Source organism: Flavobacterium ajazii (assembly GCF_010614725.1).
GTDB classification, from domain to species: domain Bacteria; phylum Bacteroidota; class Bacteroidia; order Flavobacteriales; family Flavobacteriaceae; genus Flavobacterium; species Flavobacterium ajazii.
In genome coordinates this window covers 115,343-173,013 of record NZ_JAAEHL010000001.1, presented here as the reverse complement: position 1 = coordinate 173,013, position 57,671 = coordinate 115,343, and the positions used below count along the sequence as shown (strand labels likewise).

The 57,671-nt window shown below is 32.9% G+C and carries 45 protein-coding genes, 1 tRNA gene and 1 pseudogene (1 of these 47 cut by a window edge); 28 read left to right on the top strand and 19 right to left on the bottom strand.

What is annotated here, in order from left to right; genetic code table 11:
- The 8 genes from GWR14_RS00625 to GWR14_RS00590 all read right to left on the bottom strand — a co-directional run.
- Positions 1-1,871, bottom strand: partial view of a tetratricopeptide repeat protein gene (locus GWR14_RS00625; RefSeq protein ID WP_163407014.1) — the 5' portion only. The gene continues 40 nt to the left of window position 1, outside the view; 1,871 of the gene's 1,911 nt are visible here — the first part of the coding sequence; its start codon is at positions 1,869-1,871; its stop codon lies off the left edge, out of view.
- A 45-nt stretch (positions 1,872-1,916) separates the two neighbouring features.
- Entirely contained in the window at positions 1,917-2,378 is a 462-nt protein-coding gene (locus GWR14_RS00620; RefSeq protein ID WP_163407013.1) for a hypothetical protein, read from the bottom strand.
- A gap of 125 nt (positions 2,379-2,503) precedes the next feature.
- Positions 2,504-3,664, bottom strand: a complete 1,161-nt coding sequence (locus GWR14_RS00615; protein WP_163407012.1) for a hypothetical protein — start codon at positions 3,662-3,664, stop codon at positions 2,504-2,506.
- Position 3,665: 1 nt separating this feature from the next.
- Positions 3,666-4,838: a hypothetical protein gene (locus GWR14_RS00610; RefSeq protein WP_163407011.1), complete on the bottom strand. Its 1,173-nt coding sequence runs from the start codon at positions 4,836-4,838 to the stop codon at positions 3,666-3,668.
- Positions 4,835-6,040, bottom strand: a complete 1,206-nt coding sequence (locus GWR14_RS00605; protein ID WP_163407010.1) for a hypothetical protein — start codon at positions 6,038-6,040, stop codon at positions 4,835-4,837. The genes GWR14_RS00610 and GWR14_RS00605 overlap by 4 nt, the downstream gene beginning before the upstream one ends.
- A gap of 14 nt (positions 6,041-6,054) precedes the next feature.
- Entirely contained in the window at positions 6,055-6,405 is a 351-nt protein-coding gene (locus tag GWR14_RS00600) for a T9SS type A sorting domain-containing protein (RefSeq protein WP_163407009.1), read from the bottom strand.
- A gap of 180 nt (positions 6,406-6,585) precedes the next feature.
- Positions 6,586-9,180 (bottom strand): T9SS type A sorting domain-containing protein, encoded by a 2,595-nt coding sequence (locus GWR14_RS00595; protein WP_163407008.1) that lies wholly within the window; start codon positions 9,178-9,180, stop codon positions 6,586-6,588.
- Between the two features lie 141 nt (positions 9,181-9,321).
- Positions 9,322-11,511 carry a glutamine synthetase III family protein gene (locus GWR14_RS00590; protein WP_163407007.1) on the bottom strand — a complete coding sequence of 730 codons (2,190 nt, stop codon included), beginning with the start codon at positions 11,509-11,511 and terminating at the stop codon, positions 9,322-9,324.
- A gap of 427 nt (positions 11,512-11,938) precedes the next feature.
- Between GWR14_RS00590 and GWR14_RS00585 the strand changes: the two genes are divergently transcribed.
- The 3 genes from GWR14_RS00585 (at position 11,939) to GWR14_RS00575 (ending at position 16,067) form a co-directional block, all read left to right on the top strand.
- Positions 11,939-12,955, top strand: coding sequence for a glutamine synthetase beta-grasp domain-containing protein (locus tag GWR14_RS00585; RefSeq protein ID WP_163407006.1), 1,017 nt, complete (start codon positions 11,939-11,941; stop codon positions 12,953-12,955).
- 233 nt (positions 12,956-13,188) lie between these two features.
- Positions 13,189-14,151 (top strand): TerC family protein, encoded by a 963-nt coding sequence (locus tag GWR14_RS00580; RefSeq protein ID WP_163407005.1) that lies wholly within the window; start codon positions 13,189-13,191, stop codon positions 14,149-14,151.
- Between the two features lie 101 nt (positions 14,152-14,252).
- A complete protein-coding gene (locus tag GWR14_RS00575) occupies positions 14,253-16,067 on the top strand; it encodes a T9SS type A sorting domain-containing protein (RefSeq protein ID WP_163407004.1) in 1,815 nt (604 codons plus the stop codon).
- Between the two features lie 221 nt (positions 16,068-16,288).
- Here GWR14_RS00575 and GWR14_RS00570 read toward each other — a convergent pair whose 3' ends face one another.
- Together GWR14_RS00570 and GWR14_RS00565 are read right to left on the bottom strand one after the other, a co-directional pair.
- Complete coding sequence (locus GWR14_RS00570; protein ID WP_163407003.1) at positions 16,289-16,795, bottom strand: hypothetical protein; 507 nt, start codon at positions 16,793-16,795, stop codon at positions 16,289-16,291.
- A gap of 261 nt (positions 16,796-17,056) precedes the next feature.
- On the bottom strand, positions 17,057-17,929 hold the full coding sequence (locus tag GWR14_RS00565) for an AraC family transcriptional regulator (protein WP_163407002.1): 873 nt from the start codon (positions 17,927-17,929) through the stop codon (positions 17,057-17,059).
- 729 nt (positions 17,930-18,658) lie between these two features.
- Here GWR14_RS00565 and GWR14_RS00560 point away from each other — a divergent pair.
- From GWR14_RS00560 to GWR14_RS00540, 6 genes and pseudogenes are all read left to right on the top strand, one after another.
- Complete coding sequence (locus GWR14_RS00560; RefSeq protein ID WP_163407001.1) at positions 18,659-19,063, top strand: secretion protein; 405 nt, start codon at positions 18,659-18,661, stop codon at positions 19,061-19,063.
- Between the two features lie 387 nt (positions 19,064-19,450).
- Positions 19,451-19,642: pseudogene (locus GWR14_RS24090) on the top strand (secretion protein); the annotation flags it as partial.
- A 383-nt stretch (positions 19,643-20,025) separates the two neighbouring features.
- On the top strand, positions 20,026-20,430 hold the full coding sequence (locus GWR14_RS00555) for a T9SS type A sorting domain-containing protein (RefSeq protein WP_163407000.1): 405 nt from the start codon (positions 20,026-20,028) through the stop codon (positions 20,428-20,430).
- A 374-nt stretch (positions 20,431-20,804) separates the two neighbouring features.
- Positions 20,805-21,206: a T9SS type A sorting domain-containing protein gene (locus GWR14_RS00550; protein ID WP_163406999.1), complete on the top strand. Its 402-nt coding sequence runs from the start codon at positions 20,805-20,807 to the stop codon at positions 21,204-21,206.
- Positions 21,207-21,815: 609 nt separating this feature from the next.
- Positions 21,816-22,202, top strand: coding sequence for a secretion protein (locus GWR14_RS00545; RefSeq protein WP_163406998.1), 387 nt, complete (start codon positions 21,816-21,818; stop codon positions 22,200-22,202).
- Positions 22,203-22,584: 382 nt separating this feature from the next.
- A complete protein-coding gene (locus tag GWR14_RS00540) occupies positions 22,585-22,971 on the top strand; it encodes a secretion protein (RefSeq protein ID WP_163406997.1) in 387 nt (128 codons plus the stop codon).
- A gap of 56 nt (positions 22,972-23,027) precedes the next feature.
- Here the strand turns inward: GWR14_RS00540 and GWR14_RS00535 are convergent, their stop codons facing one another.
- Entirely contained in the window at positions 23,028-23,474 is a 447-nt protein-coding gene (locus GWR14_RS00535; protein WP_163406996.1) for a hypothetical protein, read from the bottom strand.
- A 401-nt stretch (positions 23,475-23,875) separates the two neighbouring features.
- Between GWR14_RS00535 and GWR14_RS00530 the strand changes: the two genes are divergently transcribed.
- Positions 23,876-24,256 (top strand): flagellar motor protein MotB, encoded by a 381-nt coding sequence (locus tag GWR14_RS00530; protein ID WP_163406995.1) that lies wholly within the window; start codon positions 23,876-23,878, stop codon positions 24,254-24,256.
- A 70-nt stretch (positions 24,257-24,326) separates the two neighbouring features.
- On the opposite strand, the gene GWR14_RS00525 is transcribed toward GWR14_RS00530, so the two are convergent.
- On the bottom strand, positions 24,327-24,734 hold the full coding sequence (locus tag GWR14_RS00525) for a helix-turn-helix domain-containing protein (RefSeq protein ID WP_163406994.1): 408 nt from the start codon (positions 24,732-24,734) through the stop codon (positions 24,327-24,329).
- A 305-nt stretch (positions 24,735-25,039) separates the two neighbouring features.
- On the opposite strand from GWR14_RS00525, the gene GWR14_RS00520 reads away from it, so the two are divergent.
- Positions 25,040-25,363 carry a hypothetical protein gene (locus tag GWR14_RS00520; protein ID WP_163406993.1) on the top strand — a complete coding sequence of 108 codons (324 nt, stop codon included), beginning with the start codon at positions 25,040-25,042 and terminating at the stop codon, positions 25,361-25,363.
- 543 nt (positions 25,364-25,906) lie between these two features.
- Here the strand turns inward: GWR14_RS00520 and GWR14_RS00515 are convergent.
- The gene (locus GWR14_RS00515; RefSeq protein WP_163406992.1) at positions 25,907-26,383 is read right to left on the bottom strand and encodes a hypothetical protein; all 477 of its coding nucleotides are present in this window, start codon (positions 26,381-26,383) and stop codon (positions 25,907-25,909) included.
- A gap of 386 nt (positions 26,384-26,769) precedes the next feature.
- On the opposite strand from GWR14_RS00515, the gene GWR14_RS00510 reads away from it, so the two are divergent.
- Positions 26,770-26,853: transfer RNA gene (locus GWR14_RS00510), tRNA-Ile, on the top strand.
- Positions 26,854-26,910: 57 nt separating this feature from the next.
- On the opposite strand, the gene GWR14_RS00505 is transcribed toward GWR14_RS00510, so the two are convergent.
- On the bottom strand, positions 26,911-30,351 hold the full coding sequence (locus GWR14_RS00505; protein WP_163406991.1) for a methylmalonyl-CoA mutase family protein: 3,441 nt from the start codon (positions 30,349-30,351) through the stop codon (positions 26,911-26,913).
- A 211-nt stretch (positions 30,352-30,562) separates the two neighbouring features.
- The gene (locus GWR14_RS00500; protein ID WP_163406990.1) at positions 30,563-31,132 is read right to left on the bottom strand and encodes a Crp/Fnr family transcriptional regulator; all 570 of its coding nucleotides are present in this window, start codon (positions 31,130-31,132) and stop codon (positions 30,563-30,565) included.
- A gap of 239 nt (positions 31,133-31,371) precedes the next feature.
- Here GWR14_RS00500 and GWR14_RS00495 point away from each other — a divergent pair, with 239 nt between their 5' ends.
- From GWR14_RS00495 to purU, 3 genes are all read left to right on the top strand, one after another.
- Entirely contained in the window at positions 31,372-32,481 is a 1,110-nt protein-coding gene (locus GWR14_RS00495; RefSeq protein ID WP_163406989.1) for a pectate lyase family protein, read from the top strand.
- Between the two features lie 266 nt (positions 32,482-32,747).
- The gene (locus GWR14_RS00490; protein WP_163406988.1) at positions 32,748-33,467 is read left to right on the top strand and encodes a DUF4197 domain-containing protein; all 720 of its coding nucleotides are present in this window, start codon (positions 32,748-32,750) and stop codon (positions 33,465-33,467) included.
- Between the two features lie 130 nt (positions 33,468-33,597).
- Positions 33,598-34,452 (top strand): formyltetrahydrofolate deformylase, encoded by an 855-nt coding sequence (gene purU, locus GWR14_RS00485; RefSeq protein ID WP_163406987.1) that lies wholly within the window; start codon positions 33,598-33,600, stop codon positions 34,450-34,452.
- 79 nt (positions 34,453-34,531) lie between these two features.
- On the opposite strand, the gene GWR14_RS00480 is transcribed toward purU, so the two are convergent.
- Both GWR14_RS00480 and GWR14_RS00475 read right to left on the bottom strand, forming a co-directional pair.
- Positions 34,532-37,231 (bottom strand): SdiA-regulated domain-containing protein, encoded by a 2,700-nt coding sequence (locus tag GWR14_RS00480; protein WP_163406986.1) that lies wholly within the window; start codon positions 37,229-37,231, stop codon positions 34,532-34,534.
- A gap of 184 nt (positions 37,232-37,415) precedes the next feature.
- Positions 37,416-38,585 carry a proline dehydrogenase family protein gene (locus tag GWR14_RS00475; protein ID WP_163406985.1) on the bottom strand — a complete coding sequence of 390 codons (1,170 nt, stop codon included), beginning with the start codon at positions 38,583-38,585 and terminating at the stop codon, positions 37,416-37,418.
- A gap of 295 nt (positions 38,586-38,880) precedes the next feature.
- On the opposite strand from GWR14_RS00475, the gene aroB reads away from it, so the two are divergent.
- The 5 genes from aroB to recQ all read left to right on the top strand — a co-directional run bounded on the left by aroB (position 38,881) and on the right by recQ (position 45,396).
- Complete coding sequence (gene aroB / locus GWR14_RS00470) at positions 38,881-39,948, top strand: 3-dehydroquinate synthase (RefSeq protein WP_163406984.1); 1,068 nt, start codon at positions 38,881-38,883, stop codon at positions 39,946-39,948.
- Positions 39,949-40,241: 293 nt separating this feature from the next.
- Positions 40,242-41,645 (top strand): type III PLP-dependent enzyme domain-containing protein, encoded by a 1,404-nt coding sequence (locus GWR14_RS00465; RefSeq protein ID WP_163395530.1) that lies wholly within the window; start codon positions 40,242-40,244, stop codon positions 41,643-41,645.
- A gap of 105 nt (positions 41,646-41,750) precedes the next feature.
- A complete protein-coding gene (locus GWR14_RS00460) occupies positions 41,751-42,719 on the top strand; it encodes a deoxyhypusine synthase family protein (protein ID WP_163406983.1) in 969 nt (322 codons plus the stop codon).
- 7 nt (positions 42,720-42,726) lie between these two features.
- Positions 42,727-43,140: a DNA primase gene (locus tag GWR14_RS00455; protein WP_163406982.1), complete on the top strand. Its 414-nt coding sequence runs from the start codon at positions 42,727-42,729 to the stop codon at positions 43,138-43,140.
- A gap of 138 nt (positions 43,141-43,278) precedes the next feature.
- Positions 43,279-45,396 carry a DNA helicase RecQ gene (recQ, locus tag GWR14_RS00450; protein WP_163406981.1) on the top strand — a complete coding sequence of 706 codons (2,118 nt, stop codon included), beginning with the start codon at positions 43,279-43,281 and terminating at the stop codon, positions 45,394-45,396.
- Between the two features lie 96 nt (positions 45,397-45,492).
- Here recQ and lon read toward each other — a convergent pair whose 3' ends face one another.
- On the bottom strand, positions 45,493-47,946 hold the full coding sequence (lon, locus tag GWR14_RS00445; RefSeq protein ID WP_163406980.1) for an endopeptidase La: 2,454 nt from the start codon (positions 47,944-47,946) through the stop codon (positions 45,493-45,495).
- Positions 47,947-48,231: 285 nt separating this feature from the next.
- Between lon and GWR14_RS00440 the strand changes: the two genes are divergently transcribed.
- From GWR14_RS00440 to GWR14_RS00420, 5 genes are all read left to right on the top strand, one after another.
- Entirely contained in the window at positions 48,232-48,789 is a 558-nt protein-coding gene (locus GWR14_RS00440) for an RNA polymerase sigma factor (RefSeq protein ID WP_163406979.1), read from the top strand.
- Positions 48,786-49,322 (top strand): anti-sigma factor, encoded by a 537-nt coding sequence (locus tag GWR14_RS00435; RefSeq protein ID WP_163406978.1) that lies wholly within the window; start codon positions 48,786-48,788, stop codon positions 49,320-49,322. The genes GWR14_RS00440 and GWR14_RS00435 overlap by 4 nt, the downstream gene beginning before the upstream one ends.
- Complete coding sequence (locus GWR14_RS00430) at positions 49,306-50,367, top strand: DUF4097 family beta strand repeat-containing protein (protein WP_163406977.1); 1,062 nt, start codon at positions 49,306-49,308, stop codon at positions 50,365-50,367. The genes GWR14_RS00435 and GWR14_RS00430 overlap by 17 nt, the downstream gene beginning before the upstream one ends.
- A 159-nt stretch (positions 50,368-50,526) precedes the next feature.
- Positions 50,527-51,414, top strand: coding sequence for a carbon-nitrogen hydrolase (locus GWR14_RS00425; RefSeq protein WP_163406976.1), 888 nt, complete (start codon positions 50,527-50,529; stop codon positions 51,412-51,414).
- Between the two features lie 2 nt (positions 51,415-51,416).
- Complete coding sequence (locus GWR14_RS00420; RefSeq protein ID WP_163406975.1) at positions 51,417-52,454, top strand: agmatine deiminase family protein; 1,038 nt, start codon at positions 51,417-51,419, stop codon at positions 52,452-52,454.
- Positions 52,455-52,570: 116 nt separating this feature from the next.
- Here the strand turns inward: GWR14_RS00420 and fahA are convergent, their stop codons facing one another.
- A complete protein-coding gene (gene fahA, locus GWR14_RS00415; protein ID WP_163406974.1) occupies positions 52,571-53,854 on the bottom strand; it encodes a fumarylacetoacetase in 1,284 nt (427 codons plus the stop codon).
- A gap of 108 nt (positions 53,855-53,962) precedes the next feature.
- Between fahA and glyA the strand changes: the two genes are divergently transcribed.
- The 3 genes from glyA (at position 53,963) to porX (ending at position 57,636) form a co-directional block, all read left to right on the top strand.
- Complete coding sequence (gene glyA / locus GWR14_RS00410; protein ID WP_163406973.1) at positions 53,963-55,237, top strand: serine hydroxymethyltransferase; 1,275 nt, start codon at positions 53,963-53,965, stop codon at positions 55,235-55,237.
- Between the two features lie 136 nt (positions 55,238-55,373).
- Positions 55,374-55,967 (top strand): tRNA-(ms[2]io[6]A)-hydroxylase, encoded by a 594-nt coding sequence (gene miaE / locus GWR14_RS00405; protein ID WP_163406972.1) that lies wholly within the window; start codon positions 55,374-55,376, stop codon positions 55,965-55,967.
- Positions 55,968-56,082: 115 nt separating this feature from the next.
- Positions 56,083-57,636, top strand: coding sequence for a T9SS response regulator signal transducer PorX (gene porX, locus GWR14_RS00400; protein ID WP_163406971.1), 1,554 nt, complete (start codon positions 56,083-56,085; stop codon positions 57,634-57,636).
- The last annotated feature ends 35 nt before the right edge of the window (positions 57,637-57,671 follow it).

Below are 57,671 nucleotides of genomic sequence, written 5' to 3'. Positions count from 1 at the left end.
AAAGTTGATGATTCATGCCCTAATTCCTTAGATTTTTCTGCTGCCTGCAGTGCCTTTTTGGGATTATTGAGTTTGCAATATATTTCAGCCAGATTACAGACATACATTCCGTCTTTCGGGTTACTCAGAATAGCCTTTTCAAAATAAGACAGGGATTCATCATAACGGGACTGCTGGTCATATAAACAGCCGTAATTGTTGTACATATGTGCCAGTGCAGCCGGCTCATGTTGCGTCTTAGCTATAAAATAATCTTTTTTGGCAAAACAGGCTTCAAATCCTTCCTTGTACCATAATATTCTGACTTCCAAAAAATAAGCAAAACCATACTTTGGATCTATCGTTTTAATGGTATTACATTTTTCCTGTGCCAGATCATACTTTTTATCAAATACCAGGTCCCAGCCCTCTTTGTACAGAGTTCTTTTTTGTTGATCTTCGTCTATATCGAGCAAATGATCTTCCATATCTTGTTTTCGGTCCTTTTTAATTTCAATCTTCCAGTCGTTAAATAATAAGGATTTATCGTTGACCTGAATTCTGAATTTCAAATCTGTTTTGGATAAGTTTTCAAAAACAAGGTCAAACTTTACTGAAGTTTCTTCATCTCTGTCTGCTAATTGTAATATGGAATGATATAATTTCCGGGTATTAATGTGTAACATCAGCCAATTGTACAAATAATTTCCCCTGTACACAATTCCAAGTTTTTTAGGCAGGAATCTCAATGCCGTAATTTCCAATTCAACTAACTCACTTTTATATTCATTAAACGCAACATCAAAAACATCCAGATAATTATTTCCTTTAAGTCCTGATATATTAATGTTCCAGGAAATCTTTTTGTTTTGTATTAAAAATCGCTCTTCAATTCCATTAGAGGATTTAATTTTTTCTATCAACCCCGAAAAAACGACCGGATCATTATAATATTCATGTGAATTACGATGTAATTTTATTTTTTCATTTCGAAATTCTTCTGTAACATCATTTGGAATACCGGAAGGAAGATCTATTAAAATAATATCCTCATTAAAAAGACGAATTCCGCCATTGGCAAGAATATGCAGATTGAGTCTTTTGGTTTTCTTACCTCTTAAAACAGCCGAAACATTGGTAGGATATTTTTCCTGTTCAATAACCAGTTTATCAAAAGGAAAAGGCAATTCGAGATCATAATATTTATCTTCGATAATAGAATACCAGGACATAAAAAGAAAATCTGTATTAAATGGCATGTGAATCATACTGCTAAAAATATCTTTTTCTAAATAATAAATCCTGTCACTTTCATTCATTTTGTTCAGTTCCTTTTCTGAATAAAAACAAAGAGGTTTTTCTAGCTTAATGTCAGACATTGTACGCTTCGAAGTATTAGCAAACTGAATAACGTCTATATATGTAAGCAGTTCCCTGTCATGATGAATTTTTAATGAAACTTTTAAATAATTATCTGCCATTGATTTCTCTTCGATATAATAACGGCCATATAGAAAAGCGTAATACAGAAAGGGAATCCCTACCAAAACAGAAAGCCATAACTGAAAATAAAGTTTATTGAACACACCTGTTTTTTGGTAAACAACCAATGTGTAAACACCATAATCAACAAATAAAAATAAACCCGAAATAAGGACAACACCTATTAAAAAATCAAAAGTTATGGCTGTACTTGATTTTCCAAAATAATACAAGTAAAAATAGGCACACCAGGAAATAATCACATTAAAAATGACACCAATTGCAACACCAAAAAAATAGAGCAATCCGTAAGTAATACAAGCTGCAAATACTATTACTGCTACCGGAAAAGCAAGGTCACCGCCAAAATAAACTTCTTCTGTTTTTTTATAAGAACTGTAATTTTTCATCGTTTATTTATTTTCGAAAAAAATATCTAAAGAAATTGCTACTGTTTAGTACAATTTATTTTTATGTATTGGTTTATCAATGATTTTTACAAAATGAAAATTATCTACATAAGCAAAATATAATTTTTCAACTAAATTAAACTTCTCCTGATTTTTATCAATAACAGAATTAATAATGTTTATTACCTTATGGTCTCCAAATTCAAGTTTTTCAGGCCAATTAGGATAGAACGCTGAAAGATTAATCTCAAAACTACTTGAATCAATCTCTTCTAACACATCTTCTATATAACCACTATCACAATTATAAACTGCCTTTTTTAAAGCTTCTTCAAAGTTTCCATTGTCGAAAATCAAACTGCCATAAATATTCAGAAAAGGGACTGTTTCCATCTTTTCATCAATAGAAGTATCAATGTAAACAAAAATGATTGTTGGGTTGTCTTCATGGGACACAATCTCTAATAATGTCTTTTCTATTTGTTTAACTATAAGCAATTCGCTCATAAAATTTCATTCATTTAAATTTTAAAAAATCATTTAACTCGTATTGCCTTTAAAATATTTTTATCTCGAATTACTCTGTATTATTTTATTATATAGTTTCGATAGCCTCTAAAATTCTATTTTTTTTACAAGTTATCATCATCAGTTTCATAAACAACCTCCTCAACTGCCTGTTTTTGTCTTGCCCGTTTTACAAAAACATTATCATTCTCTGCTCCAAGCGCTCTTTGTGTTGGAGTTAAATTTCCGTTAAGCCAGATCATTCTTTCGGTTTGATTCTCAGGAACAAAATTATTCTGCAGTCTTTGGATTGCTTCCTCATAAATCTCTCCAATTACAGGATTTTGGTTTTCTTTCTGTTTTTCGATAAATAAGGGTAAAGCCTCTTTGCATCCTAAATCGGTTAAAGCAAAAACAGCGAATATAGGATTGCTGTTTTTTTCTATATCTTGCAGATATAATAATGGCTCCTCAGTATTTTTTTCTAAAAACCATTTTGCATATAAAGTTTGTTTCACAAAGACATTTTCCTGATAATACTTACCAGTCTTTGTAATAGCATTATTTATAACACTGATATCAAATACTGTTTGAAAATATGTTAACTGAATTGCAATAAAACCGGAAGTCTGATTTGTTTCATAACTTCTTTTCTCTTTACTGCTGAACTTATAAATTTCAAAAACCAGATCAGCAAATTGCTCCCGGTCTTCTTCCTTAAAAGAGGAAATCGCCTGAACCAGTTCTAATAATGTTGAACCATCAGGATCTTTATTTGCTTTTTCGCCATATTCTATTTTTTCTTTTGCATAGGTTTTGGCATATTTAAAAGCGGTATTAAAAAATACAACAACATCTTGTTTGAACTTTGGATTATAATAAGCCTTCACAAGTGCAAAAAGAGATTGTCCGTTTACATATATCCCCTGATGAAACAAAAAACTTTCGCCTTTCAAAAAATCAGTAGCATATTCTAAAACCTTTTGAAATGCTTCTTCATTATCCATCGAAATCATTATATCATATTGCCTGTCAAGATAATAATCGGCAATTTCTATAATTTCTATTCTTAGTTTTTTACTTCTTGTAACATGGTAATCCTGCAAAGCCTTGTTTAAGTAAATCTCTTTTAGCTGATCTGTAACCAGTTTAAATTTGTAATAATCATCTGTGTAATCAATGTAGTTGTACGTTCTTATTTTATCTATTATCACTTTGTATTCAGCAGGATGTTTCGCTGCAAATTCTTTTGTTTCTTTCTCTATTTTGAGTTGAAATTTTTTCATACTACTGTTCTGCTAATTTTAAAATGGACTCTTTTATTGATTCTAAAGTCTGTCCCACTTTTTGAGAAATGATTTTAGAATCTTCGTACTGTGTATATTTATATTTATGATTTTGATCTTTCTCTATCAAAAATCCTCTCACCGGATTTCCTTTTTCGTCCAGATACAGAACTGCATTAGTATCAATACGTTTATCTAATTCAAGAACAAGTGAATAATCATTAGTTCCTTTATCAGAAAAATAAGGAACCGGCTGGTTGTTCATCATTAAAAAAATTCTCGAAATCAGATTTGCATTAGGACCATACGCTTCGTTGTATAATTCTTTATTGGTTTGCAGATTGCAATTCTGAGACCTTAAAACTGTATTGTCATTGAAGAAAAAATAGGATAAAAAACCTGCCAAGGGCTCTGTTTTTGGTGTTACATCTGAATAACTGAAACTATATTTTGTAATCAGTTTATTCTCGACTTCATAAAGTATATTTCCGTTGTTTGAATCCTGAAATTCAACTGTGACACTTCTAAACTTGTTGTCTATTGCCTCATCTTCAACATTTGGCAAACTTTCTTTATAAATGGTATAACCTTTTGGCAAAAACTTAAGCTTAAACAGTTCGGCATAATTTACTGCCATAACCCAGAAATCTACATTTGTAATTTTGCCATCTTTATAATATTCTGAAGCTAAAAGATTTGCGTCATCTAAACGGAATTGTTCTTTATGTACCAATCCGTTTTGGGGTTTATCATTTTTATAAGTGGTTTTAGTGAATTTTAAATTAAATTCCTGTCCCTCATAATTGATCAAATCCAGTAGTGAACAAGTGTAACGGGCAGAAAACATTCCGTTTTCATAATAGTCTATCAGCGGAATTTCAAGTGAGTTTCTGTAAACAAAATAGCCTTCAAAAGGATTTCCTTCTCTATATTTTCCGACCAATTCTCTTTTACCTTCCAGAAAATAACGGTAATTTGTTTCTTCAATTAGTTTTCCTTCATTGTACAAATGTTTGTATTCTGTCTTTCCATCGAAAGAAGTATGGACCAATTCACCGTGTCGTTGTCCAGTATTGTTTAATTTTTCCTGATCGTATTCGTATTCCATATTTTTATTTTGAGCGTTACCAATGATATTTCCAAAAAGTAAAAAGAGTAAGATGAGATTCTTCATTTTAAATCGGTATTAAAAACATTGTTTATTTTGACAGACCAGATATAGCCGTTATTCCGGTCACGAAAATGATCTGTATTTCCAATAATGATGATTTCGTTTAAATCTTCAAGTCTTTCACTTTGTGGAAAAATTTCTTTAATCTGCAAATAACGATTATGGAATTCCGGTACATCCTGAATCGTTAAATCTAAACCTGTCTTACTAAAATTGAGATATTTTATATTTTGCTGCCACATTCCTTCTAAAAAGTGATTAAAAAGCATAAATATGCCAGTGCCATGCCCTATTTCCAGAGTTTCTCCTATTAATAGACAATTATTATCATTACCCGGAATCAGGTTATGAATTTTATAAATCTCAGGGTAATTAAAAAGTATATTTTTAAAAGACAAAATCGTTCCTCCTGCTGATATCCTGCCAAAAAATGGCTCTGCTGAGTTCGTATAATCTGTCCCTGAAAACCAGACACCATCCCGAACTGTTTTACCATTTTGAATTTTAAAAAATGGTACCATTTTATGAATTGGCTGTAAATTTTCAGCACCATAATGTCCGAGACCCTGATTCCAGATTAAGACATCATCATTATCATATTTAGAAATACCATAATCTTCAAGTACATAATAATTTTCAGGATTTGAATCTGAATCCCGGATATGAAGCACAATTCTTTTAGGATTTGACTGATCTATATCTTCATCAATAAAACCCGAATCACCTATCGTTACTTTGCTTTGCCATTGCACCGGTACATAATCATCATGGCTTCCACACGGAATACATTGGTGCCAGCTTCCACTAATTAAAAACGAATCGTCCTGGTCTCTTTGTATAGTGTGAATTTCTGTAGCATATCCTTTGTCAAACAATTGAGAAGTTATAATTGTATTCTCCTTAAATAAAACTAATGCAGCACCCGAATACAAACTTGAAAAATTACTCATCAAATAAATATTCTCGTTCAGATTATAAATACAATTCCATTTTAAGTTTTTGGAAATTTTATATTTATCATTAATCCTTAAAGTATGTCTATCAAATACAAAAATCTGTTGGAGTAAAGATTTATATGCTTCAGTATTCCAAATATTTAATAAAAGAAAAAGATTATTCCCCAAAGCACTGATCCCGGCAATCTCAACACGATGGACATCCTTTAATTTTTCTTTTAAATTTATTGAGCTGATTAATATGTCCAATTTTGTTACCAATTCTAATTAAGGACAATTTTTCGACGGGCTGTTTTATTATCCTTTTCGAGAACAATAAAATAAACCCCTTGTGAGAATTGAGACAAATCAATTATATGATTTTCTTTATTGGTTAAAATCACAATTGTTTTTTGCAATTTTCCCAATACATCATAAACGAAAACCTTATCCAGAACTGCATTTTTTATATTCAAACAATTAGTTGCGTTTTGATTTACTACAGTTTCCTTAAAAATTAAATCCTCTGTTTCTGGCACATTACTTTGTAAATCTGCAAGCAAACCTTTTTTGATCTGTTGTCCATAATTACAGACACTAAAAACAAGACAAAAAATGAGTAAAATATTTTTCATAAAATAGAATTTATTGAGAGAAACTAAGCTTAAGGTATTTTAAGTCATACTAAGCAAATTTAATTTTTACTAAAGCGGAAGGAATCACTATAAATAATGATTTTATGATTTAGTAAAAAAAAAAACAGGCTATCTAAATAATTTATAGATAGCCTGTTTTAAAGTAAACATGAATATTAGTTAGTCTTTAATCAGTTTCGACACATAGGTATTTTTATCACTTATTACTTTGACAAAATAAAGCCCCTGAGTTAAGCCTGATACATTGATTTTTTCAGCACTGTTCTGAGAAGCAAAAGATTGTTTTTTAACTACTTTACCCGCTGAATCTGAAATTATCACTTCTGAAATTTCCTCGTTCAAAGCAGAAACAGTTAATTCATTTGCTACAGGATTAGGATACAACTGAACATTCTCTTCGATATTTTTCTCCAGATCATCTGTAGTAGAAGAATCAGTTTTTCCCGGTTTTAATCCATTTAGAATAGCATCAATAATTTCTGCTTTTTGCTCTTCTGTAATACCGCCTGTATTTGCTGATTTAGAAGTCGTATTAAAGGTTAACTGGTAAGTAAAATCACTATCATAACAATCACATTCCGGTGTGTACATTCCAATGATATACAATTTATTATTTGCAAAAGTATAACCAGGGAAAGTCGTAGTCAGATCCCATGTTGTTGGTGATGAAGTTCCTGCAAAAGGAGGCAGATTACTTCCTGTATTATTTCCATGGGCAAAAGTACTCCAGTTAATCACAACAGAAGGATAAGAAGTTACCTCGGCTACATACCAGTGGTATTTTCTGCAATTTCCTTTAATACTGTCGTCTGTTGTTGCTATACTATTCACTGATGCAATAATTGCATTGTTCGTTCCATTGTGCTGCACCGTAATCGCAAGTCCGGCATCACCTAAAGCACCTACATAAATATCGTCAATGGCTAAGTCATTTCCGTCACCGTTACCTGTTTCGTCAAGATAAATACGAACAGTTTCACTAGTACCTGTTGCCGTAAAAACTAAATCGATATTTTGCCAGTCACAGGCATTAGTTGTTGCTACATTTACTGTAAACACCGTCGAAGTAGTCGTTCCTGCTTCTATTCTAACTTTTGGAAGAATATCAAAAGTACATTGCTTCATATTTTTGAAATTAGCACAAAAACGATAGTTTACTCCTCTTGTCAATCCTGTTATTGTTTGCTCCCAAATCACAGAAGAACCTGATTGCTGAGTTTTTCCATTAACTGTTAAATAATTCGTATTTGAAGCATACGCAACAAGATCTGCGCAAAACGAATGATCGGTTACTGTTGCTCCAAAAGCTGCTGCAGTATTCGTTACGTTATATTGTCCAGGATATGTGGATACATCTAAGGTATAAGTACTTGTAAACCCTGAATTTCCTGCCTCAAAATTACCATTCACAACCAAATTCTCAGAATCACAACAATAGGCGCCTAAATTATTTATACAAAAACAGATGTCATTATCAAAACCTGATGTTTGACCATATTGAACCCCTAAAACAGGATTTGCAGAATACTGAACAACGGTTTGTATGTTTCCGTTTAAATCAACCAAATTAAAAGTGAGTTTTGCCACTACATCATAACAAGTTCCCGGTGTCTGATTTGGAAAATCAGTTGCAGCTACATCAACTGTATAATTAGTACCTGAAACCGTTGAGGCCGAAATACTATTTAACAAATTTCCGTTCTGATAAATTTCAAAACTAATCTGAACATTGGTTGCTGCTGCAGGAACGGTAAATGTTCCATTAAAAGTTTGTTTCGGATTTATACAATCGTGCCCTTTTAAATCTAAATCAATAACTCCTTCTGAAGTATTTTTACAAGTTGTACATGTATCGTCAATATAAGTATATCCATTATGACCTCCCGCAGAACAATCTGAGTTAATAAACATAATTACAACTTCTCTTCCAATATGGCTTGATAAGTCCAGATAAGCACAGCGCCAGTCTCTGTAATACTTCACTCCTTCACCAGGAGAATTAGTTGCACTTATAAAAGGATTTGACGGAGCTGCAATATCTACCATTTTATCTACCGTTACTCCTGACATATCTACCGCTTCTGCAATAAAAAAGACTTCTGAACCGTTTGCGCTTCCGTTTGGGTTTGAGTGACTTTTATCCATCACCATGGCATATTGAAAATAGTATTTTGCATTTGCAGCAGTTACCACAAAACGTTTGGCAATACCTTCTGCTCCATAACCCGGCTGATCATTTCCTAAACGAATTGATTGTGTCCCTGTGGAGCCCGGTGCTGTTTTAGACATTGAAAAAGAAGGAGTCGATGCTAATAAAAGAGCATCTGTTCCTGCTGTTTCAATTGAAGTGAAATTTTGCCCGTAGGCTATACCTGTAAAAGGCAATGCCGAAACACCGGGATTTACTGTCAAGCCATTTTCAATCGGAAGTGTTGTAATTCCGTGTTTAAGGCTCAGACCTGTCCAACCACTGTAACCGCTTTCAAATCCGGGATTTGCACAAGGATTTTTAGACGGTTTTATATTTTGCAAAATAGACTGGATTTGTGTAGAAGATTTAACTGATGGTTCAGATTGATTTTTAATAAATTCTTCAATATTCTTCGCTTTAACTTCTTTAGTCCAACTTACATCATATTCATAATGCAATCTGACATTTCTGACCGTTATTAATGTGTCCTGATATTTTTGTGCAAAAACAGACCCTGACATTAAAATGAGTACTACCGTAATTAGATGTACAATTGTTTTCATAGTAAAGTATTTTGAGGTTAATAAAGTTGTATATACACCTCTATATCAAATTATACTTACAATTGTTACCCTTTAAACTTTAGAAATAAAAAAATGCCTCTCCAAAAAAGTGGAAAGGCATTTTAATAATATCAAAAAAAATTATTTCGTAAGCAGGAGTTCTCTGTATTTAGTCAGCGTCCAGCTTTCATCATCTACCAATAATTCGAGTTTATCACAATGATTACGGATATCTTCAAAATAAGGTTTGACTTTATTACAATAGGCTTCAGCCATTTTTTGAGCATCTGTTAAATGATTTGCTGTTCTTCTTTCGTTAGTCATCGCTTCCACTTTTGAATTGATTCCTTCTATATGACCAGAGATTTCTTTAATCAAAACAATTTGCTCTTTTGCAATGGTTTCAAATTCTTTTCCAAAAATTTCTTTTAAACCTTTTACATTTTCAATTAAGGTGTTTTGATAACGAATAGCCGTTGGAATAACATGATTTCTTGAAATATCACCTAAAACCCTGCCTTCAATCTGGATTTTTTTAGTGTATTCTTCTAATTCTATTTCGTAACGTGCTTCTGCTTCTACGTGATTTAGAATTCCTAATTCAGAAAACAAATCCAATGCTTTTTTAGAAACTTTGGCCTTAATTGCTTCAGGAGTAGTTTTAAAGTTACTTAAACCTCTTTTTGCTGCTTCTTTTTCCCATGCATCACTGTAACCGTCACCTTCAAAAAGGATTTTTTTAGACTCTTTTATATATTCTCTTAAAACATTAAAAATAGCTTCGTCTTTTTTCAACCCTTTGGTATCAATCAAAGTATCCACTTCAATTTTAAAATCTTTCAATTGTTTCGCTACAATCGCATTCAAAGTAGTCATTGCATTGGAACAATTTGAATTTGAACCTACTGCTCTAAACTCGAATTTATTTCCTGTAAAAGCAAAAGGAGACGTTCTGTTTCTGTCGGTATTATCCAAAAGAACATCCGGAATTTTACCCACAACATTCAGTTTTAAATCGGTCTTTTCTTCAGGAGATAATTTTCCGGTAGTTACGCTTTCCAATTCAGTTAAAACTTTGGTTAACTGTTCTCCGATAAATACCGAAATAATAGCCGGAGGTGCTTCATTAGCTCCCAGCCTGTGGTCATTGCTCGCAGTTGCGATAGAAGCTCTCAATAAAGTTTCATTATCATTAACCGCTTTTATAGTATTAATAAAGAATGTTAGAAACTGTAGATTACTCATTGGTGTTTTACTAGGACTCAATAAGTTAACTCCTGTATCAGTCGCCAACGACCAGTTATTATGTTTTCCTGAACCGTTTACACCTTTAAAAGGTTTTTCGTGAAATAAAACTTTAAAATCATGGCGTTCAGCAACTTTTTGCATCACATCCATTAATAAGGAGTTATGGTCAACTGCAAGATTGGTTTCTTCAAAAATTGGAGCCAGCTCAAACTGATTTGGCGCTACCTCGTTATGACGTGTTTTTACAGGAATTCCTAACAACATGCATTCCTGCTCCAAATCTCTCATATAAGTTAAGGCACGAGTTGGAATAGATCCGAAATAATGATCATCTAATTGCTGACCTTTTGCAGAAGTATGTCCTAATAAAGTTCTTCCGGTCATCATCAAATCAGGACGTGAATTTGCCAAAGCTTTATCAATCAGGAAGTATTCCTGCTCCCAGCCCAATGTAGCTGTTACCTTTTTAACATTTTTATCAAAATACCTGCAGACTTCTGTAGCCGCTTCATCCATAGCCGATAAAGCTCTCAATAAAGGAATTTTATTATCTAATGCTTCACCCGTATAAGCAATAAATACAGTTGGGATGCATAAGGTCGTTCCGTAAATAAACGCCGGAGAAGTTGGATCCCATGCCGTGTATCCTCTCGCTTCAAATGTATTTCTGATACCGCCATTCGGAAAACTTGACGCATCTGGTTCCTGCTGTACTAATTGTGCACCACCAAATTTTTCTACAGGATCACTGCCATCATATGAAGTTTCAAAAAAGGCATCATGTTTTTCTGCTGTAGTTCCGGTAAGTGGCTGAAACCAGTGTGTATAATGCGTAACACCTTTAGCCAAAGCCCATTCCTTCATTCCCATAGCAATATAATCTGCCAGTTTTCTGTCTATTTTTGTTCCGTGTTGAATAGCATCCCTCACCCCTTTCAAAGCATCAGAAGTCAAATATTGCTTCATTGCTTTCTCATTAAAAACATTTGCTCCAAAAATGGTTGATTTTCTGTCGATTTCCTCAAAATTTACAGGTTTTCTTGATGAAGCTTCCTGTAAGGCCTGAAAACGTAATGTTGCCATGTATATAATTTTAAAATTCTTAATAGTTGTGATAAAAATAAAGAGGAACAAATATAAAGAATAAAAAAGCCTTTTTTAACTATAACTTCCAGATTTTTGAAAAGGATTATTTCAATAAAAGATTCATTTTTTAAAGAATTTCGAAACACTTTTAAAAAAATATAACAAAACATACGAATATTACTAAGGAAACAAACATTTTTTCATAATTAGGATAGAAATAAATTTAAAAAACCCACATCTTTATTACGAATTTATTTTTAAAACATTAAAAAATTGCTATTTTTTAAATATACCCCTTCGTAAATTGCGCTTATGTAAAAAATTATATCTATCTAAACAAAATACACCCCCTAATTTTCACGGCTTGAAAATTAAATCTATATTTGACCCAGCGAAAAAACAAAAAAAATTAATTTATATTATTATGGCTAAAATTAAGTTAGAGTACATTTGGTTAGATGGATATGAACCAACTCAAAATCTTAGAAGTAAAACTAAAGTTGAAGAGCACGAAAATTTCAAAGGAACATTAGAAGAACTTGGAAACTGGTCATTTGATGGTTCATCAACTAAACAAGCTGAAGGAGGATCTTCTGATTGTCTTTTGGTTCCTGTTGCAATTTATCCGGATCCAACTCGTATCAATGGATATTTAGTAATGTCAGAAGTTATGTATGCTGACGGAACTCCACACCCTTCTAACGGTAGAGCTACTATTGATGATGATAATGATGATTTTTGGTTTGGTTTCGAACAAGAGTATTTCATCATGGATACTAAAACTCAACTTCCACTTGGTTTCCCAGTTGGAGGATACCCTGCTCCACAAGGGATGTACTACTGTTCAGTAGGTGGAAAAAACACACACGGAAGAAAATTAGTTGAAGAGCATGCTGATTTATGTATCGCTGCCGGAATCAACTTCGAAGGAATCAACCAAGAGGTTGCTTGCGGACAATGGGAATTCCAATTATTCGCTAAAGGAGCTAAAAAAGCCGGAGATGAAATCTGGGTTGCTCGTTACCTATTAGACCGTTTGACTGAGAAATATGGTTACTATATTGAATATCACCCAAAACCTCTAGGAGATACAGACTGGAATGGTTCTGGAATGCACGCTAACTTCTCTAACACAGTTCTTAGAACATGTGGTTCTCAGGAAGTTTATGAGAAAATCTGTGAGGCTTTCCGTCCTGTTACAAAAGAGCACATCGCAGTTTACGGAGCTTACAACGAGCAACGTTTAACTGGTAAACACGAAACTGCTTCTATCAATGACTTCTCTTACGGAGTATCTGACAGAGGATGTTCAATCCGTATTCCTTTAATGACTGTTCAAAAAGGATGGAAAGGATGGTTGGAAGACAGAAGACCAGCTTCAAACGGAGACCCATACAAAATTGCTGCAAGAATTATCAAAACTGTTAACTCAGCACTATAATTCAAAGCTTAATTTATATTCTAAAAGTGCCATCGTAATTGATGGCACTTTTTTTATTTAATAAATTATGACCAACATTTACATTTTTCAGTTTGGATAAAACTACAAATCTTAACACCTCTCTGTCCTAAAAGTATAAATACTTCATTTCAAAAGAAATATTCTAATAAAATTAACTTTTAAGTTGAACTCCATAAGCTATCTTTGTATAAACACTTTAAAAACAAAGAATTATGATAGTCTGGACTTTATTTTTATTAGCTGTTATATTTATACTCGCTTTAGATCTAGGCGTTTTCAACAAAACACCACATATCATTAGTACCAAAGAAGCCAGCAAATGGACACTCATTTGGGTTACACTTTCTTTCCTTTTTTCAGGAGTTATTTATTGGCTTTACACTACAGATTATATTGCTAATCCAGATAAACTAAAACCTGCGGTTGCTTCCATGAAGTTTATTACCGGTTATCTGATTGAGCTTTCTTTAAGTGTTGACAATATTTTTGTAATCGCTATTATTTTTGCATCCTTTAAAATTCCGCAAAAATACCAGCACCGCGTTTTATTTTGGGGAATCCTTGGCGCAATCGTCTTCCGTGGATTAATGATTTTCTTTGGCGTGATGCTCATCAATAAATTTAGCTGGACTACTTATTTATTTGGCGGCTTCCTTATTTTTACAGCCATAAAAATGCTTTTTTCAAACGAAGGAGAAGATTTTCACCCCAAAGACTCTTTTATTTACAAAACATTAGGAAAAATTATCCCGATAACTTCTCACACAGATCATGAAAAATTTTTCATTCTGAACGAAAAAGGAAAAAAAGCAGCCACTCCTTTATTTGTAGCCCTTATAGTTATTGAATTTATGGATGTACTATTTGCTGTAGACAGTGTTCCTGCAATTCTGGCGATTACCTCTGACCCATTTTTGGTATTCAGCTCCAATATTTTTGCAATTCTGGGATTACGTTCTATGTACTTTTTCCTTGCAAATATGCTGGCAAAATTCAGTTATCTTGAATATAGCTTAGTTGCTATTTTGGCTTTTGTAGGATTAAAAATGATACTTCACGATTACATCCACCTTCCTGAATGGGCTTCATTAGGATTTATCGCTGTTTCACTCTTAGTTGGGATTCTGGTTTCTCTGAAATTTGGAAAAGAAAAAGAACTTACGGATTTAGAATAGATTAAAATCATAAATAAAAACTTTCAAAAATAAACATAACAAGTAGGATTATACGTTATTAAAAAGCTATTTTTGCCTCATTATAAATTATAAATTTTATCATGAGAAAAAATTACGTTCATCTCGTTTTACTGCTCTTATTAAACATTTCAATGTTTGGGCAAAAAGTTACGCTTACCCCCACGTTAGTAAACGGATTAGGTTTTAGTAGCGGATCTATTAATTTAGGATCTATACCAACATCAACTATTTCACTATCAGTAAAAGTAGAGATTCCCACAGCAGCTGCCGTGGGAGATCAAGGCACTATAAAAATCTACTTCTCAAAAGGAACTGCTTTAGGATCAAATATAACTACAGGTGGTGATGGTGGAGCATTGTATTTTGGCGGAGGAAAAGTTGCTACCAGAAGTTTTATCATAAACTTGAACTGGAGCGATTTTTTAACCTCTGGTGGTTTTATATTTGCTGAATACAATAATGGCGTTACATACAAGAGCTCAAATATTACGGTTATTAAAAACTCTACTGTGAACACAGGGACAAATTTAAATCCTCCAGCAGATGCCCCTAACCCAAATAAAATTGTTAACACTTTATGCTGCAATCAAACTATTAGATTGGGAGATAAACCCGCTCCAATAACTGGTTCACAATATTTAAATCCTTATGAAGGCTTACCGTATGGAATAACTCGTAGAATAATCATTAATAACGGTAATATTGATAATTATGACGATCTAAATAAAATTTTATATTTAGATTATACAACAGAATTAAAAGATATAACTATTAATAGACAACTTGGATACGTTTATGGTAATGAGTATCCAAATCAAAGTAATACTGTAAAAATAAAAGTAGTCCCTTCTCCAATTTTAAGCAACAACATTGGTCCAAATAATGCTACTGATGCAAATTCAGATGGCTTTGTTGAGTTTTCAAGTTTAAAATCTATTGATTTTATTGGTACTGCTTCAATGGTAGACTTAAACATTCTAAGAGATCCATATCATGTATACGATAGAGCTGATGAAATCTCTAGAGATGCAACTTATTCATGGGAGTACGCTAAAACAAACAAGGATAATTTAACTCTTAAAAATTGGATTCCAATAATTAGTGATAATTCTTCTAATTTATATGGTTTTACTCCACCGAATTCAAATTCAGAAGATAATTATTACGTAGTTAGAAGAATTGCATCATATGGCGGAATCTCAAGAGTTAGCAATGAAGTTAAAATAATGACTAGAGGAATGAGATACAATAACATCATTTGTTGTGATCAAACTTTAAACATATCATCATTAACAAATTTTGAGGCTCCTACAATTATAAATGGATCAACACCAATTATGGACGAAACAAATATCCAAGGAACAAATTTTAAAACAAACTCTATTTCATATCAATGGCAAAGTCAAACTATATCGAGAGGAATCTCAATTTGGTCTGATATATCTGGAGCAACTTCGAAAGATTACTTACCTCCATTATCTTCATTAAAAGTAATAAACAATGGTGGTCGTACTGGTGTTGCTACTTTTAAATTTGAATCTTCTTACAATTATAGAAGAATAGCAAAAATTAACTATCAATATTATGATACTAAATTGATTAATAAAACAACATCTAGCTTTAGCAATGAAATCTCTCTAAGCGGAAGTTCAAGTGAAGCTTATACAAAAATATACCCAAATCCTACATCATCAACTTTAAATATTCAAAGTAAGGATGATATTTCAAATGCCAAATTAAGAATTACAAATATTATGGGAATTACGACCAACTATAATTTCTCAGTAATAAATTCGAATTTAATCAGTATAGATGTTTCACAATTAACAGCTGGCACGTATTTTATTAGTATTGATACTAGGGATAATTTCAATAGTACATTTATAAAACAATAAAACTTAACTAAACCACTCTGTACTTTCAGTGCAGAGGTTTGTTTGACGAGAGACTTTCAGTTTCTCAATTTTGAAAACTTTTTATCAATATTAAAAAAGTCAAAGACTATATTTTTTCGCATTACTAAAGTACTACAATAAATTGCAGAGTTTTAAACCCCGATCTGAGAGCAATAAAAAAAGGAAATCTTACGATTTCCTTTTTGCTTTTAAAATAATAATTAGTTTAATTTTTGAACGTTACTATCGTCAATATTATATCTTTCGATAACTTCATTATAATCTGAATAATCAGGCTTTACTTTTTTAGCATTTAATCCATCATCACCAGGAACAATTACAATCCTAAATGTTTTTCCTGTTCTAAAACTATTAGGCAACTCAGATAAATCACTCAAGCTACCTTTTATAAAGATTGTAATTCTATTTTTCGAGAAAGTGTAATTATATTGAGCTGACTCTAATCCATCATTAAAATAGTATATCTGGGGTAATAATGCCCAACTATCTCCCCCAGCTGTACCAACTAATTCATATACTAAAATATTATCTCCTGATAACATTCCTGACGGATTGCTAGTAACAGAATAGTTGGGTCCAACAAAGTTAGCATCAACTTCATAAACATAAGAAATCGGACCTGGCTCTCCCGGAGGCCCTTCCGGTCCTTCACAACTTGTAAATGCAAATAATCCAACAACTGCAAAAAGTGTCAATATCTTTTTCATAATATATTTTTTTTAAAGTTTATATTTAAAGGTATTCCAAAAATCAAACCAAAAAAAAAATTTAACGGTCTATAAGCAAAATTTTCTCATTATTTTTCAGCAATTACCTGATTGTCAATAAAAATTTTATCGAAAACAACAAATGGAAAGACAGTGAATTCTGCCAATATTAGCAAGGCGTACTAATATTATTTATTTATAAAAGACATAAAAAAACCATCAACAAATTTGATGGTTAATATTTTAGAAATATATGATTTTTTACATAATCGTCGCTCTGTGCTCCTGTCTGTATTCTGAAGCGCTTTTACCTGTATATTGTTTAAACGATTTACTGAAATGACTAAAGTTATTAAATCCACTTTCATAACAAACTTCGTTTATACTTATAGGTTTCTCTGCCAAAAGTTTTGAAGCATGAACCAAGCGGTATTCGTTTACAAATTCTGTAAATGTTTTATTGGATATTTTTTTAAAATAACGACAGAAAGACGATGTTGTCATACTTACCAGACTCGAAACTTCGTCTACAGAAATTGGTTCCTGAAAATGATCTTTCACATAACTAAATACTATATTCATTCGGTCATTATCCGGCACCTGCATTTCCATTAAAAATCCATCAGCATTTAAAATCGTATATTCTTCAGAAGACGCTAAATCTTTTAGAATACTCAAAAGAGTCAGGAAACGTTCAAACGGAGATTTGTTCTCCATTAACTCCATTCTGGTTCCGATTAACTTTTTAGTTTCCCCTCCAAACGCAATTCCGGCCTTCGCCTGTTCAAGAAGTTTCTGAATCTTTTTCATTTCAGGAATATTAAAAAAATCATTCCCTAGAAAATCAGGTTTAAAATGAATAACCGTTTCATCCTTATTTCCCGTTTTTTCATTAGTAAATCCACAGTGCGGCAAATTAGAACCTATCAGAATTAAGGATCCATTGGTATAATACGAAATATGACTTCCTATTTGCCTCTTCCCTGCTCCGCCATTCACAAAAACAATTTCAATTTCGGGATGATAGTGCAATAAGTGCGATTTACTGTTCGTCTTATGAGCATGCTTGGTATAGGTAAAGGAACTTCCGTATGAGTTTGATATTATCTCAAGAGCTGGGGCAATTGGTTTCATTTCATAAAGATTAAATAATAAAAACAAAATTAACAAAAAAGCCTAAAATAATTCAAACTTTAACCTACATCGCTTTCGTAAATGAGAATATTGCATTAATATTAACAAACAAGTGCATACAAAAAACGCTTTTACAGCAGAAGTAATTTAACCTCAAAGAATTAGACTATTAAATACTAAAGCTATGAAAAAGATTTTAAATTAAGTTTAGGATACTAATACTTTTCAGATTTTTAAAAATCAATTCTTCAAACAATTAAAAAACGACATTTTTTTGAAAGGAAAAATTCGCACATATATGAGACTTTTTTTTGCTTAAGCTTAAAATGTCGTTATACTGAAGAAAACAAATTTGTTCTCAAATTATCCTTGTTTTATTGATTTTCCAAACTTTTATGCAATAAAACATATATTTACACCTCTCAAATTACAGTTTTTCAAATCAAGAAATAGATAAAAATTGCGATACCCTTATTTTTTTCCTACAAAAATTACATTATCTCAACAAAAACAATATTTTGTTTTTTGAATTCGTAATGGGTGCAAAAATTTTAAAAAATAATAGCCAAATTCGCAAAAACACCAAGAATAATTCAAATTTTAACATATAACGGTTTCGTAAATGCGAATATAGCATATATATCTGCAAATACGGTTGTGTATTTTCACACATTACAGAAGTAATTTAGCACTATAGAATTAGAACAAATAATTTTAAAAATATTAATCATGAAAAAGATGTTAAAATTAAGTTTAGTATGTGCAGTACTTTTTACAGGAAGTATTTATGCAATCGGAGGAAATGAAGATTTTACTCTTCATGTAATTAAAGAGAATGGAAAAGAAGTGACTTTTGCATTAAACAATGTAAATAAAGCACACTTATCTATATATGATAAAGAAGGAACCCTGATTTATTCTGAAAATGCTACAGGTAAAGACGGGATTCTAAAAACTTTCAGCTTTGCAGAATTTCCGGAAGGAACTTATTTCTTAGTAATTGATGATAGTACACAGACTACAAAACACGAAATTACGATTACTGATGACACTACGGTTTTATCAACAAAAGCAATTTCTTCAATTTATAAAGCAGGAATCTCTGCTAAAAATACTAGCGTAGCAGTACGCTAAAAAAGTTATACTGCATACAGTATAAAATGAGGTTAGATAGTTAGTAAAGTTTAAAACTTAACGGTTTTAAAACAGCTCTTGGTGGTTCTTGAGCTGTTTTTTTTTGTTTTAATTCTTCCGAAATAAAATAAAAAGACAATTTTGATGTAACTAAAAAACAGTCTAAACATGATAAAACAAAAAATCCTCAAAATAGTTGTTTTTTAAAAAAAAACTACAAACCATTTAATAAAACTAATGATAATAATTCTATATTTTGACTTATATAGTTTTACAAATAAGAATATAATATATAAATATGAAAACACAGTCGTGCAAAACAATAAATTACACGAGTAATTAAAAATCAAATAATTAAATCAATTTAAAAACTATTGACATAAAAAAGATTTCAATCTTCATGTATTAAAAAGGGAATAGCAAATTGATCACTTTTGCTCTGAACAATGTAAAAAAGCAAAATTGGCAATCTATAACACAGACGGTACGCTTATTTATCCCTAAAGCGCTACAGGCAAAAACGGAATTTTAAGAACATTCAGTTTAGAGGAATTTCCGGAAAAAACTTATTTCATGGAATCTATGCGTTTTTATTTTCAAATCCATCTTCAATAAACCATGATTTTCTTTAACAAAACATACATTTACACCTCTTGAATTACACTTTTACAAAATAAACAACAAACAAAAATTGCAATAACCTTAATTTTTTCCTACAAAAATTACACTTTTTCAGCAAAACTGATTCAATAGACTTTATATTCGTAATTGATGTGAAAATTTTAAAAAATAATAATCAAATTAGCAAAAATACCAAGAATAATCCAAAATTTAACATATAACGGTTTCGTAAATGCGAATACAGCATATATATCTGCAAATACCGTTGTGGATTTTCATGCATTACTGAAGTAATTTAGCACTATAGAATTAGAACAAAAAAACTTTAAAATATAGTAATCATGAAAAAGATGTTAAAATTAAGTTTAGTAATTGCAGTACTTTTTTCAGGAATTAATACATACGCAATTGACGGAAATGAAGATTATATCCTTCATATAATTAAAGAAAATGGCAACGAAGTTACATTTGGATTAGAAAATGCGACCCAAGCAAAATTAATGATATACGATCAGGATGGAACTATACTTTATTCTGAAAATGCTTCAGGAAAAGATGGAATCCTAAAAAGAATCACATTTGAAGATTTTCCAGAAGGAACTTATATCTTAAAAATAGAAGATAAAGCAAAAATTACAAAACATGAAATAACTGTTACTTATAACAAAGTGGTTTTATCACCTAAAGCAATTTCATCAGTTTATAAAGCAGGTTCTGCTGAAAATACAAGCGTAGCAGTACGCTAAAAAAGTTATACTGCATACACAGTATAAAATGAGGTTAGATAGTTAGTAAAGTTTAAAACTTAACGGTTTTTAAAACAGCTCTTGGTGGTTCTTGAGCTGTTTTTTTTTGTTTTTAATTCTTCGAAAAAATACAATTTTAATATGATTAAAAAATAATGTAAACATCATAAAATAGTAAATTCCAAAGTAGTTATTTTTTAAATTATTGTAAACAATTTAACAAAACACATGATAATAATTTTACATTTTAACCTATATCGGTTTCGTAAATGAGAATATAGCACATAAATAAGAAAACACAGTAGCACGAAATAATCAATTATACAAGTAATTTAGCATCAGAGAATTAAACTATTAATTTAAAAACTATTGACATGAAAAAGATTTCAAAATTAAGTTTAGTGTTAGCAGTGCTTTTTGGAACAAGTACTTATGCTATCGATGGTAATGAAGATTTCAATCTTCATGTATTAAAAGGAAATGGTAAATTGATCACTTTTGCTCTGAACAATGTAAAAAAAGCAAAATTGACAATCTATGACACAGACGGCACGCTCATTTATTCTGAAAGCGCAACAGGCAAAGATGGAATTTTAAGAACATTCAGTTTAGAAGAATTTCCGGAAGGGACTTATTTCCTGGAAGTAGAAGACAGTGTAAAAAAAGTAAAACATGAAATTACAATTACAGGCAATAAATCAATTTTGTCTACAAAAGCAATTTCATCAGTTTACAAAACAGATTCTGCTAAAAATTCGAACGTAGCTGCACGTTAATTTAAAATTTATACAATTTTGTATAAAAAAATGGTTTGGTAGTTACAGCATTAAAAAGTAAATGCTTTTATTGAGAAACAGCTCATTTGGTTATTGGGCTGTTTTTTTTATGCGTTTTTATTTTCAAATCCATCTTCAATAAACCATGATTTTATTTGAAAAACAAATTCGCACATCTCACCTGTTTTTGTCAGTTGAAATTCAAATTGCCGACAAGTTAAAGAAAACGAATTTGTTCTCAAATTATCCTTATTTTACTATTTTCACATGATTTTCTTCAACGAAACATACATTTACACCTCTTGGATTACACTTTTACAAAATAAACAACAAATAAAAATTGCAATAACCTTAATTTTTTCCTACAAAAATTACATTTTTTCAACAAAACCGATCCAATGGGCTTTATATTCGTAATCGATGTGAAAATTTTAAAAAATAATAACCAAATCAGCAAAAACACCAAGAATAATTTAAAATTTAACATATAACGGTTTCGTAAATGAGAATATAGCATATATATCTGCAAATATGGTTGTGCGTTTTGGCGCATAACAGAAGTAATTTAGCACTATAGAATTAGAACAAATAATTTAAAAAATATTGATCATGAAAAAGATGTTAAAATTAAGTTTAGTATGTGCAGTACTTTTCACAGGAAGTACTTATGCAATTGACGGAAATGGAGGTTTTGCTCTTCATGTAATTAAAGGAAACGGTAAAGAAGTAACTTTTGCTTTAAATAATGTAAAAAAAGCTCATTTAGCTATATATGACACTGATGGTACTCTTATTTATTCTGAAAATGCTTCAGGTAAAGACGGAATCCTAAAAACCTTCAGCTTTGAGGAGTTTCCATCAGGAAAATATTTCCTTTTAATTGAAGACAGCGTAAAAACAACAAAACACGAAATTACGATTACTGATAAAGCTACGGTTTTATCTACAAAAGCAATTTCTTCAGTTTATAAAAACACAAGCGTAGCAGTACGCTAAAAAAGTTATACTGCATACAGTATAAAATGAGGTTAGATAGTTAGTAAAGTTTAAAACTTAACGGTTTTTAAAACAGCTCTTGGTGGTTCTTGAGCTGTTTTTTTTATCCAAAAGCTTCAAAATAAATACGTTTTAAAAATTTTAACAAACTATTACTGAAAAAAGACAACCGATTGTTTGTTAAAAATTTAGAAATAATTCAAAATAACAAAACCATCAGCCCAATAAATACGTACATATAGAAGAAAAAACACGGAAATACTTTTAATTCAACAACTTACTGTTAATAAAAAAGATAGTAAAATTTTTGAAATATGGTAACTATTTGTAGTTTTGTCAATACCACGAATAAGAAAATTAAAATTAAAAATTAAAAAAAGAGATGAAACAAATCCTAAGATTGAGCTTTGTTGTAGCTGTATTTTTAACAACACTAAGTACTTATGCAAATAATGAAAAAGGCGATTATATCCTGTATATAAAAACCGGAAACGGAAAAGTAGTCAGCTTTACCTTAAACGCTGATGAAAAATCCAATTTTTCTATTCTTGATGAAAATCAAAATTTACTTTACTCAGGAGAAGTTTCTTCAAATGAATTAGAAGTTTCAAAAACCTTAAGCCTCGAAACCTACCCTGCAGGAACTTATTACTTAAAAGTTTCAGAAAACAACAAAGTAGTAAATCATAAAATTAGAGTTTCTGCAAAAAAATCAAAAGCAATTGCATTAGACCAGTCTGTAAACGAAAGCCCAGCTTTTCGTCGATAATAATATTTGCCCCCAATTTATCTATGTAAAGAACAGTTTCGCAAGGAACTGTTTTTTTATGTATTATCTTTACGCAAACGGGAACCAATTTCGACAAGTTTCCAAAAACTATGTGCCTCTGACGGAATGACTATTTTTTGAAATTCTTTATAATAAGAAGAATGTACAAAAGCATACATGTAATCTAACATATCTATTATTGTAAAACTTTGCCTGAATTCCGGCCGCAATTCATCGCTATTAGCAAAGCATACATTTCCTGGTTCTTTTTCAAATAAAAATAGTAAACCGGAACGATCTGCAAACCATTGTATAATTTCATTATTTGGGGCAAATTTAGAATCCGATTGATAAAAAAGAGTTCCCGGAGTAAAACAAGTTATGTCTCCATCATCAATAATTTTTAAAACAATATTTTCTAAACTAACACTATCTAAAAACTGGGGAATATTTCCCTCTATAATCAAAGTGCTCATTTTATTGTAATACTCCTGAATAGTCATAACAGTGCCAGTTTAATTAACTATAACCCGTTGGATGAAATTAAAAATAAGTATCAGGCTGAGCGGAGTCGAAGCCCTTTCGTATTCAAAAGCCTTCGACTCCGCTCAGGATGACACCAATTCCTTAAGTTATAAATAATGTTTTACTCCCAATTTTATACTTTTATTAATCAAATCATTTTTTTTAATCAATTTCACTCAACGGGTTAACCATAAAATTATACTATATAACTGAATTGAATATTTTTCTGCCTTAAAATGTCTGAAAAATTTTAGATAACTCCCTTAAAATCGTTAAATTTTCTAAAAAAATCACCAAAACATATCTTATTTAACTGATTTAGATATATTTGCGAAAACAAAAAACAATACCACCAAGCTATTCTCTTAATCCTATGCGTATGCAAAAAAGACTTTTTATTTTAGTATTATGGGCTATTTTTTCATTTAGTGCTTCAGCCCAAAATGAAAAAGTATTTATTACAGACAAAGTAAGCGACAAATATGCTTATGTAGATGTAATGAAAACATACGAAAGAATTGCTGCAAAAGGCTACAAGTCAGTAGACTTATTTCAAAAATTAGGAGATTCATCTTATTCACATTTTAAACTGGAAAAGGCTGCCGAATGGTATAGCAAGCTTTTTTCACTGACTTTAGATTTAGCTCCTGAATATTATTATCGTTATGCAGAATCGTTACGATTTATTTGTGAAAATGAAAAGGCGGATGCTGTTCTTGAAAAGCTGAAAATAAAAGGAATAATAAAGAAAAAGGTTTAATACATCTACTCTTCTAAAATAATAAAAGCAGCTCTTCATCAGGCTGCTTTTTATATTTCTATTGTGCTTATTATTTTCCTTTAAGTAATTTTTCTAAATATTCGATTTTATCTTTTTCCGACTGAAGCAAACGCTCATAAAGGTTTTTATTTTCTTCTACAGTTTCCATTAATTTATCTAATGGATTGAAAGTGCAATTACTAAGTCCAAAATAGTTGTTAGGACTTTCATTGAAGGTATTAAAATAATTGATCACGCCTTCTTCAGAAAAATTCTTAATGGCTTCAACCGTCACACCAAGTGCTTTTGCCACTTCGATAAGCTTTTGCTCATCTATCGTTTCACTGTTTTCTAAAGCCGAAACTGCTTGCTGGTTTGTTCCTAAAGCTTGTGCCAATGCTTCCTGTTTCATGTCACGAAGTTCACGAATGCGGCTTATTTTTCGTCCTATATGATTTGGTTTTGTAAGTGTGCTCATAATTCAAAGATAATAATTAAGTTCATTAACAAGAAATATGTAAAAAACATATTTAGCGCCGTATCATACGGCAAAAAATGATTTGATACCGTGTAATCTATTTCTTTCTTGCGGTGTGAAACAAAAATACATTTTTTCTGATAATAATACCGATTGCATATTCAATTATAGTCCAATTTCATTGTACCATTTTCATATCACATCGGCATTATACCAGAATATTTTGGACTAAAATACAAATCAAATTGGTATAATAAATTCTAAAAGTCAAATTCTAAAACGATTCACACTCAAAAACCAACGAAATGGAAACCACTGAAATTAGAAATTTAGAAATTCTCAAAAAATTAGCTGCCCGGTCTTTTCAAACATTAAAACCGGCTCCTGACAATTCAAAAGCGTACATTGCTCAAATTAAGCTTTCTAATTATGTCGAACTCGGAGGCTTAATTACTGATCTGCTTAAATTGTGCATTTTGGCGCTGGATCCGGAAATACCTAAAATTGCTGATAAAAACAATGAACCTATTAATGTGGGACTTATTTTAGAAACTGTACTTCAGCTGTTGCCTTTGGAAGAAATGGAGGTTTTGAGTGATTTTGGGGAGGTTGTTGGTGGTTATGATTGAGTTTTTTAAAAGCAACCTCAATATTGTCATTCCCAAAGAGAAGGAATCTTTATGCTGGCGCGAGCGCAATGTCATTAAGTTAAGAGATTTTAGATTGAGGATTAACGATTTTTGATTTCAGATTTGGTTTGGCTAAATATTAGATTGTTGATTTTAGGAGGTTTTATATCAATAATCAAAAATAAGCTATCATTTTATCTTTTAATCCTGAACTTAATGACATTAGACACAAGCGTAGCAATACAGCAATAAAGAAATTAAAAGTATTAGGATTAATCAACCAATTGAAACATGAATTTATTCCGTTGCTCCGATGTATCTCTCCGCAATTAAAATTTCTATTTTTATAAATTATAGATATTTGTTTATTTGATATTTGAAGTGAATAAAAAAAACTGTATGTTTATATTTCAAAATCAAATCTAATAAATTTTAATATGTCAGACAAAGAAACACCAAGACCACAACCCACCCAAAAACCACCTGAAAGACCAACTACTTCTCCAGATAGAGGCTTAGAGCAAAAAGGAATTCCAAGACCCCCTAAAAGGTAATTAGAAAAAATATAAAAGTACAAATCAAACCTACAAACATAAGAAACATACTAATATTATTATAACGTGTTGTTAGGTTTGAGAACTTTTCTGATTTTCTATCATAATCATCTCGACAATCGGTTAACTTTTCTAATGCAACTATTAAATCTTCAGTTTCTGATAAAGCTTTCTTTTCTTCAATTTCAATTTCACAGTCATACATCAAATAGCTTTGAAGATTAGCTTTATATCCATATTGTTGAGATACAAAATTAAGAATTATGCCTCCTAAAAAAGAACCAGCTGACACTTTAATATATAGTGTTTCGGCACATAAATTATGAGTAGTAGCAATATATTTAATTGTTTCCAAGCAAACATAAATTCCGGCACCACAAATTGAAATTATTAACAAATCAATTCTTTGAATACTATAAAACATTCCATCCCAAGATTGTTTTTTTCCTTCTAATGAATTTGCCATGTTTAAATTATTTAATAATTACTATGTATTTTAGCACTTGTCAATTTCAACTCTAACAGAAATATCTTCTTTTACTCTTTAATCAAATGTTTTTAATTGCAAAAAAAATGATATTTATTTTGGTATAACAAACATACCAAAATAAGTAATTAATACTTAAAATTATTACAGTAACAAAAATAAAATCTCAATAAAACATCTGTTGTATCTAATATCAATTTCCCATTAAAACATTATAAATCAGTTTGTTCTATTTATAATCATTTATTAAATTAGATTATTTCATTATAAATTCTTTCTATTAAAATGGATTGACAACCTATTATATTAAGAGTACCTTTGTAACATCAAAAGTTAAGCTCAAGAAAGTAACATGTTGCTTTTCTGAGGTTGGACTGAATGGTTAAGGCACCTGTCTGATAAACAGTGTTAGGATAACACCTATACGGGTTCGAGCCCCGTACCTCCCGCTAAATGGCTCAGCGATGAGCCATTTTTAATCAGGGGTAAATTAAACAATAAAAATTCTACATATTTCTCCTATACTGCCCACCCACTTCAAACAAAGCCGAAGTAATCTGTCCGAGCGAACAAACCTTTGTAGCTTCCATTAAATAATCGAATAAGTTTTCGTTTTTAATAGCCGCTTGCTGCAAAGCATTTAAATGCTCGTTTACTTTTGCTTCGTGGAAATTATGCAGATTATCCAGCATCGTAATCTGGTATTGTTTTTCTTCTTCTGTGGCACGAATAACCTCTGCCGGAATTACAGTCGGCGAACCTTTTGAACTCAAGAAAGTGTTTACACCCACAATTGGGAAATCGCCATTATGTTTTAAGGTTTCGTAATACAAACTTTCTTCCTGAATTTTAGAACGTTGGTACATTGTTTCCATTGCGCCTAGAACTCCGCCTCTTTCTGTAATTCTGTCGAATTCTTGAAGAACGGCTTCTTCTACTAAATCGGTTAATTCTTCGATGATGAACGAACCCTGAATTGGGTTTTCGTTTTTCGCTAAACCTAATTCTTTATTGATAATCAGCTGAACCGCCATGGCACGACGAACAGATTCTTCTGTTGGCGTTGTAATCGCTTCGTCGTAAGCGTTTGTGTGCAATGAATTACAGTTGTCATAAATTGCGTATAAAGCCTGCAAAGTCGTTCTGATATCGTTGAAATCAATTTCCTGCGCGTGTAAAGAACGCCCGGAAGTCTGAATATGGTATTTCAGCATTTGGGCTCTTTCGTTGGCTCCGTATTTATTTTTCATGGCTTTTGCCCAAATTTTACGCGCCACACGACCAATTACTGAATATTCCGGATCTACTCCATTTGAGAAGAAGAACGATAAATTTGGTCCAAAATCGTTGATGTTCATTCCACGGCTCAAATAATATTCAACGTAAGTGAAACCATTTGAAAGCGTAAACGCCAATTGCGTAATTGGGTTTGCTCCCGCCTCGGCAATATGATATCCGGAAATCGAAACCGAATAGAAATTACGAACGTTTTTATTGATAAAATATTCCTGAACGTCTCCCATTAATCGCAACGCAAATTCTGTTGAGAAAATACAAGTATTCTGCGCCTGATCTTCTTTTAAAATATCAGCCTGAACTGTTCCTCTAACTTGCGATAAAGTTTTGGTTTTAATTTCATTATAAACTTCCAAAGGCAAAACCTGATCTCCCGTAACGCCCAAAAGCATTAATCCTAAACCGTTGTTTTCAGCTGGAAGTTCGCCTTGGTATTTCGGTCTTTCTATTCCTTTGTCTTTATATATTTTGTTGATTTTAGCTTCAACTTCTTTTTCTAAATCATTGGCTTTAATGTACAATTCACATTGCTGATCGATTGCCGCATTCATAAAGAAACCTAAAAGCATTGGCGCAGGCCCGTTAATCGTCATACTTACTGAAGTCAATGCATGAACCAAATCGAAACCTGAATATAGTTTTTTAGCATCGTCTAAACAGCAGATAGAAACTCCCGCATTTCCAATTTTCCCGTAAATATCCGGACGTAAATCTGGATCGTTTCCGTATAAAGTCACACTATCAAAAGCGGTCGAAAGGCGTTTTGCCGGCATTCCCGCACTTACGTAATGAAAACGCTTGTTGGTTCTTTCCGGTCCGCCCTCGCCTGCAAACATCCTTGACGGATCTTCGCCTTCACGTTTAAACGGATATAATCCCGAAGCAAACGGAAATTCTCCAGGAATATTTTCCTGTAAATTCCAACGCAGGATATCACCCCAGCCTTCATATTTAGGCAAAGCAATTTTCGGAATTTGTAAATGCGATAAACTTTCAGAATGTGTCGCGATTTTGATTTCTTTATCACGAACTTTAAATGAGTAAACCGGATTTTTGTATTTCGCAACTTTATCAGCCCAATTCAGGATAATTTCCCAATTGTACGGATCTAAATCCATTTTTACTTTATCGAATTGATTCAGTAAAAGATTTAAAAAGATTCTGTTTTCGTCGTGTTCTGCAATTCCGCCTGGTAAAACAGTCGAATCATCAATTCCTGCTTTTCTAATTTGAGGAACTTTTCCTGAAACTGATTCTATGGTTTTAAAAATTCCGTATAATTTCTGAGCTACTTTTTGCTGTGCAGTTGCCGTTTCATCATAACTTCTGTTATTCTCAGCGATTTCAGATAAATAACGTGTTCTTCCCGACGGAATCACGAATATTTTCTCGCTCATTTCTTTAGTGATTTCAAAAGTCGATTTCAAATCTGAATCGGTTTTCTCTACCACTTTATCCATAATCGCTTTATAAAGCGTGTTCATTCCCGGATCGTTAAACTGCGAAGCAATTGTTCCGAAAACCGGCATTTCGTCCGGATTTTTATCCCACAGATTATGGTTGCGCTGGTATTGTTTTTTTACATCACGCAATGCATCAAGCGCACCACGTTTATCAAATTTGTTCAGGGCTACTAAATCGGCAAAATCAAGCATGTCGATTTTTTCCAATTGTGTTGCTGCACCAAATTCTGGCGTCATTACATATAAAGAAACATCCGAATGATCCATAATCTCCGTATCAGACTGACCGATTCCGGAAGTTTCCAGAATAATCAAATCGTATTTTGCAGCTTTCAAAACCTGAATCGCTTCGGCTACATATTTAGACAAAGCCAAATTCGACTGACGCGTCGCCAGTGAACGCATATAAACACGAGGATTATTAATCGCATTCATTCGGATTCTGTCTCCTAAAAGTGCTCCTCCTGTTTTTCTTTTCGAAGGATCGACAGAAATCAATCCGATTGTTTTTTCCGGGAAATCAATTAAGAAACGGCGCACTAATTCATCAACCAAAGATGATTTTCCGGCACCGCCCGTTCCTGTAATTCCTAAAACCGGAATTTTAGAATTCGTATTAATTTCATGAATTTTGTCAAAAGCTGATTTCGCAATTTCAGGGAAATTTTCTGCAGAAGAAATCAAACGTGCAATTGCAGTTGGTGTTTTGCTTTCGATATAATCGATTTCTCCGTTCAATTTATCTCCAATAGAAAAATCGGCACGTTCAACCAAATCATTAATCATTCCCTGAAGTCCTAACGAACGTCCGTCATCCGGAGAATAAATTCTTGTAATTCCATATTCATGCAATTCAGAGATCTCGCTTGGCAGAATTACACCTCCCCCGCCTCCGAAAATTTTAATGTGCCCTGCTCCTTTTTCATGAAGCAGATCGTACATATATTTAAAGTATTCATTGTGTCCGCCTTGGTACGATGTCATTGCGATCGCATTAGCATCTTCCTGAATGGCAGTATTTACTACTTCTTCAACGCTTCTGTCGTGTCCAAGATGAATAACTTCGACTCCGGTTGACTGAATAATACGGCGCATTATATTAATGGCTGCATCATGTCCGTCAAAAAGCGAAGCAGCGGTTACAATTCTTACTTTATTTTTAGGAATATATGCTTTTTGTAGTTCCATTTTACGAATATGATAATTTTATAGCGCAATTTACAAAATATTTCAACAATTCAATGAAACGATAGTTTTATGTTAACAAAAAAAATTTACTTCACATATATAAAGATTCTTATCATCCAAAAAGACTTTCAGACAACAAAACAAAACATTGATTTTAAGCGAATTAATTTTATTAGTAAACTAAAAAAGATTTAGTTCTTTGAGTTTAAGATCAAAAACTCTTTTTGATTTTTGATAAAAACTCGTGAGTAACCCCTAAATAAGAAGACAAATTTTTATTGTTTATTTTTTGGGTCTTTTGAGGATATTTCTTTACAAACTCAATATATCGCTGTTTTGAAGTTTTGTTTAAAACATCTAAAAGCCTTTCCTGTATTGCAATATTAGCCCTTTCCACCATCAGAATATGAAACTGAATCAGTTTTGGAACCTCCTTAAACAACAACATTTTATTGGATTTATTAATTACCAATATATCACTGTCTTCAATCGCTTTAATATTGTATTTGGTCAATTTATGGTAATAAAAGCTTTCGAGATCGCACATCCAGTCGTTTTCAAATGAAAAGAAAACCACACTTTCTGTTCCGTTTTCATTTATAATGTAGGTTTTAAAAGCACCTTTCAGGATAAAACATTCTAAAGAATTATTAGAATCCTGAATCTGCAAAAATTCATTCTTTTTTAACTTAATGAATTCTGTTTTCTCAAGTATCAGCCCCCATTCTTCGTCTGTAAGGGAGATTTTTCTTTCAATATTTTGCCGTAGTTCTTCGTACATATTTTTAATTATTACTTAATTAAAATTTCTAAAATTCGTAAAATTTGGGGATGAATTTGATAATGTAATCGATTACGCAAAAATATAAAAATTATATAATATTCAAATTAATAATCTAAAAAAAATTAAATATTCAATTTAACTACAAAATTATTGAACAAGTTCAATATTCTTGTAGGAATTAATAAACATCTTTGCACCACTATAAAATTTTAGTAATAACCATTAAAAAACTAACAATGAAATTTAAAACCAAATTTACCATTTCGTTATTTGCGCTTGTTTTAGGCTTTGCAAGTTGTAACACGGAAGATGTAACAGAGCAAAATGCAGATGAAGCAGCATTAAGTACAAATCAGGAAGTTTCTGCTTCGACTTCTAAAGTAGGAGTTTGTTCAGAAGTTCCGGGATGGGCTTCCCAAAACGGAAGTACGACAGGAGGAGGTACATCTGCAGAAACAGCCGTAACCACTTATGCACAATTGAAATCGGCAATTGAAAACACTTCTGTAAAAGTGATAAAAGTATCCGGAACTATTACCGTTTCTGCAAGATTATCATTTCAGAACCAAACCGGAAAAACAATTTACGGAACCAGCGGTGCAAAACTAGTATCAACAAACCAGACTAAAGATGGTTCTGGGATCATTTATTTTAAAGGATGTAAAAATATCATTATCAGAAACCTTATTTTCGAAGGCCCAGGTGCTTATGATACTGATGGATGGGACAATGCTACTTTGGATAACTGCCAGAATGTATGGGTTGACCACTGCGAATTCAGAGATGGTGTTGACGGAAACTTTGACATCAAAAATAAATCTGATTATGTGACTGTTTCTTATACAAAATTCACTTACCTAAAAGCACCAAAAGCAGGAGGTTCAGGAGGTACTGACGATCATAGATTTTCAAATTTAATTGGTTCAAGCGACAGTGCTACAGGAGACCGCGGAACATTAAGAATTACATTTGCACGTTGCTGGTGGGCTAGCGGCTGTAGAGAAAGAATGCCAAGAGTTCGATTTGGAAAAGTACATATCATAAACAGTTATTTCAATAGCTCTGTTAGTAATAAATGTATTGCTGCAGGTTTTGAAGCTAATATAAAAGTAGAAAATAACGTTTTTGAAAATGTAAAAACTCCAATCGAATTAATGACAGGTCTTACTGCTGTAACTGTTACATCAGGAAATGTTTTCACTAACACAAGTGGAAATACAGCAGGAAAAAACACTGCATTTACTCCTCCGTACAGCATTGTAACCCTTGCTGCATCTGCTGTTAAAGCTGACGTTTCTGCCAATGCCGGAGCTACATTTTCCGGTAATATTTGCGGATCTTTCTAAGTATAAAAAAAATTGTTAAAGAAAAGCTATCCAAATTGGGTAGCTTTTTTTTGTTTTTTTCAGTTTTAAAAAGCGTCTTCTGAAAACCAAAATTTTTAAAATAGCCCCGATGGGAACGGTATCCCGCGCTTTTTCTGCGCGGAATTTAGTGGACAGCGGGACAAAAGTTAATTATGGAACAAAATGTTTGTGCTCCTGAAATAAAATTGTGGCTTTGTTGTTGAATAAATAGTATTTTTGAAACCATTAAAAAACCCCATTTCACAATGAAAAAGATTTTACTTCTTGCTGTAGCATTTTCTCTTAATTCCTGCGCGCAGGTACAACAAACTTTAAATCAATTGCCACAATTATCTTCACAAATTCCTGGTGTTGGTGGTGTCGATATTGCTTCTGGTTTAAAAGAAGCCCTGAATAAAGGTATTACAGAACAAGTAAGCAAACTTACTGCTGTTGATGGTTTCTATAAAAATGAAGCTGTAAAAATCCTGATGCCTGAAGAATTACAAAAAGTTGATGCTACTCTACGAAAAGTAGGTCTTAGTTCACTTGCTGATGAAGGTATCAAAATGCTGAACCGTGCGGCTGAAGATGCTGTGAAAGAAGCAACTCCTATCTTTGTTTCAGCTGTCAAAAACATGTCTTTTACTGATGCAAAAAATATTTTATTAGGGAATGACAGTGCTGCAACAAGTTATTTACAAGGAAGCACAACAACGGCTTTGTATGCAAAATTTAATCCCGTAATTAAAAGTTCGTTTGAAAAAGTAGGCGCCGATGCAATCTGGACAAAAATTATTACGAAATACAATGCTATTCCGCTGGTAAAAAAAGTAAATCCTGATTTGACAGATTATACAACCAATCAGGCTTTGACAGGTGTTTTTAAAATGATTGCCGTAGAAGAAAAAGAAATCCGCAATAACATTAGTGCCAGAACAACACCGTTGTTAAAAAGCGTTTTTGCGATGCAGGATAAAAAGTAAATTTTATGTTTAACTGTTTATTTGTTTAATCGTGTAACTGCAAAAACTTAAATTCTACAACCATTCCGATTAAACAAATAAACGATTAAACAATTAATCTATAAAATAACCGATTAACCAAAAAATTATAATGCAAAAAATAACTATTCTGATTCACTGTAAGGATCAAAAAGGAATTATTGCTGCAGTAACAGCTTTTATTGCAAAAGTAGAAGGAAACATTACTTATATTGATCAGCATGTTGATACAGAGCAAAATGTATTTTTCATGCGATTAGAATGTGATTTGACGAATCATAATATAAGTATCGATGTTATAAAAGATGATTTTAGCCAAACTATTGCTGCAGATTTTGATATGTCGTGGGATTTATACAATCAGGAGCAGAAACCAAAAATGGCATTATTTGTATCAAAATACGACCACTGTCTGTTTGATATTTTAGGACGTTACAGTGCAGATGAGCTTAATGTCGAAATTCCGGTAATCATCAGTAACCACAATGATTTGCGTTCTATTGCGGAGCGTTTTGATATTCCGTTTCACTACGTTCCTTTTACCAAAGACAATAAAGAAGAAGGTGAAGCCAGACAAATTGAACTGTTAAAAAGATATCAAATCAATTTTATCGTTCTGGCGCGTTATATGCAAATTATCACACCTGGCTTGATTTCGCTTTACGAAAATAAAATTATCAATATTCATCATTCGTTTTTACCTGCATTCCCGGGTGCAAAACCGTATCACTCTGCATTTAAAAGAGGAGTAAAAATTATTGGTGCTACAAGTCATTACGTAACAGAAGAATTAGACGAAGGTCCGATTATCGAACAGGATATTGCACGTGTTTCTCATATTCATTCTGTTGAAGATTTTATTATGAAAGGCCGTGATTTAGAAAGAATTGTTTTGGCAAGAGCCATAAAATTACATGCCGAACGCAAAACAATGGTTTACAGTAACAAAACAGTTGTCTTTTCTTAAAAAAACCAAAGGCTTATAAAAATTAAAGGAGCCGTCTCAATAATTTGAGACGGCTCCTTTTTTAGTAAATATTTTGATATTATTTCTTAATCACACGGATTGTCTTTTTATTTCCTCCCTGAATTACAACAACATTGTAAACACCAGTAGCATAATCACTTCCTATTCTTTGGTTTTGAGCTTCTGCAGCATCATTGAATTCATAAGCATCTAACTGTTTTCCGTTCATATCATATACTTTTATTCCAACGCTATCATTACTAAGTATTCCTAAGTCTAACTGGAAAACTGAACTATAAGGAACCGGATAAGCTACTACTTTAAACGTATTTATTTCTGAAGGATTCTCAACACTTAAATTAGGACTTGTTTTAACGAATACACCCGGAGAACCAATTTCGGTATTGCTGTTAGCTGCAACAAATGCTCCATTCGTACCTACTGCACTCAACTGAGTAACTGCTGTAGTTATCGTAGTAAGGCCGTCAGTATTATCAAATGTTTTGAAAGTTCCTGTTGATGAAGTCCCAAATAATACAGAAGTCACTGGAGTACTGCTAACTCCGTTGTATAAATTCACCTGATCACCACTTGCCCCTAAACCAATTCCTGAACCAGTATAATTTCCAATTCTCAAACCTGCAGGACGATTTGTTCCAAACCAGTTATTTAAAAATGTTTCTGTTTTTCCTGCTAAATCATTAGTTTCAATAAATATAACAGATTCTCCCGGATTAATGCTTGTAATTCCGTTTAGCGCTACTGCAGCTGCAGGTGATTGTGAATTATCATCTACTTTCCATCCTGTAATATCAACTGCTACGGCTTTAGTATTCGTAATTTCAAACCAATCAGCTCCTACCGGACTGTCTCCACTTGACCATGGCGCTACTTCAGAAATAAATAATTTCCCTGTGGTTCCCGGTGAACCAATTTGATTCGCATCATTTTTCGCTGCAAAAGCATCGTTAACACCAACCTGACTTAATGTTGAAACTGTAGCGTTATTAAGGCTGACTGCGTTATTAAATGTTATATTGGTAGTTGATGTTCCAAAAATGACATTCGCCTTTAGATTTCCACTCGCATCAAATAAGTTCACCTGATCGCCTCCTGAACTTAAACCTATTGAACCACCAGTATAACTTCCAACTTGTAGACCTGCCGGAACATTGCTTCCAAACCAGGTCGATTTGAAGTTAGCAATAACAGTTGCGTTATTTGCAGCAGTTGTTTCTAAGAAAATTACAGATTCTCCCGGTTTAATAGTAGTGATTCCATTTAAAACTAAAGCTGAAGAAAACGCTTTAGAATCATCATCTACTTTCCAGCCAGTAATATCAAGATCGGTAGTTCCGTTATTTGTTACTTCAAACCAATCGGCTTTAATTGGATCAACGCTACTGGACCAAGGTGCTACTTCTGTAATACTTACTGTTGCAATTGGGGCTACTTCATTAGCTACATCTGTAACTGACAAAGTAAAATTAACTGAAGCATCAGGAGTTGAGCCCACAGTAGTATCATCTACATTTACAGTAACAGTATAACTTGTTTTTGTTTCATAATCCAATACTGTTCCTGCTTTGATATACAATCCTGCACCAATGATTTCAAAAAAAGCAGCATCTGCACCTGATAATGACAATGTATTTGTTCCTAATCCGTCATCTGTAACTAAAATATCTGAAATTTTAACTGCCGGTGTAGTAGTTGTATTCTCTAAAATCGAATTTGTTGTATTCGCCAAAGCAACAGCCGTTGGCGCCTGATTTGGCAAAGCTGAAGGAGCATAAACCCAAAGTTGCGGATGGTCGATATCGCCACCTCCATTCTCGTTTACGATATATAAATTACCATTACGATCCATAGTCATTCCTTCGTGTTGCTGATTAGCAGCATCTAATGGGTTGCCCGGATCTGACACAATAGTTAAAGTACTTGAAATTACACCATTTCGGTCTACGTTTACAACTTTAGCATTTTCCTGACTCAATACCAATAAATTGTTATATAAAGGTTGTCCGTTTAATGCCGGTAAATTAGATAAAGCAAAAACGTCAGCAACATCAGTAAAACCTAACAAAGCCGGATCAAAAAGATTAACAGAGTTATCAGTCGTAGCTGAACCATTTGTAGCAGTTCCCGCATCAAAATCAATTCCTGTCTGGAAAATCCCCATTGGAGAAATTTCTTTTAAAACAATATAACCATTCGTCAACGGATCGTAAGAAAGCCCTTCTGTTCCTGTATTATTCACAAATGTCCCTAACTTCACTGTTTTAGTATTGCTCCTTGTAAGCGTTGTCCCCGCAGCATAAGTAAACAACACCACTTGTCTGTCACGCTCTTCCGTCATTACAAACTGACCATTGCCTATATAAGTGATCCCTTCAGAATCATAAAAATCAGTTCCCTGCGGACTGCTTCCCTGAGCCAGTGTCATGGTATCAATCAACTGTCCTGTTAACGAAACCTGGGTAACAGAGGTAGTTCCGTCCCCAACAATAAAAAGAGTATTCGTATCCCAGTTGTAAGTTACTCCTGAAGCTTCCTGGGCTAGTAAATTATTAACAGGATGTGCCGTTCTTGTTGGTTCCGGCAAATCGTATCGCCCAACTCTGACATAAGTTGAAAGATCTACAGTCTGAGCAATACTATTTTGATTAAACGCTAATATTGCCATAATCGAAAATATTCCTGTTCTTAAATTAGGAAACAATTCTGGCTTAAAATTGGTTGTAGTGTTGTTTGGTTTTAATAGTAAAGATTTTATCATATTGGTAAATTTTAATTTGGTACAAATCTATTTAACAGCCAAATTTTGTACTTAATGTAATAGTTACTTTATGATTAACTCTTTGTACTTTATTATTTAAGGGAATGTTACGAAATAAACAAATAAAAAAACCGCCTCAGATTATGAGACGGTTTCGCATTTAAAAATTATATCCAGAAAACTTTTATTTCCCTTTTCTTCTTTTTCTTTCAGCCTTAATCATTGACAATTCACGACTGGTTTGCCCGGCTACAGAAGTATTTTCTTCAGCACGGCGAATCAGGTAAGGCATCACATCTTTTACAGGTCCGAAAGGCAAGTATTTTGAAACATTATAACCGTTCTCAGCAAGATTGTAACTAATATTATCACTCATACCGTATAATTGCCCAAACCAGATTCTATTATCATTTTTGGCAATTCCTTTGTGTTTCATCATTTCCATTAATCTATATGAACTCAGTTCGTTATGAGTCCCCGCAAAAATGGACATCGTATCCAAATGATCCAGCATATACTGAACAGCTGCATCGTAATTTTCATCAGTAGCTTCTTTAGAAACGCAAATTGGCGAAACATAATTTTTTTCTTCCGCTCTTTTGTTTTCTTTTTCCATGTAGGCACCGCGAACTAATTTCATACCTATATAAAAACCTTCTTTTTTGGCTGTTTCATGGAGTTTTTTCAGATAATCCAAACGATCCCAACGGTACATTTGCAATGTATTGAAAACAATAGCTTTTTCTTTATTGTATTTACGCATCATCTCTGTCACCAAATCATCTGCAGCATCCTGCATCCAACTTTCCTCACCATCAATCAGTAATGCTACATCTTTTTTGTGTGCTTCACTGCAAACCTGATCAAAGCGGGCCACAACCCTATCCCACTCTGATTGCTCGGCAGAAGTTAATGTTTGTTTTTCTCCTAATTTCTCATACAATTCAAAACGCCCTAAACCAGTTGGTTTAAAAACCGCAAACGGAATCGCAAGACGTTCTTTAGCAAATTCGATTGTTCTTAAAGTCATTTCTAAAGCAGCATCAAACTGCTCCTCTTCTTCTTTTCCTTCAACAGAATAATCCAAAACAGATGAAACGCCTTTTGTAAACATTTTGTCTACAACGGTAAGACAATCATTTTCGTTAACACCACCACAAAAATGGTCGAAAACAGTAGCGCGAATAAGCCCTTCAACAGGAAGATGTGCTTTAATAGCAAAATTGGTAACAGCTGTTCCTATCCTCACCAAAGGTTCGCTGTCAATCATTTTAAAAAGAAAATAAGCCCTGTCAAGTTCGGTATCGCTTTTTAACGAAAAGGCAACCTGAGTGTTGTCGAATATTTTTTCCATTAAATTTAGTTTTTGGACAAAGATAAAGAGTGTTTTGAATATTATTTAACAAAAGATAGATATTTTTAAAAATTCATAACACAAATTCAAAATTCTAAAAGTCCCTATTTTACATTAGATTTATTCAAAAAAAGCGAAAAAACGATTTAAAAAGGCTAAATATCTTCTATAAGTAAACTGAAAAATCATCTTGTAATTAAAACAGATGTTCAATTTTAAAACAAATTAGAATCGGGTTTTGAATATTATTTAGTTAAAAATGCCTTATTTTGCGGATTCAATTAACCGAGGAATTATGCAATCTATTCAAGCAAATAATTATTTAGTACATTTTAACCAAAATGCATACGAAGCTTTAAACAACCATTTAAAAGAAAACAAATACTCTAATATATTTATCATTGTTGATGATAAAACAAATGAGCATTGTTTACCTAAATTTTTGCCTTTACTGGAAACCGATTTAACTATCGAAATTATCGAATTTGAATCAGGCGAAGCCAATAAAAATATAGAAACCTGTATTGAAGTATGGAATGTACTTACTGAATTAGGTGCAGACAGAAAATCTCTTGTTATTAATCTTGGTGGAGGCGTTGTAACTGATTTAGGAGGTTTTGTTGCTTCGACATTTAAACGGGGAGTGAATTTCATTAACATTCCGACTACCTTATTATCTATGGTAGATGCTTCTGTAGGAGGAAAAACCGGTGTTGATTTAGGAAATCTTAAAAACCAGATTGGTGTAATCAATGTTCCTCAAATGGTTTTAATTGACACTCAATATTTAGAAACTTTACCGCAAAGCGAAATGCGTTCCGGTCTTGCAGAAATGTTAAAACATGGCTTAATTTATGATGCACCATATTGGAGACAATTTTCGGATTTAAAATCGATTGTTTTTGATGACTTAGATCAATTAATATATCGTTCTGTCGAAATCAAAAATGAAATCGTAATTCAGGATCCAACAGAAAAAAATATCCGCAAGGCTTTAAATTTTGGCCATACTTTAGGACATGCTATCGAAGGTTACTTTTTAGAAAGCGAACACAAAACAACATTACTGCATGGTGAAGCTATTGCTGTCGGAATGATTTTGGAAAGCTATATTTCATTACACAAAAACCTTATTTCATCTGAAGAATATACTGAAATCAAAACGGTAATTAAAGATATTTATGACGATGTAAAGTTTGAAGAGGAAGACATCGATCCGATATTAGAATTACTTATTCATGACAAAAAAAATGAGTATGGTTTAATTCAGTTTGCACTAATTGAAGGCATCGGAAAGATAAAAATTAACCAATCTGTTGAAAATAAATTAATTCTGAATGCGTTTCAGGATTATAAGTCTTAAACTTTTTTTAAGGAAAAGCGTTGCATTAGGTATATATTATTTTTTACATTTGCCACAATGAAAACAAACAGCAGACAAAGACATTTCAGCTCTTACAGAAACCGCCTCAACAGCTCTTTATTAAGAATGTTGAACCGTTTCTACAATAGCAGAAGTCCTTTTTGTTTTGACGTTTTTTTGTGTTCAAAGGCAGAGCACGAAAAACTGGAAATTGTATTTGCCAATATCAGGGTTTGAATTTAAGATTTAGAGACGTTTACTAAATTTAAAATACATTCTAAATACTGGACTAAATGAATACAAAATATTCTGATTTAATCAACCAAACTTATTATTTCCCTCAGGAAGAGTTCAAGCTGAACAAAGACAACTTATTGTTTCACAATATCGATTTAATGAAATTGGTAGAGCAATATGGTACTCCTTTAAAATTCACCTATCTCCCACAAATTTCTGAAAACATCAACAAGGCAAAAGCCTGGTTCAGAAAATCGATGGAGAAAAACAAATACGAAGCAAAATACTACTACTGTTATTGCACAAAAAGCTCTCATTTTGAATACATTATGAATGAAGCTTTCAAAAACAATATTCACGTAGAAACATCATCTGCATTTGACATTAATATTGTAGAAAATCTGCTTGAAAATGGTAAAATTAACAAAAGTACTTATGTTATCTGCAACGGTTTCAAAAGAGACGAATATATTACCAATATTGCACGATTAATCAATAATGGTCATAAAAATACCATTCCGATTATTGACAACTACGAAGAGCTTGATTTACTTCAGGGAGAAATCAAAGGTAAATTCAAAATAGGAATCCGTATTGCTGCAGAGGAAGAACCAAAATTTGAGTTTTACACATCAAGATTAGGTATCGGATACAAAAACATTGTATCATTTTACAAAAAACAAATTCAGGAAAATGACAAATTAGAGCTTAAAATGCTTCACTTTTTCATTAATACCGGAATTAATGATACGGCATATTACTGGAATGAGCTTGTAAAATGTATCAAAGTATACATCGCACTTAAAAGAGAATGCCCTACTCTTGACGGACTAAACATTGGAGGTGGTTTCCCTATTAAAAACTCACTTGCATTTGAATACGATTACCAATATATGATTGACGAAATCATCAATCAGATAAAAATTGCCTGTGATGAAGCCGAAGTTGATGTTCCTAATATATTTACGGAATTTGGATCATTTACTGTAGGCGAAAGTGGTGGCGCAATCTACCAGATTTTATATCAAAAACAACAAAATGACAGGGAAAAATGGAATATGATCGATTCCTCTTTCATTACCACTTTACCTGATACCTGGGCTATAAATAAACGTTTTATTATGCTGGCGGTAAACCGTTGGAATGATACTTACGAGCGGGTTTTACTGGGAGGATTGACCTGTGATAGTGATGACTATTACAATTCTGAACAAAACATGAACGCAATTTATCTACCTAAATACAATAAAGAAAAGCCATTATACATTGGTTTCTTTAATACGGGGGCGTATCAGGAAACCATTGGAGGATACGGAGGTTTGCACCACTGTTTGATTCCACAGCCAAAACATATTTTGATTGATCGTGACGAAAACGGAATTTTGGCAACTGAAGTTTTCTCAGAACAACAAACTTCTGATGATGTTTTGAAAATTTTAGGTTACACTAAAAAAGCATAAAAAAAAACTGTAAATTAAAAATTGGTATTTATAAAATTATTAATTTGCAGTATACCCAAAGGTTAAACTTAATTCAAAAAAAAAAAAAACAAAAAAAACAAAAAAATGAAAGGACCAATCAGTCAGTTTATTGAAAAACATTATTTGCACTTTAACTCTGCTGCCTTGGTTGATGCTGCTAAAGCATATGAACAGCAATTGGCAAACGGAGCTAAAATGCTTGTAAGTATGGCTGGCGCAATGAGTACAGCAGAAATAGGTAAAATTTTTGCAGAAGTAATCAGACAGGACAAAGTTCAGATTATTTCATGTACCGGAGCTAACTTAGAAGAAGACATCATGAACTTAGTAGCGCACTCTCACTATGAAAGAGTACCAAACTATCGTGATTTAACCCCGGAAGACGAATGGGCTTTACTTGAAAGAGGATTGAATCGTGTTACTGACACCTGTATTCCTGAGCATGAAGCATTCCGTCGTTTACAAAAGCACATTTACAAAATCTGGAAAGATGCAGATGATAAAGGTGAACGTTATTTTCCGCATGAATTCATGTACAAAATGCTATTATCAGGTGTTTTGGAAGAATATTACGAAATCGATCTGAAAGACAGCTGGATGTATGCAGCAGCAGAGAAAAATTTACCTATTATTGTTCCGGGTTGGGAAGACAGTACAATGGGGAATATTTTCGCATCATACGTAATCAAAGGAGATTTGAAAGCTTCTACCATGAAATCGGGTATTGAATACATGACATTCCTTGCTGACTGGTATACAAAAAACAGTGAAAACGGAATTGGTTTCTTCCAAATCGGTGGTGGTATCGCAGGAGACTTCCCTATTTGCGTAGTCCCAATGTTATACCAGGATATGGAAATGCATGATGTTCCGTTCTGGAGTTATTTCTGTCAGATCTCAGATTCTACAACCAGTTACGGTTCGTATTCCGGAGCAGTTCCAAACGAAAAAATCACTTGGGGTAAATTAGACATCAACACCCCTAAATTTATTATTGAGTCGGATGCTACAATTGTCGCTCCGTTAATTTTTGCTTATTTATTAGATTTATAGGATATTTATGAAAAGAGTTATAGTAGACTACGCCAAACTTACTAACGAAATTTTGAACCTTTTGGTAGAAAAATTTCCTGACGGTTATGATGATTCGGATGTTATTCGTTTCAGAAATGCTAAAAACGAATTAGTCGAAGCTGTTGAAGTTCGTACTGAAGACACTATTTATTTAGTAAAAATTAGTACTAAACTTGCTGACAGAATCGAAAATTACGATGAAGACGACGACATGGATCTTGATGTAGACAACATCGAACCAGTAAAAGGACTTGATCTTGACGATGATAGTGATGATGACGATGATGACGATAACCAGGATAAGCCTGATACAGACGGTGGAGATGGCGATGACGATGATGATGATGAGGACAAAGATGATGTTTCAGACGAAGATGATGATGAAGATGATGAAGATTAATTCATTTATTTCAAAATAAATTAAAGGAACTCTATTCGGGTTCCTTTTTTTATTGTTTTATAACAAATTATAAATCTGAAAGAATTAATTTATAAGAAAAATATTATTTTATTTTATCTTTGAAAAAATTATCAGCCAATGAATTCAGAAATATTACACGCCAGACTAAAAGAAAATTTTGGTTTTGAAAAGTTCAGACCTAACCAGCAAAATATTATAAATACCATATTATCAGGTCAGGACACACTTGCTATTATGCCTACTGGAGGAGGAAAATCCATATGTTTTCAGCTGCCGGCTTTAATTTTACCAGGAATTACAATTGTTATTTCTCCATTGATTGCTCTGATGAAAGATCAGGTCGACAGCTTAAAAACCAACGGAATTTCAGCTTGTTACATCAATAGCAGTCAATCAGTCGAAGAACAGCAATTTTACATTGATAGTTTAAAATCAAATACTTTTAAACTTGTTTATATTGCTCCTGAAAGCTTATCATATCTGGATGTTGTATTTAGCGAATTAACGATCAGTCTGATTGCCATTGATGAAGCACATTGCATTTCGTCATGGGGACATGATTTTCGTCCGGCATATACCAATCTGGGCTATTTAAAAAAACGCTTCCCTTCTACTCCAATCCTTGCTTTGACTGCTACAGCAGACAAAGCAACCCGTACCGATATTACAAAACAATTAAATTTAAAAAACTTCAAAACTTTTATTGCTTCTTTCGATAGAAAAAATTTAAGTTTAGAGGTTCGTCCGGCACTTGACCGCGTAAAACAAATTATTGATTTTGTAGAAAACAAACCAAATGAATCCGGTATTATTTATTGCCTGAGTAGAAAAACAACGGAAGAATTAGCCGAAAAACTTAAAAAAAGCGGCATCACAGCAAAAGCATATCACGCCGGACTGGACAATACTTTACGGGCTAAAACACAGGATGAATTTATAAATGATGATTGTCAGGTAGTTTGCGCTACTATTGCTTTTGGAATGGGGATCGACAAATCGAATGTTCGCTGGGTGATCCATTATAATTTACCAAAAAATATTGAAGGGTATTATCAGGAAATTGGACGTGCCGGCCGTGATGGATTACCAGCTGAAACTATTTTGTTCGAAAGTTATGCCGACGTAATCCAACTTCAAAAATTTGCCTCAGAGGGTTTGAATTCCGATGTACAGCTGGCAAAATTGGACCGAATGAAGCAATATGCTGACGCATTAAGCTGCAGAAGAAAAATACTGCTCTCTTATTTTGGCGAACTGGTGACCGAAAATTGTGGCAATTGTGATATTTGCAAGAATCCGCCAACATTTTTTGACGGAACAATTTTGGCACAGAAAGCTTTATCTGCTATTACCCGTTTACAGGAATCTGAACCTTTAGCTGTAATTGTTGATTTTTTAAGAGGCTCAAAAAATGCTCACATCTACGATAAAAACTATCAAACCTTAAAAACCTACGGAATTGGCGCTGACATTTCCTGGTACGACTGGAATCAATACCTTATTCAGTTAATAAACCTGGGATATTGCGAAATAGCCTTTCATCAACACAATAGAATTTTACTGACTCCTTTTGCCAAAAAAGTTTTGTTTGAAGGTGAAAAAGTAAAACTGACAACCGTAATTAAAAAAGTAATTGATAAAAAAGAAATAAAAGAAGTAAAAAGCAGGATTAAAACAGTTGATGGTTCTCTTTTTGAATCCCTAAGAAAATTGCGTTACGAAATAGCCCAAAAAGATGAAGTTCCTGCTTATGTCATTTTTAGTGATGCTGCATTGAGACAAATGGAAACTTTACGCCCGATGAGCGATGAAGAATTTCTTGCTATTGACGGAGTCGGAAAGGCAAAACTCGAAAAATACGGCTCTGAATTTATAAATACCATTATAGAATTTCAAAAGAATAAAAAAACAAATACGAAATCTAAAAAAGAAAGCAACACCTATAAAGCAACTTTAGAATTATTTCAAAAAGGAGTGAGCGTTGAAGAAATTGCCGAAACAAGAAATTTAGGAATTTCAACTATTATTTCCCATCTCGCAAAATTATATCTGGATGGAATTGATATTGATGTCAGTCAGTTTGTTTCCGATAAAGAAGTAGCGGAATTGCAAAAAGCCCAAATTGAACTTGAAAATCCAAATGCCTTAAAACCTTATTTTGATCACTTTGAAGAAAAAATGGGTTATGATAAAATCAGATTTGGTCTTGCTGTACTTGAAAAAAACAATCAATAAAGATTAAAAAATAAACAATAAAAAATTCCAAATTCCAATCTGTCTATTCAGTTTGGAATTTGGAATTTATAATTTTGGAATTTAAAACCAGAAATTTTATTTCAAAGTTTTTGCGTTTTTCACATTCTGATCTGTCAAAGCCAGGGCTAAAACTTCACTCATTTCTTTCACATAATGAAAACTCAAACCCTCTAAATATTCTTCTTTAATTTCATCAATATCAGATTTATTTTCGTGGCACAAAATAATTTCCTTAATCCCTGCTCTCTTTGCTGCTAAGATTTTCTCTTTAATTCCGCCAACCGGTAAAACTTTCCCTCGAAGGGTAATTTCGCCAGTCATAGCAAGACTTTTCTTCACTCTTTTTTGAGTTAATAAAGAAACAAGAGATGTCAGCATTGCAATACCGGCACTTGGTCCGTCTTTTGGTGTAGCACCTTCAGGAACATGCAGGTGGATATTATATTTTTGGAACAAAGATGAATCAAGTCCCAGCTTTTTAGCATTTGCTTTAATATATTCTAAAGCAATTGTAGCCGATTCCTTCATCACATTACCAAGATTTCCTGTAATACTCAAAGAGCCTTTTCCTTCAGAAATCAAAGATTCAATAAACAAAATATCCCCTCCAACACTTGTCCAGGCAAGACCTGTAACTACTCCTGCAACATCATTATTTTCGTATTTGTCACGCTCTAATCTTGGCACACCTAAAACAGTAACAATATCTTCATCTGTAACTTTTTTATTGTACTCCTCTTCCATTGCCACCGCTTTTGCTGCGTTACGAATTACCTGAGCAATTTTAGTTTCAAGATTACGAACTCCAGATTCTCTGGTATAACCTTCAACAATTTTTTCTAATTGTTTTTTGCCAATAGTCAAATCTTTAGCTGTTAATCCGTGTGCTTCTAATTGTTTTGGAAAAAGGTGTCTTTTTGCGATTTCTACTTTTTCTTCAATTGTATAACCTGACATTTTGATTACTTCCATTCTGTCACGCAAAGCTGGTTGAATCGCCGCCATATTGTTTGAAGTCGCAATAAACATTACTTTAGATAAATCATAACCCATTTCGAGGAAATTATCATAAAAAGCATTGTTTTGCTCCGGATCCAAAACTTCTAATAATGCAGAAGATGGATCACCACTGTTTCCATTTGATAATTTATCGATTTCGTCTAAAATAAAAACCGGATTTGAGGTTCCTGCTTTTTTCAAACTTTGAATAATACGTCCCGGCATTGCACCTATATACGTTTTTCTATGTCCGCGAATTTCTGCTTCGTCACGCAAACCACCTAAAGAAATACGAACATATTCACGGCCTAAAGCTTCTGCAACAGAACGCCCAATAGATGTTTTACCTACACCCGGAGGTCCTGTCAAACAGATAATTGGCGATTTCATATCGTTACGAAGTTTCAAAACAGCCAAATGTTCAATCATTCTTTTCTTAACTTCATCAAGCCCAAAATGATCTTTATCTAAAATTTTCTGAGCATGTTTTAAATCAAATTTATCTTTAGAATATTCACCCCAGGGCAATTCCAAAAATAACTCCAGATAATTACGCTGAATTCCAAAATCCGGAGATTGTGGATTCATTCTGCGCATTTTTGACAATTCTTTTTCGAAATGTTTCTGCGTTTTTTCGTCCCATTTTTTGGTTTTCGCTTTCTGTCCCATTTCATCCATTTCTTCTTCCTGCGAAACGCCTCCCAATTCTTCTTGAATGGTTTTCATTTGCTGATGAAGGAAATATTCACGCTGCTGCTGATCTAAATCAAAACGGACTTTTGATTGAATATCATTCTTCAGTTCTAATTTCTGAAGCTCAATATTCATATAACGTAACGTTTCTAAAGCACGTTCTTTCAATCCATTTATCGATAAAAGACCTTGTTTTTCTTTTACGGATAAATTCATATTTGAAGAAACGAAATTGATCAAAAACGATTGGCTTTCAATATTTTTAATTGCAAAAGTAGCTTCAGACGGAATGTTGGGACTTTCCTTAATAATCTGAATAGCCAATTCTTTCACAGAATCTAAAATAGCTGTAAATTCAGTATCATCTTCTGTAGGGCGTTCTTCCGAAACTTCTTTAATTGTTGCGGTCAGATAAGGCTCTTCTGAAACTACTTCATCAATTTCAAAACGTTTTTTACCTTGTAAAATAACCGTAACATTCCCGTCAGGCATTTTTAAAACACGAAGAATTCTGGCAACAGTCCCTATTTTGTGAATGTCATCTTTTGACGGATCTTCGTCTTCTTCATTAATTTGAGAAACTACTCCAATAATTTTCTCACCTGCATTCGCATCGTTGATTAACCTTATTGATTTATCTCTCCCTGCCGAAATCGGAATCACAACACCAGGAAATAAAACGGTATTTCGTAAAGGTAAAATCGGGAGTGAAACAGGAAGTTCTTCATTATTCATTTCCTCCTCATCTTCCGGAGTTAATAATGGAATTAATTCTGCTTCTGAATCCAATTCCTGAAGTGACAGATTGTCAATAGTAAGTATTTTATGATTTGACATAATAATATATAAGTCGTTTTGTCATTAAAAGATTTGTCCTAATCTCAAACACAAGTTAGAAAAGCAGTATTTTAAACAAAAACATGCTAAAAATTGTCTTTGAAAATCAGGTCATAAAAATAGACAATCATTATGCCAAAAACAAAGACATTTCATTTGAAGTTTGATTTCAAAACTATTCAGCGCAAGAATTACGGGCATTTTAAAAAAAATACAATTAATTTTAATAAAAACTGTAACAAACCAAAAAAAACAAAGTCATTATAAGAAACCAGCAATCATTAATTGAAAATAACCAGTCAAAATATCGAAGAATTAATCACACTTTGTAAAGAGAATAATCAAAAAGCACAATTTGAAATTTACAATCGTTACTGTAAGGCTATGTATAATGTAGCTTTCAGAATTGTAAAAGACGAACATTTTGCACAAGACGTCATGCAGGAAGGTTTTTTGAGAGCTTTTACCAAAATTAACGATTATAAACAGGAAGTTGCATTTGGAGCCTGGCTCAAAAAAATCATTGTGAATTACAGCATTGATTTTTATAAAAAGAATAATGCTTTTCAGATGGAAGACCTGAACAAAACACTTTATAAAATCGAAGAAAACGATACTTTTTTTGCAGAGAATATCGATTTGAATTCACTTAAAGTAAAACAGGTTTTGGATGCTATTTCGGGTTTGAAAGACAATTACCGAATGGTGTTGACGCTCTTTTATATTGAAGGTTACGATCAGGAAGAAATTAGCGAAATCTTAAATATCAGTTATGCCAATTGCAGGACTACATTAAGCAGAGCTAAAGAAAGTTTGCGAAAAAAATTAGAAGAAGATATATGAAAAAGGAAAATGACAACTTAGAGGAATTATTTAAAAAATTTGAAAATCAATGGGATGTTGAAGAAATTAATCCCGGCCATCAAATGGATTTTTTAAATAAACTAAACAAAAAACAAACCAAGAAAAAAAATTATGCTGTTTGGGCAATTGCTGCTTCGATAGTGATTTTACTGGGCGTATCTGTTTTTTACAACAATAATGAAAAACCTAAGGAATTTAAGTTTGCATCAAAAGAAACCAAACAGACAGATTCTATTTTTAGCATTTTAATTAAAAACGAACTCGTAAAATTACACGAAAAAAATTCTCCTGAAAATGAGCAAATCATAAATGATGCTTTAAAACAAATGAAGGTTTTTGATGCCGACTATGAAAAAATCATAAAAGAGCTTCAAAAAAATGGTGAAAACAAACAAATTATTTATGCAATGATCAGCAATCTGCAGACACGAATATCTTTTTTACAAACGGTTTTGCAGCGTATTGAAGAAAATGAAAACTTAAAAAATACCACACATGAAGAAACATTATAACATACTGATTTTATTTATTTTAATTCCTTTTTTGGGATTTTCAAATGACGATACTTTTATTTCAAAGCAAAAAAATATCAAAAAAACCTATATCGTTAATTCAAATGCAGGAATTGATATCGACAACAAATACGGAAACATAACAGTATCGACGTGGGATGAGGATAAAATCGACTTAGACATCACTATAAAAGTTACCGGAGGAAACGAAGATTGGGTAAACGAAAAATTAAACAGCATTGATGTTGACATCACCGCCCTTAAGTCAATGGTCACAGCCAATACTAAAATTGGGATTTCATCTTTAAAAGGAAAAGGAAGCAGCAATAGTTTCGAAATCAATTACATCGTTAAAATCCCAAAAAACGGAACAGTAAAAATTAATAATAAATACGGTAATATTAATGCTCTTGCTTTAGAGTCCGCAACCGATATTTCCTGCAAATACGGAAAAATTACTCTTGGAAAGTTAAACGGTCCAAACAATCGTATTAAGATAGAATATTGTCAAAACTCAGCTATTGACTACATTAAAAATGGAGTTATTCAGGCGCATTATTCTGGTTTAAAAATAAACGATTCAGGAAGTTTAATCTTAGATACAAACTATACAGATTTAGTTATTTCTGATGGTCAAACCGTTAAATATGACTGTAATTACGGAAATTTTAAATTCCAAAAAATAAATTCACTTTCAGGATCCGGTAATTACCTAACCATCAATGTTGCAGAAATTTCAAATAATATAAATATTGATGCCAATTACAGCAAGATAAATGTTGGCATCATTACAGAAAAAGCTAATAATGTAAACATTAATACTGGTTATTCTGATGTTTATCTGGGGTATGACACCAATTATACATTTGATTTTAATATAAACACCAAATACGGAAATATTAAAAAGGATAATTCTTTAGATATTTCATCAACTGAAAATAAATCTACTTCAAAAAAAATAAGTGGTTATAACAAAAGAAAAGGCGAAAATAAAGTCACCGTAAACTCAAATTACGGAAATGTAAGCTTAATCAAAAAACAATAATATTTAGAACAGTTTTTCAATCATCAGAACACCGGTATATCAGTACTGGTGTTTTTTTTTTATTAATAGAAACATATAAGAAATTTTAGTTTTACATGATCCATACAGCTTTTGTCATTCCTTTAAAAATTACTATTTTTGCACTCTAAATTTTATGTCATGCCGAAAAGAAAATATAAAATAGCCGTTATTCAGTTAAACCTTAATGACGTTGCCGAAAATAATCTAAAAAAATGCATTAGCTGGGTAAAAGATGCTGCCGGTAAAGGTGCAGAAGTCATCCTTTTACCAGAATTATACAGCAGCCATTATTTTTGCCAAAGCGAAGATGTAGATAATTTTGCATTGGCAGAACCACTTTACAGCACTTCATTTATTGCTTTTAGTGAACTGGCAAAAGAGTTAGGAGTTGTTATTATTGTTCCTTTCTTCGAAAAAAGAATGGCAGGAATTTACCACAATAGCGCTTACATTATTGATACTGATGGAACTGAAGCAGGATTATACCGCAAAATGCATATTCCGGATGACCCTCATTTTTACGAAAAATTTTATTTTACACCAGGTGATTTAGGTTTTCAGGCAATTGAAACTAAAAAAGGAACTATCGGAACTCTGATCTGTTGGGATCAATGGTATCCGGAAGCAGCACGTATTACTGCTCTAAAAGGTGCCGAAGTATTATTCTACCCTACAGCAATTGGATGGCATCCAAAAGAAAAAGAACAATACGGCGAAAATCAATATGGAGCCTGGATGAATGTTATGAAAGGACACGCTGTTGCAAATGGTGTTTTTGTTGCAGCAGCAAACCGAATAGGTTTAGAAAAATATATTGAAGGAACTGAAGGAATTCAGTTTTGGGGAGCGTCATTTATCTCTGGTCCGCAGGGTGAAATTTTAGCTCAGGCCTCACATGATCAGGAAGAAATCTTAATCGCAGAAGTTGACTTAGATTTACAGGAAAATGTACGTCAGAACTGGCCATTTTTCAGAGACAGAAGAATTGATGCTTTTGGAGATATCACAAAAAGAGCGATTGACTAACTATGAGCAACAATAGAAGATTCCCGGCAGAATGGGAAAAGCAACAGGGAATTGTGTTATGTTTTCCTCATAACGGAAACGACTGGCCTGGAAAATACGAAGCCGTTCAATGGGCTTTTGTCGAATTTATTAAAAAAGTAGCCACTTTTGAAACTGTATTTTTAGTCGTAGCCGATGAAAAATTAAAAGAAAAAGTTGCCGAAATGTTAGAAAGAGCACGTGTCAATATTCCTAACATATTCTTTATCATTCACAAAACCAACAGAAGCTGGATGCGTGATTCAGGACCAATTATTGTAAAAAATGGTTCTAAAAGAGAAGCTTTGAATTTTAACTTCAATGGCTGGGCAAAATATAAAAACTACCAATTAGATAAATTTGTTCCCGGTAAAATTGCTGATTTTATTGATGTTCCTCTAACTCAGGTAATGTATAAAGGAAAACCTGTAATTGTAGAAGGCGGAGCGATTGATGTAAACGGAAAAGGAACTTTATTAACTTCTGAAGAATGCCTGATGCATCCTACAATCCAGGTTCGGAATGCTGGTTTTACCAAAGAAGATTACGAAGCTGTTTTTAAAGAATATCTTGGGGTTACTAATGTAATTTGGTTAGGAGACGGAATCGAAGGTGATGATACGCATGGTCACATTGATGATTTATGCCGATTTGTAAATGAAGATACAATTGTAACAATAGTTGAAACCGATAAAAACGATTCAAATTACAAACCTTTACAAGATAATTTGAAACGTCTTCAAAACGCAAAATTAGAAAACGGAAAATCTCCTGTAATTGTAGCATTACCAATGCCAAAACGTGTTGATTTTGAAGATTTACGTTTGCCAGCCAGTTATGCCAACTTCCTGATTCTTAACAATTGTGTTTTAGTACCTACATTCAATGACAGCAACGATCGTATTGCTTTAAATATATTGGCAGAATGTTTCCCTGATCGTGAAGTAATAGGAATAAACTGTATCGATTTTATTTGGGGATTCGGAACTTTACATTGTTTAAGTCAACAGATACCGGCATAAAATATTAACCAAAGATAAAAAATCATTTTGCTCTTTACTCGTGGCAAAAAAAAGAAAACCTTGGCATCAACCAAGGTTTTCTTTTTTTATATCCTTTCAGATAATTTATCCTCTCTTCATTGTCTGATAAACGGAGGCAGCAATTGACTCGCAACTTCTCCAAAACCAATACGAACTTCTGCATTTTCACAGAAACCTCTAATGATTACGGTATCGTTATCTTCTATAAATTTACGTTCGCTTCCATCTTTTAATTTTAAAGGATTTTTCCCTCCCCAGGTCAATTCCAACATCGAGCCAAAACTATCAGGAGTTGGTCCTGAAATCGTTCCTGATCCCATCATATCGCCAGAATTTACACGACATCCGTTTGAAGTATGATGCGCCAATTGCTGGGTCATAGACCAGTATAAATATTTAAAATTAGATCTGGAAACAATTGTTTCTTCCTGATCTTCTGGTTTAAGTGCAACTTCTAAATGAATATCAAATGCTTTTTTCCCTTTTGTCTGTAAATATGGTAAAGGGGTTGGATCCTGCTTTGGACCTTTTGTCCTAAAAGGTTCTAAAGCATCCATAGTTACAATCCATGGAGAAATTGAAGTAGCAAAGTTTTTAGCTAAAAATGGTCCAAGCGGCACGTATTCCCATTTCTGAATATCACGTGCACTCCAGTCATTCAGTAAAACCATTCCAAAAATATAATCTTCCGCTTCGTAAGTCGAAATGTTTTCACCCATTACATTTACATCAGTCGTAATAAATGCAGTCTCTAATTCAAAATCAACTAAACGGGATGGGCCAAAAACAGGGTATTTTTCACCAGCCGGCAAGGTTTGTCCCATTGGCCTGTGAACCGGTATTCCTGATGGGACTATCGTAGAACTTCTCCCATGGTACCCAACTGGAATGTGAAGCCAGTTTGGCAGTAAAGCATTTTCAGGATCACGAAACATTTTCCCAACGTTTGTAGCATGTTCTTTACTCGAATAAAAATCAGTGTAATCTCCAATTAAAACCGGTAATTGCATTTCTACATCATCGATTTTAAAAATAACAACATCACGGTCTTTTGTTGAATCCCTAAGCTGCGGATTAACTTCATCAAAAATATCAGCGATACGATTTCTAACTAAACGCCATGTTTTTTTTCCGTCAGAAATAAAATCATTTAGCGTATCCTGCATGAACATATCATCTGTTAAATCTATTCCTTCAAAATAGTTTAATTGCTGTAAAGCTCCTAAATCTATAGCGTAATCGCCAATTCTGGTTCCTACTGTAACGACATTTTCTTTGGTAAGGAATACTCCGAACGGAATATTCTGAATAGGAAAATCACTATTCTCTGGCACTTCTAACCATGATTTTCTTTTGGTATCGTTGGCGGTTATCGGCATGTGGATGTTAATTATTTGTTGAAAAATTCTATGTCAAATATATCATAATCTAACAGTTTAACAAACGTTTTTTTGTATTTTTGCAGGAAATTAACGAAAAACGAAAAAATGCAACGCGACGAACAAATTTTTGACCTTATACTAGAGGAACAAGACAGACAAATTCACGGATTAGAGCTTATTGCTTCAGAAAACTTTGTAAGCGATCAGGTAATAGAAGCTGCCGGTTCAGTATTAACAAATAAATATGCAGAAGGATATCCTGGTAAAAGATATTATGGCGGATGCGAAGTAGTTGACGTTATTGAACAGATTGCAATTGACAGAGCTAAAGAACTATTTGGTGCTGAATATGCAAACGTACAGCCTCACTCAGGTTCTCAGGCTAATGCTTCTGTTTTTCATGCTTGTTTACAGCCTGGAGACAAAATTTTAGGATTCGATTTATCACATGGTGGTCACCTTACTCACGGTTCTCCTGTAAACTTTTCAGGACGTGTTTACAAACCAGTATTCTACGGTGTAGACAAAGAAACAGGAAGATTAGACTATGATAAAATTCAGGAAATTGCTACTAAAGAACAGCCAAAATTAATCATCGCAGGAGCTTCTGCTTATTCTCGCGATATGGATTTTGAGCGTTTCAGAGTAATCGCTGACAGCGTTGGTGCTATTTTGATGGCTGATATTTCTCACCCAGCAGGTTTAATTGCTAAAGGATTATTGAATGATCCAATTCCACATTGCCATATTGTAACTACTACAACCCACAAAACATTGCGTGGACCAAGAGGTGGTTTGATTTTAATGGGTAAAGATTTTGAAAATCCATGGGGATTAAAAACGCCAAAAGGTGAAATCAGAATGATGTCGGCTTTATTAGATTTGGCTGTTTTCCCTGGAAATCAAGGCGGTCCTTTAATGCACATTATCGCTGCTAAAGCGGTTGCTTTTGGTGAGGCCTTAAAAGATGAGTTCTTTACTTATGCAATGCAATTGCAAAAAAATGCTAATGCTATGGCAGATGCTTTCGTAAAAAGAGGATACAACATTATCTCTGGCGGAACTGACAACCATATGATGCTTATTGATTTAAGAAACAAAAACATTTCCGGAAAAGAAGCTGAAAATGCATTGGTAAAAGCTGAAATCACTGTAAATAAAAACATGGTTCCATTTGATGATAAATCACCATTTGTAACTTCTGGAATCCGTGTTGGAACAGCCGCAATCACAACTCGTGGTTTAGTTGAAAAAGATATGGAAACTATCGTAGCTTTAATCGATAAAGTACTTGCAGATCATACAAACGAGGATCTTATTGAAGAAGTTGCTGAAGAAGTAAACGAATTAATGAGCGAAAGACCAATTTTTGCATATTAATTAGTTTCAGGTTTCAAGTTTAAAGTTTAAAATTTTATGATGCGGAAATAAACGCGTTATAAAACTTTAAACTTTTTTCGTTTAGAACAGCAAACTTGAAACTTCAAACAAAATAAATCTGAAACAAAAAATAAAAATGGGCGTATTAAGATTACAATTACCAACTGACCCAAGATGGGTGAATATTGTTGAGAAAAACATAGAAGAAATCCTGACCGATCATGCGTGGTGTGAACAAAAAGCTGCTACAAACGCTATTACCATCATCACAAACAATCCGGAACATCAGGATTTAGTACAGGATTTGCTGACTTTAGTCAAAGAAGAAATTGATCATTTCGAACAGGTTCATAATATTATCATCAAAAGAGGATTAAAATTAGGACGAGAGCGTAAAGATGATTATGTCAATGAATTATATCAGTATATGAAGAAAAGCGGAGACGGAAGCCGTGTTTCCGGTCTTGTTGAAAGATTATTATTTTCAGCAATGATTGAAGCAAGAAGCTGCGAACGTTTTAAAGTGCTTTCTGAAAATATCCAGGATGAAGAACTGGCTGTTTTTTACAGAGAATTAATGGAAAGCGAAGCCGGACACTACACTACTTTCATTACCTACGCACGTAAATACGGAATCGGAATTGACGTCGAAAAACGCTGGAGAGAATGGCTTGCTTTTGAAGAATCTATCATTACAAATTACGGAAAAGGCGAAACCATTCACGGATAATTTTTCTATTTCTTAACTAAAATAATTACAACTGATCATTTAACTTTATACTATTTTTAATACTTTTTAAGTTCTATACTTTTAAATTGCAGTAAAATTAAAGTCAATTATAATTATGGATAAGATAAAAATACTTTGGGTTGATGATGAAATCGATCTTTTAAAACCTCATATATTATTTCTGGAGAAAAAAAACTATTCAGTAACGACATCTAATAACGGTCTGGACGCTATAGGTCTTTTTGAAGAAGAAAATTTTGACATCGTTTTTTTAGATGAAAACATGCCGGGAATGAGCGGTCTGGAAACGCTTTCGGAAATGAAAGAAAAAAAGTCTGCTATTCCAATGATTATGATTACCAAAAGTGAGGAAGAATATATCATGGAAGAAGCAATCGGATCTAAGATTGCCGATTACCTGATAAAACCGGTAAATCCAAATCAAATTCTTCTAAGTCTAAAGAAAAACCTGGATCATTCAAGATTAATTTCTGAAAAAACTACTTTAGACTACCAGAAAGAATTCAGAAAAATTGCTATGGAACTAGCCATGGTAAATTCTTATGAAGACTGGGTTGAATTATACAAAAAACTTTTATTCTGGGAATTAGAGCTTGAAAACATCAATGATCAGGCTATGATTGAAATTCTGGAATCACAAAAAGTTGAAGCTAACTCGCAGTTTGGTAAATATATCGAACGAAATTACGAAGACTGGTTTGCTCCTAAAGCAGACAAACCAATTCAGTCTCACAATTTATTCAAAGAGCTGGTCGTTCCTGAAATCAAAAAGAAAGACAAACCTATTTTATTTGTAGTTATTGATAATCTGCGTTATGATCAATGGAAATCTTTTGAAACTGTAGTATCCAATTATTATAAATTAGAGAAAGAAGTTCCTTATTTCTCCATCCTTCCAACAGCTACACAATATGCAAGAAACGCCATTTTCTCAGGCTTACTGCCAGTCGAAATGGAAAAACAGTTTCCTGAATATTGGAAAAATGATGTAGAAGATGGAGGAAAAAACCTTTACGAAGCCGAATTCCTTAGTGCTCAATTGAAACGTTTAGGTCTGAATATTAAGGAGGATTATTTCAAAATTACCAATTATTCCGGCGGAAAGAAACTGGCTGAAAATTTCAAAGCTTTAAAAGGCAATGATTTGGTAACTGTCGTTTATAATTTTGTTGATATGCTGTCGCATGCCAAAACCGAAATGGAAGTTGTAAAAGAACTTGCTTCAGACGACAAAGCTTATCGCTCCCTAACTTTAAGCTGGTTTAAAAACTCTCCATTACTGGAAATCATCCAACAGGCACAGCTTTTAGGTTTCAAATTAATACTGACTACAGATCACGGCACCATAAATGTAAAAAACCCGTCGAAAGTGGTTGGAGACAAGAACACAAGTCTTAATTTACGCTATAAAACAGGCCGTAGTTTAACCTACGAACAAAAAGATGTGTATGTCGTAAAAGAGCCCAAAACTATTGGTCTACCAGCAATAAACATGAGCAGCTCGTTTATTTTTGCAAAAAACGATCTGTTTTTAGCGTACGTAAACAATTACAATCATTATGTAAGTTATTACAAAAATACCTATCAGCATGGCGGAATTTCACTTGAAGAAATGATTATTCCGTTTTTGGTGTTTAACCCAAAATAAGAACATTTTCAGTCCCGGTTTTCTAATTCCGGGAC

Coding starts and splice junctions, on each gene's coding strand:
- GWR14_RS00620 (WP_163407013.1), bottom strand. CDS start 2,378: ATGAGCGAATTGCTTATAGTTAAACAAATAGAAAAGACATTATTAGAG.
- GWR14_RS00615 (WP_163407012.1), bottom strand. CDS start 3,664: ATGAAAAAATTTCAACTCAAAATAGAGAAAGAAACAAAAGAATTTGCA.
- GWR14_RS00610 (WP_163407011.1), bottom strand. CDS start 4,838: ATGAAGAATCTCATCTTACTCTTTTTACTTTTTGGAAATATCATTGGT.
- GWR14_RS00600 (WP_163407009.1), bottom strand. CDS start 6,405: ATGAAAAATATTTTACTCATTTTTTGTCTTGTTTTTAGTGTCTGTAAT.
- GWR14_RS00595 (WP_163407008.1), bottom strand. CDS start 9,180: ATGAAAACAATTGTACATCTAATTACGGTAGTACTCATTTTAATGTCA.
- GWR14_RS00590 (WP_163407007.1), bottom strand. CDS start 11,511: ATGGCAACATTACGTTTTCAGGCCTTACAGGAAGCTTCATCAAGAAAA.
- GWR14_RS00585 (WP_163407006.1), top strand. CDS start 11,939: ATGGCTAAAATTAAGTTAGAGTACATTTGGTTAGATGGATATGAACCA.
- GWR14_RS00580 (WP_163407005.1), top strand. CDS start 13,189: ATGATAGTCTGGACTTTATTTTTATTAGCTGTTATATTTATACTCGCT.
- GWR14_RS00575 (WP_163407004.1), top strand. CDS start 14,253: ATGAGAAAAAATTACGTTCATCTCGTTTTACTGCTCTTATTAAACATT.
- GWR14_RS00570 (WP_163407003.1), bottom strand. CDS start 16,795: ATGAAAAAGATATTGACACTTTTTGCAGTTGTTGGATTATTTGCATTT.
- GWR14_RS00565 (WP_163407002.1), bottom strand. CDS start 17,929: ATGAAACCAATTGCCCCAGCTCTTGAGATAATATCAAACTCATACGGA.
- GWR14_RS00560 (WP_163407001.1), top strand. CDS start 18,659: ATGAAAAAGATGTTAAAATTAAGTTTAGTATGTGCAGTACTTTTTACA.
- GWR14_RS00555 (WP_163407000.1), top strand. CDS start 20,026: ATGAAAAAGATGTTAAAATTAAGTTTAGTAATTGCAGTACTTTTTTCA.
- GWR14_RS00550 (WP_163406999.1), top strand. CDS start 20,805: ATGAAAAAGATTTCAAAATTAAGTTTAGTGTTAGCAGTGCTTTTTGGA.
- GWR14_RS00545 (WP_163406998.1), top strand. CDS start 21,816: ATGAAAAAGATGTTAAAATTAAGTTTAGTATGTGCAGTACTTTTCACA.
- GWR14_RS00540 (WP_163406997.1), top strand. CDS start 22,585: ATGAAACAAATCCTAAGATTGAGCTTTGTTGTAGCTGTATTTTTAACA.
- GWR14_RS00535 (WP_163406996.1), bottom strand. CDS start 23,474: ATGACTATTCAGGAGTATTACAATAAAATGAGCACTTTGATTATAGAG.
- GWR14_RS00530 (WP_163406995.1), top strand. CDS start 23,876: ATGCAAAAAAGACTTTTTATTTTAGTATTATGGGCTATTTTTTCATTT.
- GWR14_RS00525 (WP_163406994.1), bottom strand. CDS start 24,734: ATGAGCACACTTACAAAACCAAATCATATAGGACGAAAAATAAGCCGC.
- GWR14_RS00520 (WP_163406993.1), top strand. CDS start 25,040: ATGGAAACCACTGAAATTAGAAATTTAGAAATTCTCAAAAAATTAGCT.
- GWR14_RS00515 (WP_163406992.1), bottom strand. CDS start 26,383: ATGGCAAATTCATTAGAAGGAAAAAAACAATCTTGGGATGGAATGTTT.
- GWR14_RS00505 (WP_163406991.1), bottom strand. CDS start 30,351: ATGGAACTACAAAAAGCATATATTCCTAAAAATAAAGTAAGAATTGTA.
- GWR14_RS00500 (WP_163406990.1), bottom strand. CDS start 31,132: ATGTACGAAGAACTACGGCAAAATATTGAAAGAAAAATCTCCCTTACA.
- GWR14_RS00495 (WP_163406989.1), top strand. CDS start 31,372: ATGAAATTTAAAACCAAATTTACCATTTCGTTATTTGCGCTTGTTTTA.
- GWR14_RS00490 (WP_163406988.1), top strand. CDS start 32,748: ATGAAAAAGATTTTACTTCTTGCTGTAGCATTTTCTCTTAATTCCTGC.
- purU (WP_163406987.1), top strand. CDS start 33,598: ATGCAAAAAATAACTATTCTGATTCACTGTAAGGATCAAAAAGGAATT.
- GWR14_RS00480 (WP_163406986.1), bottom strand. CDS start 37,231: ATGATAAAATCTTTACTATTAAAACCAAACAACACTACAACCAATTTT.
- GWR14_RS00475 (WP_163406985.1), bottom strand. CDS start 38,585: ATGGAAAAAATATTCGACAACACTCAGGTTGCCTTTTCGTTAAAAAGC.
- aroB (WP_163406984.1), top strand. CDS start 38,881: ATGCAATCTATTCAAGCAAATAATTATTTAGTACATTTTAACCAAAAT.
- GWR14_RS00465 (WP_163395530.1), top strand. CDS start 40,242: ATGAATACAAAATATTCTGATTTAATCAACCAAACTTATTATTTCCCT.
- GWR14_RS00460 (WP_163406983.1), top strand. CDS start 41,751: ATGAAAGGACCAATCAGTCAGTTTATTGAAAAACATTATTTGCACTTT.
- GWR14_RS00455 (WP_163406982.1), top strand. CDS start 42,727: ATGAAAAGAGTTATAGTAGACTACGCCAAACTTACTAACGAAATTTTG.
- recQ (WP_163406981.1), top strand. CDS start 43,279: ATGAATTCAGAAATATTACACGCCAGACTAAAAGAAAATTTTGGTTTT.
- lon (WP_163406980.1), bottom strand. CDS start 47,946: ATGTCAAATCATAAAATACTTACTATTGACAATCTGTCACTTCAGGAA.
- GWR14_RS00435 (WP_163406978.1), top strand. CDS start 48,786: ATGAAAAAGGAAAATGACAACTTAGAGGAATTATTTAAAAAATTTGAA.
- GWR14_RS00430 (WP_163406977.1), top strand. CDS start 49,306: ATGAAGAAACATTATAACATACTGATTTTATTTATTTTAATTCCTTTT.
- GWR14_RS00425 (WP_163406976.1), top strand. CDS start 50,527: ATGCCGAAAAGAAAATATAAAATAGCCGTTATTCAGTTAAACCTTAAT.
- GWR14_RS00420 (WP_163406975.1), top strand. CDS start 51,417: ATGAGCAACAATAGAAGATTCCCGGCAGAATGGGAAAAGCAACAGGGA.
- fahA (WP_163406974.1), bottom strand. CDS start 53,854: ATGCCGATAACCGCCAACGATACCAAAAGAAAATCATGGTTAGAAGTG.
- glyA (WP_163406973.1), top strand. CDS start 53,963: ATGCAACGCGACGAACAAATTTTTGACCTTATACTAGAGGAACAAGAC.
- miaE (WP_163406972.1), top strand. CDS start 55,374: ATGGGCGTATTAAGATTACAATTACCAACTGACCCAAGATGGGTGAAT.
- porX (WP_163406971.1), top strand. CDS start 56,083: ATGGATAAGATAAAAATACTTTGGGTTGATGATGAAATCGATCTTTTA.